This window comes from Gemmatimonadaceae bacterium, from assembly GCA_036496605.1.
Classification (GTDB): domain Bacteria; phylum Gemmatimonadota; class Gemmatimonadetes; order Gemmatimonadales; family Gemmatimonadaceae; genus AG2.
Genome location: DASXKV010000008.1, coordinates 1 through 57,671, shown reverse-complemented (window position 1 = coordinate 57,671; position 57,671 = coordinate 1). Strand labels below are relative to the sequence as shown.

55 protein-coding genes and 2 tRNA genes (1 of these 57 running past the window's edge) are annotated in these 57,671 nt (G+C 64.3%); 8 read left to right on the top strand and 49 right to left on the bottom strand.

Annotated features, from left to right (window positions below):
* The 4 genes from VGH98_04070 to VGH98_04055 form a co-directional block, all read left to right on the top strand.
* On the top strand, nucleotides 1-856 hold the 3' portion of the coding sequence (locus VGH98_04070; protein ID HEY2375131.1) for an FAD-dependent oxidoreductase. 275 nt of this gene lie to the left of the window's left edge; only the last 856 of its 1,131 coding nucleotides appear in the window; its start codon lies beyond the left edge, outside the window; its stop codon occupies nucleotides 854-856.
* An 89-nt stretch (nucleotides 857-945) separates the two neighbouring features.
* The gene (locus VGH98_04065; GenBank protein ID HEY2375130.1) at nucleotides 946-2,157 is read left to right on the top strand and encodes a DUF2911 domain-containing protein; all 1,212 of its coding nucleotides are present in this window, start codon (nucleotides 946-948) and stop codon (nucleotides 2,155-2,157) included.
* A gap of 1,466 nt (nucleotides 2,158-3,623) precedes the next feature.
* Nucleotides 3,624-3,953, top strand: coding sequence for a PadR family transcriptional regulator (locus VGH98_04060; protein HEY2375129.1), 330 nt, complete (start codon nucleotides 3,624-3,626; stop codon nucleotides 3,951-3,953).
* Between the two features lie 4 nt (nucleotides 3,954-3,957).
* Nucleotides 3,958-6,606, top strand: a complete 2,649-nt coding sequence (locus tag VGH98_04055) for an ABC transporter permease (GenBank protein HEY2375128.1) — start codon at nucleotides 3,958-3,960, stop codon at nucleotides 6,604-6,606.
* A gap of 35 nt (nucleotides 6,607-6,641) precedes the next feature.
* On the opposite strand, the gene VGH98_04050 is transcribed toward VGH98_04055, so the two are convergent.
* The 3 genes from VGH98_04050 to VGH98_04040 form a co-directional block, all read right to left on the bottom strand.
* A tRNA-Leu gene (locus VGH98_04050) sits at nucleotides 6,642-6,725 on the bottom strand.
* Nucleotides 6,726-6,788: 63 nt separating this feature from the next.
* Nucleotides 6,789-6,861: transfer RNA gene (locus tag VGH98_04045), tRNA-Gly, on the bottom strand.
* A 98-nt stretch (nucleotides 6,862-6,959) separates the two neighbouring features.
* Entirely contained in the window at nucleotides 6,960-8,744 is a 1,785-nt protein-coding gene (locus VGH98_04040; GenBank protein ID HEY2375127.1) for a hypothetical protein, read from the bottom strand.
* A 64-nt stretch (nucleotides 8,745-8,808) separates the two neighbouring features.
* Here VGH98_04040 and VGH98_04035 point away from each other — a divergent pair, with 64 nt between their 5' ends.
* Nucleotides 8,809-10,482 (top strand): hypothetical protein, encoded by a 1,674-nt coding sequence (locus tag VGH98_04035; protein ID HEY2375126.1) that lies wholly within the window; start codon nucleotides 8,809-8,811, stop codon nucleotides 10,480-10,482.
* Here VGH98_04035 and recN read toward each other — a convergent pair.
* The 8 genes from recN to rny are packed head-to-tail and all read right to left on the bottom strand — an operon-like array spanning nucleotide 10,455 to nucleotide 20,001.
* On the bottom strand, nucleotides 10,455-12,191 hold the full coding sequence (gene recN / locus VGH98_04030) for a DNA repair protein RecN (GenBank protein HEY2375125.1): 1,737 nt from the start codon (nucleotides 12,189-12,191) through the stop codon (nucleotides 10,455-10,457). The two genes, VGH98_04035 and recN, sit on opposite strands and share 28 nt — an antisense overlap.
* A 5-nt stretch (nucleotides 12,192-12,196) precedes the next feature.
* A complete protein-coding gene (locus VGH98_04025) occupies nucleotides 12,197-13,072 on the bottom strand; it encodes an NAD(+)/NADH kinase (protein HEY2375124.1) in 876 nt (291 codons plus the stop codon).
* Nucleotides 13,069-14,973: a 1-deoxy-D-xylulose-5-phosphate synthase gene (gene dxs / locus VGH98_04020; protein ID HEY2375123.1), complete on the bottom strand. Its 1,905-nt coding sequence runs from the start codon at nucleotides 14,971-14,973 to the stop codon at nucleotides 13,069-13,071. The genes VGH98_04025 and dxs overlap by 4 nt, the downstream gene beginning before the upstream one ends.
* A 47-nt stretch (nucleotides 14,974-15,020) precedes the next feature.
* A complete protein-coding gene (locus VGH98_04015; GenBank protein ID HEY2375122.1) occupies nucleotides 15,021-16,013 on the bottom strand; it encodes a farnesyl diphosphate synthase in 993 nt (330 codons plus the stop codon).
* Entirely contained in the window at nucleotides 15,940-16,185 is a 246-nt protein-coding gene (gene xseB, locus VGH98_04010; GenBank protein ID HEY2375121.1) for an exodeoxyribonuclease VII small subunit, read from the bottom strand. Before xseB ends, VGH98_04015 begins: the two co-directional genes overlap by 74 nt.
* Nucleotides 16,182-17,504, bottom strand: a complete 1,323-nt coding sequence (gene xseA / locus VGH98_04005) for an exodeoxyribonuclease VII large subunit (protein ID HEY2375120.1) — start codon at nucleotides 17,502-17,504, stop codon at nucleotides 16,182-16,184. Before xseA ends, xseB begins: the two co-directional genes overlap by 4 nt.
* 6 nt (nucleotides 17,505-17,510) lie before the next feature.
* Entirely contained in the window at nucleotides 17,511-18,431 is a 921-nt protein-coding gene (locus VGH98_04000) for a bifunctional 5,10-methylenetetrahydrofolate dehydrogenase/5,10-methenyltetrahydrofolate cyclohydrolase (protein HEY2375119.1), read from the bottom strand.
* A complete protein-coding gene (rny, locus tag VGH98_03995; GenBank protein HEY2375118.1) occupies nucleotides 18,421-20,001 on the bottom strand; it encodes a ribonuclease Y in 1,581 nt (526 codons plus the stop codon). The genes VGH98_04000 and rny overlap by 11 nt, the downstream gene beginning before the upstream one ends.
* A gap of 414 nt (nucleotides 20,002-20,415) precedes the next feature.
* Here rny and VGH98_03990 point away from each other — a divergent pair, with 414 nt between their 5' ends.
* Nucleotides 20,416-20,901, top strand: a complete 486-nt coding sequence (locus tag VGH98_03990) for a GxxExxY protein (GenBank protein ID HEY2375117.1) — start codon at nucleotides 20,416-20,418, stop codon at nucleotides 20,899-20,901.
* Nucleotides 20,902-20,921: 20 nt separating this feature from the next.
* Here VGH98_03990 and zapA read toward each other — a convergent pair whose 3' ends face one another.
* From zapA to VGH98_03940, 10 genes are all read right to left on the bottom strand, one after another.
* The gene (zapA, locus tag VGH98_03985) at nucleotides 20,922-21,221 is read right to left on the bottom strand and encodes a cell division protein ZapA (protein HEY2375116.1); all 300 of its coding nucleotides are present in this window, start codon (nucleotides 21,219-21,221) and stop codon (nucleotides 20,922-20,924) included.
* Nucleotides 21,218-21,517, bottom strand: coding sequence for a hypothetical protein (locus tag VGH98_03980; GenBank protein HEY2375115.1), 300 nt, complete (start codon nucleotides 21,515-21,517; stop codon nucleotides 21,218-21,220). Before VGH98_03980 ends, zapA begins: the two co-directional genes overlap by 4 nt.
* Entirely contained in the window at nucleotides 21,495-23,942 is a 2,448-nt protein-coding gene (pheT, locus tag VGH98_03975; GenBank protein HEY2375114.1) for a phenylalanine--tRNA ligase subunit beta, read from the bottom strand. Before pheT ends, VGH98_03980 begins: the two co-directional genes overlap by 23 nt.
* Complete coding sequence (locus tag VGH98_03970) at nucleotides 23,939-25,021, bottom strand: phenylalanine--tRNA ligase subunit alpha (protein ID HEY2375113.1); 1,083 nt, start codon at nucleotides 25,019-25,021, stop codon at nucleotides 23,939-23,941. Before VGH98_03970 ends, pheT begins: the two co-directional genes overlap by 4 nt.
* Before the next feature lie 320 nt (nucleotides 25,022-25,341).
* Nucleotides 25,342-25,692 carry a 50S ribosomal protein L20 gene (gene rplT, locus VGH98_03965; GenBank protein ID HEY2375112.1) on the bottom strand — a complete coding sequence of 117 codons (351 nt, stop codon included), beginning with the start codon at nucleotides 25,690-25,692 and terminating at the stop codon, nucleotides 25,342-25,344.
* A gap of 15 nt (nucleotides 25,693-25,707) precedes the next feature.
* Nucleotides 25,708-25,902 carry a 50S ribosomal protein L35 gene (gene rpmI, locus VGH98_03960; GenBank protein HEY2375111.1) on the bottom strand — a complete coding sequence of 65 codons (195 nt, stop codon included), beginning with the start codon at nucleotides 25,900-25,902 and terminating at the stop codon, nucleotides 25,708-25,710.
* Between the two features lie 10 nt (nucleotides 25,903-25,912).
* On the bottom strand, nucleotides 25,913-26,428 hold the full coding sequence (infC, locus tag VGH98_03955) for a translation initiation factor IF-3 (protein ID HEY2375110.1): 516 nt from the start codon (nucleotides 26,426-26,428) through the stop codon (nucleotides 25,913-25,915).
* A 234-nt stretch (nucleotides 26,429-26,662) separates the two neighbouring features.
* Nucleotides 26,663-27,547: an MBL fold metallo-hydrolase gene (locus VGH98_03950; protein HEY2375109.1), complete on the bottom strand. Its 885-nt coding sequence runs from the start codon at nucleotides 27,545-27,547 to the stop codon at nucleotides 26,663-26,665.
* A complete protein-coding gene (locus VGH98_03945; protein ID HEY2375108.1) occupies nucleotides 27,544-28,440 on the bottom strand; it encodes a 3'-5' exonuclease in 897 nt (298 codons plus the stop codon). The genes VGH98_03950 and VGH98_03945 overlap by 4 nt, the downstream gene beginning before the upstream one ends.
* Nucleotides 28,431-29,666: an arginine deiminase family protein gene (locus tag VGH98_03940; GenBank protein ID HEY2375107.1), complete on the bottom strand. Its 1,236-nt coding sequence runs from the start codon at nucleotides 29,664-29,666 to the stop codon at nucleotides 28,431-28,433. Before VGH98_03940 ends, VGH98_03945 begins: the two co-directional genes overlap by 10 nt.
* A gap of 90 nt (nucleotides 29,667-29,756) precedes the next feature.
* Between VGH98_03940 and VGH98_03935 the strand changes: the two genes are divergently transcribed.
* Nucleotides 29,757-30,383: a redox-sensing transcriptional repressor Rex gene (locus tag VGH98_03935; protein HEY2375106.1), complete on the top strand. Its 627-nt coding sequence runs from the start codon at nucleotides 29,757-29,759 to the stop codon at nucleotides 30,381-30,383.
* Between the two features lie 336 nt (nucleotides 30,384-30,719).
* Here VGH98_03935 and rsmA read toward each other — a convergent pair whose 3' ends face one another.
* The 13 genes from rsmA to rpsU form a co-directional block, all read right to left on the bottom strand.
* Nucleotides 30,720-31,529 (bottom strand): 16S rRNA (adenine(1518)-N(6)/adenine(1519)-N(6))-dimethyltransferase RsmA, encoded by an 810-nt coding sequence (gene rsmA / locus VGH98_03930; protein ID HEY2375105.1) that lies wholly within the window; start codon nucleotides 31,527-31,529, stop codon nucleotides 30,720-30,722.
* Nucleotides 31,530-31,558: 29 nt separating this feature from the next.
* On the bottom strand, nucleotides 31,559-33,142 hold the full coding sequence (locus VGH98_03925) for a GAF domain-containing SpoIIE family protein phosphatase (protein ID HEY2375104.1): 1,584 nt from the start codon (nucleotides 33,140-33,142) through the stop codon (nucleotides 31,559-31,561).
* The gene (locus VGH98_03920) at nucleotides 33,139-33,561 is read right to left on the bottom strand and encodes an ATP-binding protein (protein HEY2375103.1); all 423 of its coding nucleotides are present in this window, start codon (nucleotides 33,559-33,561) and stop codon (nucleotides 33,139-33,141) included. The genes VGH98_03925 and VGH98_03920 overlap by 4 nt, the downstream gene beginning before the upstream one ends.
* Nucleotides 33,562-33,725: 164 nt before the next feature.
* Nucleotides 33,726-34,058 (bottom strand): STAS domain-containing protein, encoded by a 333-nt coding sequence (locus VGH98_03915; GenBank protein ID HEY2375102.1) that lies wholly within the window; start codon nucleotides 34,056-34,058, stop codon nucleotides 33,726-33,728.
* Nucleotides 34,059-34,099: 41 nt separating this feature from the next.
* The gene (gene pta, locus VGH98_03910; protein HEY2375101.1) at nucleotides 34,100-35,095 is read right to left on the bottom strand and encodes a phosphate acetyltransferase; all 996 of its coding nucleotides are present in this window, start codon (nucleotides 35,093-35,095) and stop codon (nucleotides 34,100-34,102) included.
* Nucleotides 35,092-35,586 (bottom strand): pantetheine-phosphate adenylyltransferase, encoded by a 495-nt coding sequence (gene coaD, locus VGH98_03905; protein ID HEY2375100.1) that lies wholly within the window; start codon nucleotides 35,584-35,586, stop codon nucleotides 35,092-35,094. The genes pta and coaD overlap by 4 nt, the downstream gene beginning before the upstream one ends.
* A 128-nt stretch (nucleotides 35,587-35,714) precedes the next feature.
* The gene (gene rsmD / locus VGH98_03900; GenBank protein HEY2375099.1) at nucleotides 35,715-36,230 is read right to left on the bottom strand and encodes a 16S rRNA (guanine(966)-N(2))-methyltransferase RsmD; all 516 of its coding nucleotides are present in this window, start codon (nucleotides 36,228-36,230) and stop codon (nucleotides 35,715-35,717) included.
* A gap of 5 nt (nucleotides 36,231-36,235) precedes the next feature.
* A complete protein-coding gene (gene recJ / locus VGH98_03895; protein HEY2375098.1) occupies nucleotides 36,236-37,969 on the bottom strand; it encodes a single-stranded-DNA-specific exonuclease RecJ in 1,734 nt (577 codons plus the stop codon).
* A 39-nt stretch (nucleotides 37,970-38,008) separates the two neighbouring features.
* Nucleotides 38,009-38,713, bottom strand: a complete 705-nt coding sequence (locus VGH98_03890; GenBank protein ID HEY2375097.1) for a hypothetical protein — start codon at nucleotides 38,711-38,713, stop codon at nucleotides 38,009-38,011.
* Between the two features lie 15 nt (nucleotides 38,714-38,728).
* A complete protein-coding gene (gene dnaG / locus VGH98_03885) occupies nucleotides 38,729-40,531 on the bottom strand; it encodes a DNA primase (GenBank protein HEY2375096.1) in 1,803 nt (600 codons plus the stop codon).
* Nucleotides 40,531-42,930 (bottom strand): endonuclease MutS2, encoded by a 2,400-nt coding sequence (locus tag VGH98_03880; protein ID HEY2375095.1) that lies wholly within the window; start codon nucleotides 42,928-42,930, stop codon nucleotides 40,531-40,533. The genes dnaG and VGH98_03880 overlap by 1 nt, the downstream gene beginning before the upstream one ends.
* A gap of 136 nt (nucleotides 42,931-43,066) precedes the next feature.
* Nucleotides 43,067-43,510, bottom strand: coding sequence for a GatB/YqeY domain-containing protein (locus tag VGH98_03875; protein ID HEY2375094.1), 444 nt, complete (start codon nucleotides 43,508-43,510; stop codon nucleotides 43,067-43,069).
* Nucleotides 43,510-43,698 (bottom strand): 30S ribosomal protein S21, encoded by a 189-nt coding sequence (gene rpsU / locus VGH98_03870; GenBank protein HEY2375093.1) that lies wholly within the window; start codon nucleotides 43,696-43,698, stop codon nucleotides 43,510-43,512. The genes VGH98_03875 and rpsU overlap by 1 nt, the downstream gene beginning before the upstream one ends.
* Nucleotides 43,699-44,088: 390 nt before the next feature.
* Here rpsU and VGH98_03865 point away from each other — a divergent pair, with 390 nt between their 5' ends.
* Nucleotides 44,089-44,457, top strand: a complete 369-nt coding sequence (locus tag VGH98_03865; protein ID HEY2375092.1) for a four helix bundle protein — start codon at nucleotides 44,089-44,091, stop codon at nucleotides 44,455-44,457.
* A gap of 178 nt (nucleotides 44,458-44,635) precedes the next feature.
* Here the strand turns inward: VGH98_03865 and VGH98_03860 are convergent, their stop codons facing one another.
* From VGH98_03860 to VGH98_03790, 15 genes are all read right to left on the bottom strand, one after another.
* A complete protein-coding gene (locus tag VGH98_03860; protein ID HEY2375091.1) occupies nucleotides 44,636-44,977 on the bottom strand; it encodes a histidine triad nucleotide-binding protein in 342 nt (113 codons plus the stop codon).
* A 21-nt stretch (nucleotides 44,978-44,998) separates the two neighbouring features.
* Complete coding sequence (locus VGH98_03855; protein HEY2375090.1) at nucleotides 44,999-45,736, bottom strand: RsmE family RNA methyltransferase; 738 nt, start codon at nucleotides 45,734-45,736, stop codon at nucleotides 44,999-45,001.
* A complete protein-coding gene (locus VGH98_03850; protein ID HEY2375089.1) occupies nucleotides 45,709-46,578 on the bottom strand; it encodes a 50S ribosomal protein L11 methyltransferase in 870 nt (289 codons plus the stop codon). Before VGH98_03850 ends, VGH98_03855 begins: the two co-directional genes overlap by 28 nt.
* A complete protein-coding gene (gene dnaJ / locus VGH98_03845) occupies nucleotides 46,575-47,708 on the bottom strand; it encodes a molecular chaperone DnaJ (GenBank protein ID HEY2375088.1) in 1,134 nt (377 codons plus the stop codon). The genes VGH98_03850 and dnaJ overlap by 4 nt, the downstream gene beginning before the upstream one ends.
* An 18-nt stretch (nucleotides 47,709-47,726) precedes the next feature.
* The gene (gene hrcA, locus VGH98_03840) at nucleotides 47,727-48,782 is read right to left on the bottom strand and encodes a heat-inducible transcriptional repressor HrcA (GenBank protein HEY2375087.1); all 1,056 of its coding nucleotides are present in this window, start codon (nucleotides 48,780-48,782) and stop codon (nucleotides 47,727-47,729) included.
* 10 nt (nucleotides 48,783-48,792) lie between these two features.
* Nucleotides 48,793-49,914 (bottom strand): radical SAM family heme chaperone HemW, encoded by a 1,122-nt coding sequence (gene hemW, locus VGH98_03835; GenBank protein HEY2375086.1) that lies wholly within the window; start codon nucleotides 49,912-49,914, stop codon nucleotides 48,793-48,795.
* A gap of 322 nt (nucleotides 49,915-50,236) precedes the next feature.
* Nucleotides 50,237-50,470 carry a hypothetical protein gene (locus tag VGH98_03830; protein HEY2375085.1) on the bottom strand — a complete coding sequence of 78 codons (234 nt, stop codon included), beginning with the start codon at nucleotides 50,468-50,470 and terminating at the stop codon, nucleotides 50,237-50,239.
* 308 nt (nucleotides 50,471-50,778) lie between these two features.
* Entirely contained in the window at nucleotides 50,779-50,994 is a 216-nt protein-coding gene (locus tag VGH98_03825; protein HEY2375084.1) for a hypothetical protein, read from the bottom strand.
* A gap of 258 nt (nucleotides 50,995-51,252) precedes the next feature.
* Nucleotides 51,253-52,107 (bottom strand): DNA-processing protein DprA, encoded by an 855-nt coding sequence (gene dprA, locus VGH98_03820; protein HEY2375083.1) that lies wholly within the window; start codon nucleotides 52,105-52,107, stop codon nucleotides 51,253-51,255.
* Nucleotides 52,108-52,111: 4 nt separating this feature from the next.
* Nucleotides 52,112-53,131 carry a GTPase ObgE gene (gene obgE, locus VGH98_03815; protein HEY2375082.1) on the bottom strand — a complete coding sequence of 340 codons (1,020 nt, stop codon included), beginning with the start codon at nucleotides 53,129-53,131 and terminating at the stop codon, nucleotides 52,112-52,114.
* A 59-nt stretch (nucleotides 53,132-53,190) separates the two neighbouring features.
* Nucleotides 53,191-53,832, bottom strand: coding sequence for a carboxymuconolactone decarboxylase family protein (locus tag VGH98_03810; protein HEY2375081.1), 642 nt, complete (start codon nucleotides 53,830-53,832; stop codon nucleotides 53,191-53,193).
* 57 nt (nucleotides 53,833-53,889) lie between these two features.
* Nucleotides 53,890-54,912 (bottom strand): asparaginase, encoded by a 1,023-nt coding sequence (locus VGH98_03805; GenBank protein ID HEY2375080.1) that lies wholly within the window; start codon nucleotides 54,910-54,912, stop codon nucleotides 53,890-53,892.
* Between the two features lie 411 nt (nucleotides 54,913-55,323).
* Nucleotides 55,324-56,307, bottom strand: a complete 984-nt coding sequence (locus VGH98_03800; GenBank protein HEY2375079.1) for an MlaD family protein — start codon at nucleotides 56,305-56,307, stop codon at nucleotides 55,324-55,326.
* Between the two features lie 6 nt (nucleotides 56,308-56,313).
* Nucleotides 56,314-57,213, bottom strand: coding sequence for an ATP-binding cassette domain-containing protein (locus VGH98_03795; GenBank protein HEY2375078.1), 900 nt, complete (start codon nucleotides 57,211-57,213; stop codon nucleotides 56,314-56,316).
* On the bottom strand, nucleotides 57,210-57,671 hold a 462-nt coding region (locus VGH98_03790; protein ID HEY2375077.1), incomplete at its 5' end, for an ABC transporter permease. The genes VGH98_03790 and VGH98_03795, both read right to left, overlap by 4 nt.

Here is a 57,671-nt window from a genome sequence, read left to right as displayed (position 1 = left end):
GTGGGGTACGGCGGACATGGCCGCCGAGCTCGCGCTTGCAGCCACGCTGCGCCAGGCAGCGGTCATCGGATGCGGCGCAGTGGGCCTCGCGACCGCTCGCTTGCTCCAGGATCGCGGCTTCAGCGTAACGATCTATGCGCGCGACTTGCCGCCGAACACCACGTCGAACATCGCGGGAGCGCAGTGGTCGCCGGTCACCGTCGTCGACTCCGAGCTCGTAACGCCGTTGTTCGAGACGCAATTCGTGCGCGCCTCGCGATTCGCATATCGGTATTACCAGAATCTCGTGGGCGCGAAGTACGGCATCGGCTGGCGCGAGAACTATTCGATCTCGTCGCCGTCGGCGACGTCCAGCGGCGCCGCGGGCGCATGGGAAGCCGCATTCCTGCGAGAGCTGCTTCCACGTACCGTGCTCACACCGCACGAGAGCCCCTTCCCCGGATATCACACGTCGCGATTTCTCACGATGCATATCGAGCCGTCGACCTACCTCGCGGCCGTGCTGCAGGATTTTCGGATCGCCGGCGGCCATGTCATACTTCGGGAATTCGCCGACGCACGATCGATCGTCGCATTGAGCGAGCCGGTGATCGTCAATTGCACCGGTCTCGCCGCGGGCAAGTTGTTCAACGATCCCGACATCTTGCCGATCAAGGGGCAGCTCACGGTGCTCGCACCGCAGCCGGAGGTGGACTACATCACCATCGGCCCGGGCGATCTCTATATGATGCCGCGTCAGGATGGGATCATCCTTGGCGGCACGCACGAGCGCGGCGAATGGAGCCTCGAGCCGAATCCTAACGAGTCGGCACGCATACTCCGCGGACAGCAGGAGCTCTTCGCCGCGCTGCGCTAGCTGCACTCGGTGCGCGGCTCGGCGCATTCCTTACAGACATCTGACTGAATCGCCTTGCGTACCGCGCGCCGGCGCGGGAACGTGAGTTCATGAGACGATTCATCCTTGCTTTTCTCGCACTCGCGGGCTGCGGCCGAAGCCAGGCCCCCGAACGCTTCGGATTCATCACGCGACTCGGCAACGATACTATCTCTGTCGAGAATGTGGTGCGGCGGGGAAACACGCTGACCATCGACGGCGTCGACCGATTCCCGCGCGTGCGGCAGCGGCATGCGAACATCACGCTCGCATCCGACGGCGGCATCCGCCACCTGGAGATGGACATCACGACGCCGAGCGAGCTCGCAAATACGCGCGAGCGGCACGTCATCGCTGACGTGACTCGCGATTCCGTGATCATGACGAAGCGCGACAGCGCAGACTTCACGCGCTGGGCGTTCGCGCACGGCGGTGAGCCCGTCGTGGCGCATGTGCCGCAGATGTACAGCCTGTACGAGCTCTATTTCGCGGCGGCACTCGCACGACCGCCGGCAGCGACCACACCCGCTGCCGACACCGTGCCGCTCCGGCAACTCTACATCGACCGCGAGTTCGACCGCTTCCCGCTGGGACACGCAACCGTACGCCGCTTGCCAGGCAACAAGGCGGAGGTATGGCACGATTGGCTCTCCGGCGTCGGCGAGGCGACGCTCGACTCGAGCCATCGCCTGCTCACCTACTCCGGCGCGCGAACGACGTACAAAGTGGACGTCACGCGCCTCAGCGAACCGGCGAACGTGCAGGCGATCGGTGCGCAATTCGCGGCGCTCGAGGCGAAAAACGGCCTGAAGCAATTGAGCGTTCGAGACACGGCGCGCGCGCGAATCGGCGCCGCCACTTTCGCCGTCGACTACGGGCGTCCGCTCGCGCGCGGGCGGAAACTGCTCGGCGGCGTCGTGCCGTTCGACTATGTGTGGCGCACGGGAGCGAACGCCGCGACACAGTTCACGACGTCAACACCGATCACGCTCGCCGGGATCGCGGTACCGCCGGGCACCTATACGTTGTGGACCGTTCCACGCACCACCGGCGATGCGGACCTGATCGTCAATAAGCAGAGCGGCCAGTGGGGTACCGAGTACGACGGCGCGCGCGACCTCGGCATGGCGCGCATGCACACGGAGACACCGAGCGCACCGGTCGAGCGCTTCACGATCTCCATCGTTGGTGCCGACGACAAGCGCGGGACGCTCGCGATCGAGTGGGGACCGTTTCGCTGGACGGCACCGATCGTGGTAGCAGCCGGCCACAAGCCCGCGTGAATTTCAGCAGCTGATCGCGTCGCCTTACGGGTTCAACGGCCAGCGTGCCGCGAGCCATTCCGTTCTCGGTGGCTGCCCCGTGCTTCGCCACGTAGTTGGAGCTGTGACTACTCTCAGCCGTTGCCCCTGGCACGCCATCGAATAGTCCGAGTCCGGATTGACCCTGAGAAGCCCGTAGCAGGTGTTGTGAAGCTCCATGATCCCTACAACGACGTCGTCTGGAACCACAATTACGTTCACATCCGCTTTGCGCCACCAGGGCCTGTAAGGACACTTCCGCTCAGATTCGCATTCTCGCAAGGGAAACCAGAACACCTGAGTGCTATCGGCCTTGTTTTCGACAAACGACACATGCGGAGGCTGCGCGCTTTGAGGCTGGAAGTATCGAATGAAAACTTGCCCAAGTTGCGGCACCGTTCCTCGCGCTGGAAGGATATCGCCTCCAGCGCTCGGGCCTGGCTCGGGCGAGCCAGCGAGGCTCATCACCGGCGACCTCGCAGAGGCCAGCTCTGGCGAAGTTGCTCGCGGTGCTCCCAGCCTACCATTCCATACCAGGAAACTCAAGGCGCTTGCAAAAAGTGGCACTACCAGGAGCCCTGCGGCGCGAGACCGCGTTAGGCGATGAATGCGGCCCAGGATTGGAGGCAGGAGCGCAAGCAGTAGAGCACACTGAATCGCCGCATAGAGCAGCTGTGGCCTAGCGCCGAGCGTCTTCCCGACCAGGAGGAGCGTCAGCAGCGTCCCTATCACGTACGTCACGGCGAGCGTCTGAATCGTTCCGGCTAAAGTATCAATCGCCGAGCCTTTGCCACCTACGATTCGACAAACGACATGTGCGCCCGCACCGATCAGGCACCAGAGCACCAAAACGATCGCAACGCGCCCTGCCAGCGGGAGCGAATCTTCTCTCCCCAGCAAATACTGCCAAACGGCGGATCCCAGAAACACGCTGATCGCGCCAAACACCAGCAGGTTCGCATTCGACAGCGTCTTTTCTTTCTGGTTCGGACCCTCGGCACCGACGACCTGCGGCTCCGCTCCCGAGTTTGACTCTCGCGTCTCGGGCACGAAGTACAGACGCGGAGAAGTCAGAATCTCAGCAAAGGCACGTACGTACTGCGCCGCATTCGCTCTGAGAGTCTCGAGAACCTTCTTCAGCTCCATGTTTCACCTGCCACTGAGAAGGCGGCTGAGTTTGGGGAGTGCGAGGATGATGTGGAGTAATGCTACTACGAGCAACACCAGGCGTCACTGAGATAGTGCATTCTGAAGGTGTCTTTTCGCGTAGTCGCTTGAATCAACATGGTCGCCGCACCATCGAACGACTACAGTCCGGGATCTCCGGGTGCGCCGACCGAGCCGAAGTGCTCAACGGTATCGCTCTGTGCTGAACGCCGGTTGACACGCCGCCGAAACTTGCCGGATCGCTAGTCCGTCTATATAACTAGACAACCTAGTGATACGTCATGCACAAACCGACTCCGCTTCTCCAGGGTACCCTCGACCTGATCGTCCTCCAGCTGCTCCGGTCCGAGCCGACCAACGGCTACGACCTGGCGCAGCGCATTCAGACCGTATCCCGCGACGTGCTGCAGGTTAACGCCGGCTCGCTCTACCCTGCGCTCTACCGTCTGGAGGAGCGCGCCCTCGTGCGGGCGGTGTGGAAGGAAACCGATACCGGTCGGCGCGCCAAGGTGTACTCGCTCACCGCCGCGGGCCGTCAGCAACTCGAGTCGCAACGCGCCGAATGGGAGCGATTCGCCGGCGCCCTTTCTCACATTCTCAAGCGGGCCTGACGCGATGCGACTCCTGCGACAGCTGATGCTCCGACTTCGGGCCGTGTTCCTGTTCGGTCGGCTCCAGCGCGAGATGGACGAGGAGATGCGCGCGCACGTGGAGGAGGCCACGGAACGCTACATCGCACGCGGCATGTCGCGCGCCGATGCCAGGATTGCGGCGCGGCGTGAATTCGGCAACATGACGGTGATCGCATCCGACGCGCGCGAGACGCGCGGCGCCCGCTGGTCGGAGTCCCTCGCGGCCGACACGCGACTGGCGCTGCGCGGTCTCCGGCGCACGCCGCTCTTCGCCGCAGTGGCGGTGCTCTCGATCGGCATCGGTGTTGGCGCGACGACGGCGATCGTCACGATCGCAAACGCGCTGCTGCTGCAATCGCCGCCCGGCATCGGCCACGCCGATCGTGTCGTCACCATTGGAGGCACGCGCAACGGCAAGGGCTTCGACACCTTCTCGTATGCGACTTATAGGGACTATGCTCGCGCATCGAGCCTCACCGCGATGGCGGCAATGGACGTCGAGCCCCGGGCGTTGAGTCTCACGGATCACGACGACGGCCAGGCTGTCCAGGGCGGCGTCGTCTCCGGCAATTTTTTTCAGACGCTCGACGCGCGCCCGCGACTCGGTCGCCTCTTCGGCGCTAGCGATGACACAGAGGGCAATTCGGCACCGCTCATCGTTCTGAGCGATCGCTACTGGCAGAAGCGGTTCGGCGGCGACTCGGGCGTCGTGGGCCGCACCGTCGATTTGAACGGCGCGCCGTTCACGATCGTCGGTGTGGCGGCGCCCAGGTTCCAGGGGCCGTTCGTGATCGCGCCGGATCTCTGGATTCCTCTTCGGGCTTGGGCGCAGCTGGCCAATAGCGTCACGTTGTTCAGTTCGCGGCAATCGGTCTGGCTCGTCGGCGTGGGGCGGCTCGCACCTGGGCGCGCGGCAAGCGAGGCCCAGGCGGAGCTCGCGTCGATCGCGGCGCGGCTGCGCCGGACGTACAAGGACGAGGCGGATCTCGACGGCGTACGCGTCGTGCCCCTCTCGCTCATCCCCGGCGACGGACACGCGGTCGTCGGCGCGTTCATGGCGGCGATGTTTGTCGTCGCCGGCTTGGTGCTCGTCGTGGCCAGCGCCAACGTCGCCGGCATGCTGCTCGCGCGCGCGGCCGGCCGGCAGCGCGAGATCGCGGTTCGTCTCGCGCTTGGCGCGTCGCGCGCGCGGCTCGTGCGCCAGCTCGCCACGGAAAGCCTGGTCCTCGGCGTGGGCGCGGGCTTGAGCGGATTGGTATTAGCGCATTGGCTCGTCGCGGCGGTGATGTCGCTCGTTCCCAAGCTCCCCGTGCCGATCATCGTGCATCCCACGATCGACGCGCCGGTGCTCGCGTTCGCGCTGGGAATCACGCTCCTCGTGGGCCTCGTGGTCGGCGCGCTCCCGGCGCTCGAGAGCACCAAGCCGAACCTCGTGCCGGCGCTCAAGAGCGACGCCGGCACCACGCGTCGCCACCGGCTGCGCAGTGCGCTCCTCGTCTCGCAGATCGCGGTCTCGATGCTCCTCCTCGTCGTCGCCGGCCTGTTCGGGCGGTCGCTCCTTCGCGCGCGCTCCGTGGACCCCGGCTTCAGCACGGGCGGGATCGACATCGTCTCGCTCGACTTCCGCCTCGCGGGCTACGATTCCACCCGAGGGCTCGATCAGGCGCAGCAGCTGCTCGAGCACGCGCGCCGTGTGCCGGGCGTCGCGCACGCGGCGCTCTCCGTGATGTTACCTCTCAGTGGCAGCGCGATGGGCTTCGGTCCCATCCTCGCCGATGGCCACCCCGCCCCCAAGGGGCAGGAGTGGAGCGCCGACTGGAACGTGATCACCGCCGACTACTTCGCCGCGATCGGCATCCCGCTCGTCCATGGCCGCGCGTTCACGGAAGCCGACGACCATGGCGGGCGAGATGTCGCAATAATGAATGAGACTTTTGCCAAACGCCTGTTCGGAACGACGGACGCGGTGGGGCGGACGATTCGCAACGGCAACCGTCTGATCGCCGTGATCGGCGTCGCGCGCGACGCCAAGTACCGCTCGCTGGACGAGACACCGCTCAACTACCTCTACGTGCCGCTGGCGCAGTGGTACGTGCCGCACGCCAACCTCCTCGTCCGCACCGCCGGAACGGCCAGCGCCGCCGGGGCGCTCCGGCGCATCGTAGCGGAGCTCGACCCGCACTTGCCGATCCTCGACCAACAAACGATGAGCGAGGCGACGGCGCTGTCGCTCTTTCCGCAACGACTCGCGTTGTGGGTCACCGGATCGCTCGGAGTGGTCGCGCTCGTCCTCGCGCTGCTCGGCATTTACGGCGTGATCGCGTACAGCGTCGCGCAGCGCACGCGCGAGATCGGCGTGCGCGTGGCACTCGGGGCCGCGCAGGGCACGATTCTCCGGATGGTGCTGCGCCAGGGTTTGATGCTTGCCGGCGCGGGTGTCGTGCTCGGCTTGGCCATCGCGGCGGCAGCGACACGACTTCTCGCCAGCTTCCTCTTCGGCGTGCCGCCCACCGACGCCGTGACATTCGCCGGCGCGGCGTTCCTGCTCACCGCGGCTGCGCTCGCCGCGAGCTGGGTTCCGGCTCACCGCGCGGCGGCATGCGACCCGATGATTGCGCTTCGAACGGAGTAGTGACGGCCCAGGTAGAGGCAACCCTGCCCAACGAGTGCCGGGACCGGGAATCGAACCCGGATGGGGTTGCCCCCAAGGGATTTTAAGTCCCTCGCGTCTGCCGATTTCGCCACCCCGGCCGCACTTCAGTAAATGCTAAAGAGGGAGCGGCGCCGGCCGCTCCCTCTTCTCGTTCATCCCAGAGCGGGAAACGGGACTCGAACCCGCGACCCCAACCTTGGCAAGGTTGTGCTCTACCAACTGAGCTATTCCCGCGTCGTGCCGCTCAATATAGGCCGCGCCGTCCGTCGCCGACAAGCGGCTCAACTCTCTGCCCTCAACCCTCTACCCTCAACCCTCTACCCTCCACCCGCTCACGGCTTTTCCCCGAGCGCATTCACTGCGTACCACACGCTCCACGCCAACAGACCCGACAACGCTGCATCGCCGCCATTGGCGCGAGCGCGGCCGTCGCCGTCGACCTCCTCCGCTGCGAAACCGCCGTCGAGCGGCGCCCGGCGAAGCCACTGCAACACCGCCGGCGCGTCCGGACCAATCAATCGCGCGCACTGCTGCGCGAGCGAACGCGGCTCGCTCGTGAACGCTTTCACCGTGCGACGGTACGTCGAATCCTGCCGCGCCACGGCATCGTACAGGGGAATCCAGAACGTCGACCCAAGTGGATCATCGTCGAACGACACGCCGCCCGCGAGATCGATCGCGGATGCGTACCGGTCCTTCCCGTCACGATCGATCACGAAGTGTCGCCGGATCGCTGCTCGCACCGCTTCGGGATCTTCGACTTCACGCGCGGTCTCCTCATCGAGGGTGCGACGCAGAATGTCGAACGCCTGCGCAACGACGGCGTTTCCATGCAGACTGAACGGATGCGCTGGCGGTACGCCTGACGGACTTACTTCGGTGTGGTAAAGCGGCACGCGCCGATCGCGCCGCGCCGCGAGATCGTCCGCCGCGAGATACAGTGTGTCGGCGAGCACCGGCTCCTCGACGATCTGGTCGTCGCCCGTGTCGCGAATGTAGCGGTCGGTCGCAAGCGCGTAGGCGGCCGCGCCCTCGAGCGTGAAGCCCGGCTCGAAGAGCGTGCCATCCATATAATGCACGCCGCGCCCGGGTGCGTAGCCGTGGAGCTCGCACGCGCGGAGCAGTAATTCGCGCGCGAGCGGCGCGTCGGCGAGCTGCACCGCGGGTATGACCCACGCCAGCGCTTCCCAGTCGCGCACCGTGACGCCGCGGCCGTTCCAGGGCGCGCGTGTGCGCACGATGTAATAATGCGCGTCGTCGAGTGCGCGTCCGACGGAGTAGAAATACGCGAACAGCAGATTGCGATTGACGAGACGGTCCATGACATCGTTCGTCGCGGTCTGCTGCAAGGATTGCAACGCGTCTCGCGTCGACGAGAGCAGCTCGCGCCATCCGCGACGACGCAACACACGCACGGCCGCTTCCGCGCCATCACGCTCGGGACCGACGGCGACGTAAAAGGCCACGTGCTCGCGTGCGCCCGGCTCGACCCTAACGACGCGACGAAGCGAGAACTCACCTGGCGTCGCTCCGCCGACCGAGATCTCGACCGGTCCGTCCGCTCCGATGCCGACCGCAACCTCGCCCGGTGGTGCAGTTCCCTCGAGCAGTATCACGTCGTCGGCGCCACGCGACACGACATTCCCATCCGCGAACGGACGTGCCGAACGCACGCGCATCTGCCGATGCGTGAAGCGTCCGTCGAGTCCGATGGCGATGTCCGCGGCTTCGCCGGCGCGATTCTCTACGGAGAGTGCGTACACGGCGCCCGCGACGTCGGCGTCGCGGCCGTACGGCGCGAAGATCGTTCCGCGAACCACCGTGCTCCCAATCGTACACGAGAACGTCGGGATCCAACCGAGCGCGCGCTCCCAGGCCATCTGCGCACCGCCGAAGTCGCGCGTGGTCTGGCCGACGGCGAGCGTCGGTCGCAGCAACGGCGCACCGCTTCCCTGGAGGAAGTCGGGGCTGCCCGCCAGCTCGATCGCCGAGCGGGAACCGCGATGCAGAACACCGAGCGCGTACAGCGAGCCGTCAACGGGGTGAATGCACGGCAACGCGATCCAGTGGTTGCCGGTGATCTGCCACGGAACGCGCGGCGGCGGAAGCAGTGTCACGATCGTGAATGCATTTTGGGCGGTGACCGGGTAGAATGATAACCTCCGTCCTTGACGTCAACGAATGCACGAGGCCGCGACCGAACCGCACCGGATTGGCGACGCACGCAGACGATGGCAGTTCCTCCGGCGTGCGTCGCTGCTGATCGTCGTCGCTCTCGTCTGCGCATCGGGTCCGGCCAGGGCGCAGCTCCCGCCATATCCGGTACCGCTGAGCAATACCGAGGACGCTCGGACGCTCCCCAAAGGCGCGTTCGTCCTGCGCGCCATGAATGTCTGGACGCGGCTCGATCAGGTTTACGACGCCGCCGCGGACAGCGCACATCATCTGCATCCCCTCGGCAACTCGTTCAGCTTCGACTCGCTCGGCGTGCGCCAGTTCCCGGGATTGGCGGCCGCCCAGTCGGCGCTTCGCACGCTCACGGGCGACCCGAACATCTCGCTCAATCTCGGCCAGACGTTCGCGAACGTTGCCGCGCGATACGTGACGACGCCCTTCTCGCTCGCGTACGGCGTGAGTGATCGCCTAACGATCGGCGTGATGGTGCCGATCGTACAAACCAAGACGGACGTATTTGTCGAGCTGAATCCGCGGCGTCTGAACGGGACTACGGGTGCGAACGTCGGGCCCAATCCGGCGCAGTTGGGCAATGCTGATGCTCAAACCGCGAACAATCAACTGATCTTGGAGCTCGGCGCCCAGAATTCGGCGTTGAGCAGTTACCTCGACAACTGTTCGCAATCCGGAAGTTGTTCGGCGGCCGACCTTGCGACGGCGAACGCCGCGCTCGCGAAGACAGTTTCCTACAAGGCGGCAATTCAGGCTCTCTATGGCACGAGCCCGCAAACGAGCGCCTTCGCGCCATTCGGTACGGCTCAGCAGCAAGTGGAAGCGCAGCTCGCGGCGCTCGCTACGACGATCAGCACGTTGTTAGGCGGCAGCGTTGCCTTCGACAAGCCCGCGGGCGCCAACGCACCGGCGGCGAATCTTCAGCTGCAGCAGCTCGTGACGGCCACCTCGGGCGCCGCCTACGACTCGCTCGGATCCCCCACGCGTATCGGCATCGGCGACGTGGAAATCTCGGCGCTCTACAAACTGGTCGACGGATTTCGCGATTCCACGGGAGTTCGTCTCCGCGCGACGTTGCGGGGTGTGTTGAGCATCGGCTCATCGCTCGAGACACCGAGCGGCACCGTGCCCTACGAGGTAGGAATCGGCACTGGCCAGACGAGTGCCAACGGCGGCGCCATCGTCGACCTCGGGCTCGGCCGCCGACTCATGGCGACGCTCGCCGCCCAGTACACCGCGTTCTTCACGAGCTCGGCCGTCCCCAGGCTACCCAATAGCGACTACGATCTATTCCCGATGGACGTGCCAGTCGCCGGGACGTGGCGCGAGGGAAATGCAATACAAGCCGAAGCGATGCCTCGCTTGCTCCTCACCGACTACTTCACGATTCACGGCGCCTACACGTTCCGGCATCAGGCGCCAAGCAAGTACACGTCGCCCGACGTCACGGAGCCTCCGCTCTTTGCCGCGTCGACGGAGCAACGGATCGGATTTGGCTTCGGCTACTCGACCGTCGCTCGTTATGCACGCAGCGTCAGCGTCGTGCCGCTCGAGATATTCTACACGCATCTCCAGACGATCACGGCGACAGGCGGTCTGACGCCGCAGTATCACCGCGATCAGATCGAGTTTCGAATTTACTATCGCTTGCCGCGCCGCGGACGCTGAGGCCTGGCGTCGCTCGTCGCCGCGCCGGCTCCCGCGAGCTCCGGCGCCGCCGCGCTATCGAGCAGCTCGCGCGCGTGCGCGCGACTCACTTCGCTCTCGGGATCGCCGCCGAGCATGCGCGCGACCTCGGAAATTCGATCCGGTCCGGTGAGCACGGTGACGTCGGCCGTCGTCACGCCGCCGCGGGCGCCTTTGGACACGAGAATGTGCTGATGCGCCCGCGCCGCGATCTGCGGGAGATGAGTAATCGCGAACACCTGATGGTGCGCCGCCACGCCACGCATCGTCTCTCCGACCATGAGCCCGACACGACCACCGATGCCGGCGTCAACTTCGTCGAAGACGAGCGTCGGTACGCGGTCGAGCCGGGCGAGAATCGTCTTCAGCGCAAGCATTACCCGAGACAGCTCGCCGCCCGACGCAACGCGCGACAACGGTCGCTCCTCGTGCCCCACGTTGAGTGAAACGCGAAACTCGATGTCCTCTGCTCCATATGAGCCAATGTCAGCGTTCTGCCTCAGCAGAGCACTGAAATGCCCATCCGGCATCCCCAGGTCTGGCAATATCTGATCGACGCTCGCTGCCAGGCGCTTTGCGGCCGCCCGGCGCAGCTCGGTGAGCGCCGACGCACGTTCCTCGAGCCGCGATTTGGCTTCTCGTTCCCGCGCGTCGAGCTGGCGCAGGTCCAGTCCCGCGGAGTCGACGAGATCGAGCTCTTCGCGCGTGCGACGGCCGGTCTCGATGACGTCGGCGAGCGTTGCGCCGTACTTCTTCGTTAGGCGAAAGAGCAAGTCGCGCCGCGCTCTGACTTCATCGAGCCGAGCCGGATCGAGATCGACGGAGGCCTCGTACTCTTCGAGCTCGCGTGCGAGCGCCTCGAGATTGTAGTACGCGGCGTCGTATAGTTCCTGGAGCCGCGACAAGGTCGGATCGATGCGCTGGATCGCCGAAAGGTGCCGCTCGATGCCGCCGAGGATGGTGAGCACGGCTTCATCGTCGCCGTCGATCGCCGATGCGATCCCCGATGCGAGCGTGCGCAACTCCTCGGCGTTCTCGAGCCGTCGTGCTTCGTCCTCGAGCCGGCTGTCCTCGCCGTCGACGAGCTTCGCTTCCTCGATTTCCTTCGCGACGTGACGCAGATAGTCGGCGCGCCGTTCTGCCTCCGCCTTTCGACGTTGCAGATCGGCGATGTCGCGGCGTGCGCTCGCGAGCGCCTCATATGCCAATTGTGTCTGCGCAGCGACATCGGTCGCACCCGCGAAGACGTCGAGAATCCTTCGCTGTGACTCGGCGTCGAGCAGCGTCTGCGCTTCATGCTGACCGTGCAGATTCACGAGATGTCTGCCGATCTCCGCGAGCAGCGTCGCGCTCACGGCGCTTCCATTCACCCACGCGCGCGTCCGTCCGGATGAGGCAATCTCGCGTTTGAGAACGACGAGTGGCTCGTCGGCGTCGACGCCATGTTCGTCGAGGAGCGACGCGATCTCCTTTCGCTCGGCGATGTCGAAGACGCCTTCGACGGTGGCGCGGTCGGCGCCCGTGCGAATGAGATCCGAGCTCGCGCGCTCGCCGAGAAGAAGGCCGAGGGCGCCAACGATGATCGATTTCCCCGCGCCGGTCTCGCCGGAGAGCACATTGAATCCGCGCTCGAGCGGCAGCGAGAGCGATTCGATGATTGCGAAGTTCTTGATTCGCAGCTCGGTGAGCATCGTTGTCAGCTGCCGAAGTTCTCGTCCCGCTCTTTCAGACCCCCCCAACCGAGCTTTTGCCGGAGCGTTTTGAAGAAGCTGCCACCCGGGAAGCGCACGATGAGGAGCCCGCACTCGTTTCGTCGGATGCTGAGCGTTTCGCCGCTGGAGAATGTGGAACCGACCTGCCCGTCGATCGTGACCAATAATTCCTCGGGGAAACCTTCTGCTTGCACCGTCACTTCGGTGCCTGGCGGGAGGATCAAAGGTCGGATCGCGAGCGCGTGCGCCGAGACGGGCGTGACGACGAGTGCCTCCAGTGTCGGAAATACGATCGGTCCGCCAGCCGAGAGACTGTACGCCGTCGACCCCGTTGGCGTCGATATCACGACGCCGTCGGCGCCGTAGGTCGCCATCGTCTCGCCGTCGGCGCAGACGCGGAGCTCCACGACGCGCGCGAAGCCTCCCTTGTGGAGCACGACGTCGTTGAGCGCCACCCAGTTGTGCCGCTCGCGTCCAAAGGCGTCGAGCACACGCGCTCGGATCGCCATGCGCGACTCGACGAGATAGTCCTTCCGCGCGAAGCGCATCAGCGCCGACGCCAGCTGATCGGCTGGACAGCACGTAAGAAATCCAAGCCGCCCGAGGTTGACGCCGAGGATCGGAACCTGGTGTGGATCGAGGAGACGCGCGCCGCGCAGGAGCGTGCCGTCGCCGCCTAACGTGAGCATGACGTCGAGCTGCGATGGATCACCGAGCTCCTTGCCGTAACCCGCTGCTTCGTGAATCTCTGCTTCGAAGTAGAGCTCGAGCCCGAGTCCGGGCGAGAGCTCCTCCAGTGTCTGGAGGACGTCAGGCAATCCCGCGTAGCCCCGGTGCCCAACGACGCCGACGCGGATCACCCGGCGACCGCCTCGCTCTCTTGCTCGCTGAGCGCACGCACACGCGCGGCGATGCCCGCGGCATCGAGCCCGGTGATGGCGAGCTGGCGAGCGCGCGACGCTGCCGGCACGATGCGATCGGGCACACCATGGACCGCGACGCGGATCGTCGGATCCTGTCGTGCGATCACCGTCGAGATGTAGGCGCCGAAGCCATTCACTACTGTTCCCTCCTCGACGACGAGCACGCGCGAGTGATTCGCGAGGACCGCGGCGAGAGTAACCTCGTCGTACGGCTTGAGGAAGCGACAGTTCACGACCGTGATGCGCAAGCCTTCCGAGGCGAGGACGTCGGCCGCCTGGAGAGCCGGACGCACCATCGTTCCCGCCGCGAGCAGGGCGACATCGGAACCGTGGCGCAACACCTCCCATGTTCCGTACGGCACGGCTTCGATTTCCGAAATTATAGGTACGGTATCGGGCGCCGCGTCGCGCGGGTAGCGAATCGAGAATGGGCCGCGTTCGTGCGCGATCGCGGTGCGCAACAAGCCGAGCATCTCGCGGCCGTCCTTCGGTGCAGTGACGGTAACGTTAGGCACGGCGAGTAAATACGCAATGTCGTACAGGCCCATGTGGGTCTCGCCATCCTCGCCGACGAGACCTGCACGGTCGAGGCAAAAAACGACCGGCAGTGACTGAATTGCGACGTCGTGGACGATGCTGTCGTAGGCGCGCTGCAGGAACGTCGAGTAGATGGCAACGACCGGGCGTATGCCCCGCGTTGCAAGACCGGCGGCAAAAGTCACCGCATGCGCTTCGGCGATGCCGACATCGAAGAACCGGCTCGGATGCGCCTTCGCGAACAGATCGGTACTCGTCCCGCTTGGCATTGCCGCTGTGATCGCGACGATCCGCTCGTTCTCGTTGCCCAACTCGGTGAGCCCCTTACCGAAGACCTTCTGATACGTCGTGGCGGCAGACCCATTGCGCAGCTTACCCGTCGACGGGTCGTGATCCGGCGGCAGCGCGTGCCACTTCTCGAGGCTTTCGCCCGCGGGAAATCCCTTCCCCTTCTGGGTACGCACGTGCACGAGACGCGGCCCGCCGAGCTCGCGCACCGCGGTGAACGTCTCGATCATCGCGTCGATGTCGTGTCCGTCGATGGGACCGAAGTAGCGCAAGCCGAGCTCCTCGAACAGGACGCCCGGTGTGAGCAGCGCCTTCACGCTCTCCTCCCAGCGACGAACCCAGGTGCCGATGCCCATCGAGGAGAACAGGCCTCCTGGCCCCTTGTCGGCGATGTCTCCGATCGCGGACCGAACGCGGTTATAAAGGGAGTTCCGCTGGACGGACGTGAGGTATTTGGAGATCGCGCCCACGTTAGGCGCGATCGACATCTCATTGTCGTTCAGGACGACGATGACGTCCCGGTCCGAGTGGCCGGCGTTATTCAGGCCCTCGTACGCGAGCCCGCAGGTGAGCGCACCGTCGCCGACGATTGCGATGACCTTGTACGTGTCGTGCGCGAGATCGCGTCCCGCTGCCACTCCCAGCGCCGCCGAGATCGAGGTCGCAGCGTGACCGGCACCGAACACGTCGTATTCGCTCTCGGTGCGCTTGAGAAAACCCGAAAGGCCGTTTTCCTGGCGCAGTGTCTCGAGCCGGTTGTTGCGACCCGTGAGCAGCTTGTGGGGATATCCCTGATGTCCAACGTCCCAGACCAGCTGGTCGCGCGGCGTATCGAACGCTGCGTGGAGCGCGATCGTGAGCTCGACGACGCCGAGCCCTGCCCCGATATGACCACCGGTGCGAGAGCACACGTCGATAAGGCGAGCGCGAACCTCCTCGGCGAGGCTTTTCAGCTCCTCGCGACTGAGGGCACGGACGTCGGAAGGCGAAAGTATTCGTTCGAGAATCGACATACGACGGCGAAAGTTAGCTGTCCCCCTGCACCTACGTCACTTCCACGTCAGGAGCTTCGCCTCACGACGAATCTCGCGATGTTTTCGAGGACGGGCGTCAGCAACCCCGCCGAAGACAGCGCGGCGCAGCCGTCATCCACCAGCGTCTCCGCCCGTTGCGTCGCGCCAGCGATGCCCAGGATGCCCGGGTAGGTGCTCTTCCGAAGCTCGGCGTCTCGACCGGCGGTTTTCCCAAGGACCTCCGTACTGCTCGTCACGTCGAGGACGTCATCGGCAATCTGGAACGCGAGACCCAGCGCGCCGCCATAACGAGCGAGAGCCTGCACTACCGGTTCAGGCGCTCCCGCTGCGAGTCCGCCGAGCATGGCGGCAGCGGAGACGAGAGCGCCAGTCTTGCCGCGATGAATTCGTTCGAGATCGGGCAAGGAGAGCGGCTTTCCCTCGCCTTCGAGATCGAGCAGCTGCCCGCCGATCATTCCTCCCGCACCGCCGGCGCTCATGAGCGCCGCTACGATTCGCCCTGGATCGGCCTTGGGGACCGCTCGAGCCCCTCGCGCCGCAGTCCGTGCCGCGAGCGGTACCATCGCCAATCCCGCGACCGTCGCCGTCCGAGCGTCGAACTGCCGATGAACGGTTGGCCGGCCCCGGCGAATATCGTCGTCATCCATGCACGGTAGATCATCGTGGACGAGCGAGTACGCGTGGACGATCTCGATTGCGGCCGCCAGCAGCGACGCGTATCCCTCACCGCCGGCGGCTCGATAAGCAGCGAGAAGAAGAATGCCGCGAAATCGTTTGCCGCCGCCGAGAAGCGAATACCGAATGGCGTCGGCGACGCGCGAAGCGCTCCGATCGATCTCCTTCAACTCTTCGGCGCAAATGGCGTCGAGTGAACGGTCGATTCGGCGGCGGTGCGCTTCGATGTCCGCGACAATATTCGCGTCGTAGGCGCCGGCGACGCCCTGATCAGCCACGAAAGTCGGTGAGCTCGAACCTTCCGTCATCGCGCTCGACCAGACGCTGCACTCGCGAACGGGCATCGGCCAGCTCCTTCGACGCGGCGCGCAAACATTCCACGCCTTCCTCGAAGAGCTCGAGGGCGCGCGCCAACTCGACCTGATCGCCCTCGAGCTCGTGCACGATCGCTTCTAACCGGTCGAGTCGTGCCTCGAATGATGGCGCAGTATCGGTGCTTCGGGGTTTAGGTGTCATCCTGAGCGAAGCGAAGGATCTACTTTCTCGATTGAGTTGGCAGTAGCGTGTACGCTGCCGTCGCGCAATCGGAGATCGAATTCGGCGCCCGGCGCGAAATCGTCAGTCGACGCCAGCGTTCGTCCATCATCGGATTGTGCGATCGCATAGCCGCGCGCGAGCGTCGCCACGGGGCTCAGTGCGTGCAGGCGGCCGGCCACGGATGAGATTCGGCTGCCGCGCCGATCGATCGCGGCTTGGCTCGTCGCCGTTAGGTCTCCGGCAAGCCGGTGCAGCGCCACACCACCATCGTCGATGCGCGCAGCGATTGTCGACAAAAGGCGGTTGCCTCGCGCCTGCAGATCGCCCAGCAGCTCCTCGGTCGATCGCACCGCCGCTTCCGCCGCCGCCGACGGCGTTGGCGCGCGATGATCGGCGACGAGATCGCAGATGGTGACATCGATCTCGTGACCTACCGCCGAGATGGTCGGCGCCGGACAACGCGCGAGTGCACGCGCGACGCGCTCGTCGTTGAACGCTCGCAGATCTTCGCGTGCGCCACCGCCGCGGCCAATGATCACCGTATCGGCGCCGTTCCAGCGCGTCACTTGATCGATCGCGTAGCACAGCTCTTCCGGAGCGGCGTCTCCCTGCACCGTTGCCGGTACGAGCACGAGGCGCACATGCGGTGCGCGACGCCTGACGACCGCCACGACATCGTGGAGTGCCGCCCCGTCGGGGCTCGTGACGATCGCGAGCACGCGCGGGTAGCGCGGGAGCGCGCGCTTTCGCTCACGCGCGAGGAGACCATCCGCCTCGAGCTTCGCACGAATCCGCTCGAGCGCCTTGCGCCAGAGACCGTCGCCCTCTGCCTCGATGCGTCGCACGGAGAACTGCATGTCGCCGCGCGCGGCATACACGGTGAGCTGCCCGAGGACCGTCACCTGCATGCCGTCGTCAGGCGGCGCGGGAATCGATCGCCGATCGCGCGACCACACGACGCAGCGCAGTTGCGCACTGCCGTCGCGCAGGCAGAAGTACCAGTGTCCGTTGCGATGCGCCTTGAAGTCGATGACTTCACCGCGCACCCACATCGGCATGAAGGCGCCTTCGAGAATGTCTCGCGCCGTCTGCGTGACGGTGCTCACGCTCACCGCACTCGACGGCGATGCGCCCGGGAACGAGGTCCCGAGCTCCTCGTACATAGCGGACGATTCGGCGAAACGAGCCGGTGCGGCGCGCAGTTCGGCGCTCGGAGGCGGCGGCTCCGGCGGACCAAAAAGGTCGAGGTCGTGGTCCTCGTGATCGCGCGCCGTCCGCGCGTCGCGTCGCTTACGCATGCTCGATTATCGCGTCGCGCGCACCGCTGCGCGCACGGTGTTTCGCATCAGCATCGCGATGGTCATCTTGCCGACGCCGCCGGGCACCGGCGTGATGAGCGACGCCAGCTCCTGCACACGATCGAAGTCCACGTCGCCCACGAGCCGCGTTCCGCTCTTCTTCGTTGGATCGGCGATCCGATTCATGCCGACGTCGATCACGACCGCTCCGCGCTTCACCATGCCCGCCGTAATCATCTGCGGCCGTCCGGCGGCGACGATGAGAATGTCGGCACGGCGCGTGTGCATTGCGACGTCACGCGTTCGGCTGTGACACACCGTTACCGTTGCATCCGCGAATGGGCCCTGCTGCACCATCAACGCCGCCATCGGCTTCCCGACAATGTTGCTTCGCCCGACGACGACGCATTCTGCGCCCCGGGTATCCACTTCACACGCCTCGAGCATGTACTGTATGCCCGCCGGCGTGCAGGGCACGAACCCATCTGTCTCGCCGATGAGCAACTTTCCAACGTTCACCGGATGGAAGCCATCGACGTCCTTCTCCGGCAGAATCCGCCGCAGAAGGACGTCGGCGTTTATGTGACGTGGCAGCGGCATCTGCACGAGGATGCCATGCACCGCGTCGCTCGCGTTCAAGCGATCGACGACGTCGAGCAGCTCCCTCTGACTGGTCGTCGCCGGCAAACGAATCGTCTCGCCAGCCATACCGAGCTCACGAGACGTCGCCTCTTTGCTCCGCACGTAGACCGCACTGGCCGCATCGTCGCCGACGAGTACGACGCTCAACCCGGGCGTTACGCCTCGGGTCCTGAGCTTCTCGACTTCGTCGCGGACTTCAGCCTGCACGCGCGCCGCGATCGCCGCGCCATCGATGATGTTCCCGCGGACCGGTGACAGGGGATTCAGCGCGACATCACCGGGCAAAGTCTACGGCCCTCGTCTCACGAATGAGCACGACCTTGATTTGCCCGGGATACTGAAGCTCCGTCTCGATGCGCCGCGCGATTTCCTCCGACATCGTCGTCATGCGCACGTCATCGACGTCATCGGGCATGACGATGACGCGAACTTCACGACCCGCCTGAATTGCGAAGACCTTCTCGACTCCCTTGTAGCTCGACGCAATGCGCTCCAGACCCTCGAGGCGCTTGACGTATGTCTCGAACGCCTCGCGTCGCGCGCCGGGTCGAGATCCCGAAATTGCATCCGCCGCTTGCACCAGGACCGAGATCTCGCTCTCGTGAGGCACGTCGTCGTGATGCGCGGCGATGCAGTTCACGATGAGCGGGTTCTCACCGTACTTCGTCGCCACCTCGACGCCGAGCTGGACATGTGTGCCTTCATGCTCGTGGGTCAGCACTTTGCCCACGTCGTGGAGCAGCGCGCCCCGCTTGGCGAGGTTTACGTCGAGGGCAAGCTCGGCCGCCATTATCCCCGCGAGCCAGGATACTTCCTTGGAATGCTGGAGGATGTTCTGCCCGTAACTCGTTCGCCAATGCATCCGTCCAACGAGTTTGATGAGCTCTGGGTGGAGGCCGTGGATGCCGGTCTCATAGGCCGCCTGCTCACCGATCTCGATGATCTGCGTGTCGACTTCCTTGCGTGATTTGTTGACGACTTCCTCGATGCGCCCGGGATGGATGCGTCCGTCGGACACGAGCTTCTCGAGCGCGAGGCGCGCGATCTCCCGACGTATCGGATCGAAGCACGACACGACGACCGTGTCGGGCGTGTCGTCGATGATGACGTCGACGCCGGTAGCGAGCTCGAACGCGCGAATGTTGCGTCCCTCGCGCCCGATAATGCGTCCCTTCATCTCGTCGTTCGGCAACGAAACCGCGGACACGGTACTCTCAGCGGTGTGATCGGCGGCAATTCGCTGGATTGCCAGCGCGACGATCTTCTTCGCCTCGCGCTCGGCGTTGCGACGCGCGGCTTCCCGGATCTCGCGCACTCGGTTCGCCGCGTCGGCGTGGGCCTCTTCCTCGATCCGACGGATCAGCTCCGTCTTGGCATCCTGAGCCGACATCCCCGCCATCTGCTCGAGCCGCCGGCGTTCCTCCGTGACGAGGACGCCCAGCTCTTCCTCGCGCTGGATGACGGTTTTCTCTCGCCGCCCGAACTCGCTCGCGCGTCGCCCGAGATCACGGTCGCGCTGCTCGAGGACGTCCGACTTCCGATCGAGCACCGTCTCGCGCTCGGTGATACGCCGCTCCTCGCGCTCGACTTCCTCGCGTCGCCCTCGGACTTCCTGTTCGAATTTCTCACGAAGTCTGATCAGCTCTTCCTTACCGGCAACGATCGCGCTCTTTCGCAGATTCTCCGCTTCGCGCTCGGCCTCGGAAACGATGCGCTGTCCCGTCTCTTCCGCGGTCGATTTCGTGGCGGCGAGGCGCTTCACCTCGTTCGCGATTCCAATCCGACGCCCAAGAAAGAAGAAAGCCGCGGAGGCGAGTATCAGAGCGCCAAGCGCGGCAGCGAGAGTTTCACTCATTTTGATCTATGCTCCACCGCGAGTGGGCGCGGAGTAGGAGTAAACCACGCTTTCCGCAGGGCGCATCTCGAGCGCTCGACCGAGTTCACGCCGGCGAAGGGCGCGAGCTGGGATGAGCTAACTATAAAGAGCGCTTGTACCTACGGTCAGCTTGCTACAGCGGGCAAAGCTACGACGGGTACGAGCAAAAGGCAACTGAGGTAGGGCCAAACCTACCGCTCACGCCAAGCGAGCGCGAGGCCCGGAAGCGACGTCGCGACAGCCACGCATTGGCAACCAAGAAAAAATTTGTAACGTCGCCATGTAATTGGGTACGAGCGCGACGAAGCGATCCGTTAAATCAGCCGGATCCGTTCGATCCGTAATCAACTTGTTCGTCGTGGCCCGCCGAGCTGGTCACCGAGAAGGACCGACATGCCGACAATTCAGCTGGTTGAAGAGAAGCTCACGCGCTCTGTCATAGGTGCCTTCTATGACGTCTACAACGAATTGGGCTTCGGGCATTTCGAGCACGTCTACAAAGCCGCTTTGGAGCGTGAGCTGTTGGCGCGAGGTCATCAAGTTGGCCGCGAGGTCGCCGTAATGGTGATGTACAAGGGTGAGGCTCTGGCGATGGAGCGTCTCGACATGATTGTCGACGGCAAAGTCGTCGTCGAGGTCAAGTCGACGGCGGAGCTTCATCCATCGGCGATGCGGCAGACGTACAGCTACCTTCGAGCGACTCATCTGCAGGTTGGACTGGTGCTTCACTTCGGCTTGGAGCCGAAATTCCATCGCGTGGTCGAGCTTCGAAAACGAGCCACAACGACAAAGCACATTACGGATCGGACGGATTCAGCTGATCCAACGGATCAAAGCTTGACCGTTGGACCTACTGCTGCAACGAACGCTGAAGGCTGAAGATGGTTGACGCTGGGTCTTTATTGTGTTGTGCGCGCCGGGATAGCGAGCAACTCTCGCGTCTCCTCGCTCAACGTTCGAATCGATTGCGAGAGCTGATCGGAATTCTCCCGGGACTCGAACAGCTCGCCAGCGATCTGGAGGGCCGCGAGAATCGCGGCCTTGTTCGTTTCGACGATCATCCCCGACGCCATTACCTGCCGGATCGCACGATCGACGTACTCGGCCACGGCTCGCGTTTGTTCGACCGACGTGTCGCTACGGATGTTGTACTCCTCGTTGAGGATCATCACCTTCACGACATTTCGTTTGTTGCTCATCGGTCCTCCATCTCCGTCTGCTGACGAAGGAAGTGAACCCGTTCGAGCACCGAGCGCGTTCGCGCGCTTGCCGCGTCGAGGCGTCCGCGGAGCGAGGCATTCTCTTGCTCGAGTGCACGGATCCGCTCGCGGACGCGTGGCGGGCCGGGATCGTCGGCTACGCTGTCGAGATCGCGAAGCCTCGACTCTGCGGCGAGCGCGCGTTCGCGATAGCTCGCGAGCTGCTCGCCAAGATCGCGGACCACTGTCTCCAACTCGCGAAAGGCCGCGATGTCAGTTCGTGCGTGCGCGGACATTCAGCATCTTCTCCAAATGACGTAGCACATTCGTCCGTCTGCCTTCGATCTCCTTCGCGCTGAGTGTGCGCTCTGGATGACGGAAGGTCAAACGCCAGGCGAGACTGCGGTGCCCGGACTCGATGTTCTTTCCCGCGTACTCGTCGACGAGGACGACCGACTCGAGCGTGTCTCCCGAAACAGATCGAATCGCCTTCTCGATGTCGTGCGCCTTTACACCATCCGGTACGAGGAGCGCGATGTCAATCGGGGACGCCGGCTGCGACGGCAGCGGAATGAATGGGCCCACCTTGATCGACGGGTACTCCGGCGCGCGGTGCGCGTTCTCGCCCGCCGGCGCAACGATACTCGAATCGATGACGCCGAGCGAGACCTCGACGCCAAACGCCGGCTTCGCCCAGACCTGCGCGTCGAGAGCAACCTGGCGCACCAGCCCGACTGCGGTTCCGTCGACGACAATTCGCCAGAGCTCAACATCTTTGCCTTCCTCGAGCGTGATGACAGCACCTCTGAACGTCTCTCCCGCGGCGAGCTCGGCGAGCGCCTTTGCGTCCCACTGATCGAACGTCATCGCGCGCTCGAATTCGTCGGTCTTCGGATCGCTGAAATGCGAGGGGCGGCGCCGCCCCATGATCAGCGCGCCGACGTGCAGCTCCTCACGCGGCATCGCATCGGCAGTCGCCATGAAGACGGAGCCGATCTCGAACAGCCGCACGTCGCCCTGCATGCGCCCGACGTTGAACTCCGCTCGACGCGCGAGGGTGTCGAGAATGTCGCGCCGGAGGTAGGGCTCATTCTCGTTGAGTGGATTCGCAACTCGCACGAACCCCTTCGACGCGCCGGAGACGAACGGCATCGGTCGCGTTTCGAGAAGTCCCGCCCCCACGAGCACGTCCCGGACACGTCGCGCCACGAGCCACTGCGGGTCGTCCGGGACGTTGCCGGCCCGGAAGGGTCGGATCTCGTCAGGGAAGCTATCGTAGCCGCGCAGCCGCGCGACTTCCTCGATCAGATCGATCTCGCGAAGGATGTCGCTCCGCCACGACGGCGCCATCACGCGCACGACGTCTCGCGACTCGACGCGTGCGTCGAAGCCGATCGACCGCAACAGCGACGCCGTGTCCTCCGCCGCGACGGGCTCGCCGAGCACCTTGCCCACTCGTGAGGCACGCAGCGTCAGCGGCGACGGCAGCTGCTCGCCCGGGTAAATATCAACCGGCGCATCCTCGACGCGTCCTCCGGCGACAGCGATGATGAGTTGCGCCGTGCGCTCGAGAGCGACCGGCGCCAGATTCGGATCGACGCCACGCTCGAAGCGATAACTCGCGTCGGTCGACAGGCCTAACGAGCGACGCGTCGATCGCGTTCGTTGCGGATCGAAGCTCGCGACCTCGAGCAAAAGATCCGTCGTCGATTCGGTCACCTCGCTGTCGCGCCCTCCCATGACGCCCGCCAGTGCTTGCGGACGCGCGGCGTCGGCAATCACCGTCATTGCGTCGGTGAGCGCGTGCTCTGCGCCATCGAGCGTCGTGAGGCGCTCCGCGGCGCGGGCGCGCCTCACGACTACCGCCGAGCCGCCGAGCTTCTGGCGATCGAAGGCGTGCGTCGGCTGGCCGAGCTCGTGGAGCACGTAATTCGTCGCGTCGACGACGTTGTTGACGGACCGCGATCCGACGGCCGCGAGCCGATTCACCAACCATTCGGGGCTCGGTCCAACGCGAATGCCGCGAATGACCACGGCCATGTATCGTCGCGCGAGCCCCTCCTCGTCGAAGCGCACCTCGATGTCACCGGTCCGTCCCTTGCCGCGAACGCGCGTCGCGGCGGGAATCTTCGCGGCCGCACCTTCGATCGGCGGTAACGAGAGCGGTGAGTCGACGGCCGCGGCAATCTCTCGCGCAACGCCGATGTGGGAGAGCAGGTCGGGCCGATTGGGACTCACGTCGATGACGAGCCGGGTGTCGCCGACCGGCATGATCCGGAGAAACGGCGTTCCGGGCGCCACGTCGACGGAGAGCTCCATGATGCCCTGCTGATCGTCGCCGAGTCCGAGCTCGCGCGGAGAACAGAGCATGCCGTTCGACGTCTGGCCGCGGATGCGGCGCTTCTCGATCTTCAAGCCGTTAGGCATCGTCGTGCCAGCCGGCGCGAACGGATAGAGCGTGCCCGGCTTGACGTTAGGCGCTCCGCAGACGACGTCGAGCAGCGCGCCGCCGCCGGCATCGACCTTCGTGACCCAGAGGTGGTCGGAATCCGGATGCGGACCCGCTTCCACGACGCGCGCCACGACGATCGCGCTCAGGTCGGCCGCGAGCGGCACGAGCTCGTCGACGGTCGCCACTCGCGACGTTATCAAATCACGCAACTTCGCCGGCGTCTCGTGGAACGGGACGAACGCGCGCAGCCAGTCGTACGAGACGTTCACGCGTCGACCTGGGCGGAGAGTTGCGCCGCGGCCTGCTCCAGGAATCGCACGTCGGAGTCGTAGAGGACGCGAATGTCCGGAATGCCATAACGACTGATGGCAATGCGCCCCGGACCCATGCCGAATGCCCACCCCGTGTATCGCTCGCTATCGACACCCGCGGCCTCGAGCACCGTTGGGTGAACCATTCCCGAACCGAGGATCTCGACCCAGCCGGTCTGCTTGCAGACGGCGCAGCCCGAGCCGCCACACACGCCGCACTGCACGTCCATCTCCGCGGAGGGTTCCGTGAATGGGAAAAAGCTCGGGCGAAAGCGCGTCGGCCGCTTGCCGAAGAATCGGTTCGCGAAGCGCGTGAGCGTGGCTTTCAGATCGACGAAGCTGATGCCTTCGTCGACGCAGAGGCCTTCGATCTGCTCGAACGCCGGCGCGTGCGAGGGATCAAAGAAGTCTCGACGATAGACCCGGCCAGGAATCAACACGCGAATCGGCGGCGCATACCGCTGCAGCGTCCGCGTCTGCACCGGCGACGTATGCGTACGCAACACGACGTCGCCGGTCAGATACAGCGTGTCGTGAAGGTCCATCGCCGGGTGGTTCGGCGGGAAGTTCAGCGAGCCGAAGTTGTACCACTCGGTCTCGGCTTCCGGACCGGTAGCGATCGTGAACCCGAGCTCGCGGAAAATTCCCTCGATCTCTTCGATGACGAGCGTGACCGGATGCTTCGCGCCGCGCCACTGGCGTCGTGCGGGCATCGTCGGATCGGCGAGCTGCGCCGCTCGCGTCCCCCTCTCCGTCAATTCACGCTTGCGTGATTCGTACGCCTCCGTGATCTGCTGCTTGACCAAATTGAACTGCCGTCCGGCGCTCGGCCGATCTTCCTTCGCCAGCTTGCCTAACGCGACCTGGAACTGGCGCAGCTCACCGCGCTGATCGCCGAGATATTCGATGCGAGCCTCCTCGAGCTGCCCGAGTGAGCTCGCGTTCCCGAATGCTTTGAATGCGCGCGTGGCGAGCACGCCAGAGAGTTCCACGAACTCCGAGAGGTTCGGCTTTTCAGGCAGCAGACTTAGCGCCATAGGATAAAGACCTTCTCGTTAGCCGCAGAGGACGCTGAGGAACCAACAGTTAGGATCATTGTGGACTTCGGGGATCGCTCGAGCTTGAGACGCGAGGCGTGAGTCGTGAGATCCCGCCTACTCCGTGAGGCGTTGCGCGCATCCCACCCACCATCGGCTCGCCGATGGTGGGTGGGATGCCCGCGTGCCACATCGAAAAGGCACGATCTCATCACTCACATCTCGTTTCTGAAGCTCGGCTTCGACGCGACTCGTCCCGAAATTCTGTGATGAACCAGACATTAAGCCGCCGTTGAGCTCCAACGAGAGATGCAATCTCTCTAAGCGGAGCGCGCCTTCTCGGCGAGCGCGGTAAACGCCGCCGGATCGTGAACCGCGAGGTCGGCGAGCATCTTTCGATCGACTTCGATGCCGGCCTTCTTGAGACCGTTCATGAACACGCTGTAGCTCATGTCGTTCTGGTGCGCGGCGGCGTTGATGCGCGTGATCCAGAGACGCCGGAAGTCACGCTTCTTCGCCTTGCGGTCGCGATAGGCGTATTTCCAACCGCGCTCGACGTTCTCCTTCGCTGCCTTCCACAGCTTGCTCCGGCCGCCGAAGGCGCCGCGAGCTGCTTTCATGATTTGATTCTTCCGCTTCAGACGCGGAACACCGGATCGTGCGCGAGGCATGGTCTGTACTCTCCGTTAAGCCTGAAGCAGTCGCTTGATGTGCTTGATCTCGCCGTTGGTCGACACGAGGTCGGCCTGGCGAAGTCGGCGCTTCCGCTTCGCATCCTTCTTCGTGAGGATGTGGCTCTTGAAGGCGCGCATGCGCTTGATCTTTCCCGAGCCTGTAATCTTGAAGCGCTTCTTCGCGCCCTTGTGCGTTTTCATCTTCATCGGAACGCCCTCATTTCGGCGCCAAAATCATCGTCATTGACTTTCCTTCCAACCGACCCGCGCTCTCGATCTTGGAGTTCTCCGAGAGCGCGTCTGCCACGCGGTCGAGTACGGCCTGCCCGAGCTCGGGGTGGGCCACCTGCCGACCGCGGAACATCATCGTCACCTTGACCTTGTTCTTCTCCTCGAGGAATCGGCGGGCGTGACGCACCTTGGTATCGAAATCGTGATCGTCGATGCCCGGCCGGAACTTCACTTCCTTGAGCTCGATGACGTGCTGTTTTTTCTTGGCGACGCGTGCTTGCTTCGCCATTTCGAATTTGTACTTGCCGTAGTCCATGATCCGGACCACTGGCGGACGTGCGGTTGCAGCCACTTCGACCAGATCGAGGCCTTGTTCCTCCGCCATGCGCAATGCGGCATCGACCTCGAGAATGCCAAGCTGTGAGCCGTCAGCCCCAATGACGCGAACCGGGGTGATGCGGATCATGCGGTTGACCCGCACGCGTTTCGTTGTGTCCTGAATACCGAAGATCCTCAGCGAGAGAAAAGAAAAACGCGGACCCTTGATGGAGTCCGCGTAGCACGCCGCCGAGCCCCAGTCAGCGAGGTCGCGGCGTCGAGAGTGGACTCCTGCAGCACGCCTCGCGTGCGTCCGCGAGGGCCAGAGGGTGGGAGCGGCGACAGGCCGCTCCGCTTAGCGCATTGAAGCGAATGAAGTTAGGCGGGACGGCCAGGAGAGTCAAGCGGCGAGAAGCCCCTAGCCCCTAATTACCTCATTCGCTTTCGCAAACCCCGTCGCTGCGTCGTGCTCGAAGACCAGGAGCCAGTCCTCCGCACGCGCACGCGTGAGAATTCGGCGCTTCGTCTCCAGCGTCACCAACGGCTCCACGTCATACCCCATGATCCACGGCAGTGGCAGGTGTGCCGTCGTCGGGATGAGATCGCCCAGATAGACTGCCCGCTCGCCAGCGGACTCGAGGAGCAAACTCTGATGCCAGGGCGTGTGCCCCGGGGTGTGCACCGACGTAATACCGGGCACGATCTCGCGCTCGCCCTTGATGAAATCGTACCGATTTGTCTCGGCGATCGGGACGAAATTGTGCGCGAAGTAACTGCCCGCCGTCCGCTCGTTGACATGCGTCGCGAACTCGTACTCGCCTGCCTGTACCAGATAACGCGCGTTCGGGAATGCAGGACGCAATTGTCCGTTCGCCTCGAGCACGACATTCCCGCCGGCGTGATCGAAGTGGAGATGTGTGTTGATCACGAGCGCCACATCCTCGGGCCGCACGCCGATCTCGAACAAACCGTCCTCGAGCGCCGTGGGTCCGTGCTCGCCGCGATTCTCGACACAGTAGATGTCGTAGAACTTTTCGCTCTCCTTGTTGCCGGCCCCGGTGTCGATCAGGACGGGACCCACGTCGTGCTCGATCAGCAGGCAGCGCATACCGAGCTGAATGCGATTTCGCTCGTCAGGCACAATGCGCTTTTGCCAGAGGGGTTTCGGGACGACGCCGAACATCGCGCCGCCGTCGAGCTTCTGCCCGCCAGCTTGAATCGCGTGAATGGTCCAGCGGCCCAGCCGTCGCGTCTCGATGCGCGGGCCAAGACGAGTGGGCGCCGTGTCAACGGCCGGAGTCATGCCGTCGTGTCCTTGTCGACGGGTCGTGGGAGAGCCGGCGGGCGCCGGCGGCGATGACGCACGGGGATCGGTCGGATCAGGAGGTGCTGCATGTCGTGCCAGGTCTCACATCCCTCACGTCGCGCGTCCTCGAGCAATCGCAAAAAGACCTGCGCCGTTGCCTCGGCATCACCGCCGGCGCGATGACGACGCGTGATCTCGACGTCGTAGTGCATGGCGACGTAATCGAGTGACCGTCGGCGAAGCTGTGGCAACAGCTTTTTTACGAGTCGGACGGTGCAGAGCCGGCGTCCAGCGAGCGTGCGACCGGTCGCGCGCTCGATTTCCATGTTGAGAAAACGCCAATCGAAGTTCACGTTGTGCGCGACGAACACGCGTCCGTCCAGTGCGCCGAGGAGCTGATCGCAGATTTCGGAGAACACCGGCGCGTGACGCACCATGTCCGCCGAGATGTTCGTCAGGCTCGAGATCCAGGGCGGAATCGGCCGCTGCGGATTGACGAGCGTGTCGATCAGGGTCGTCGCGACGCCATTCCTGACCTCGACGACCGCGATCTCGGTGATCCGGTCGCCACCGAAGGTTCGGCCGCCCGTCGCCTCGACGTCGACGACGGCATAGGATAATCCGGCCAGCGCTTCGGTCGACGGGAATTCCACGTCGCGGACCAGCCCCCAACGTCCGTCGGGCTCGCGAACGAAGCGGCTATGGCCGGCGAGCAGCGCCCTTGCCATGTGCTCCGCGACCGCCGCCGGCATCGTCGGCAGCTGGCAGACGTGGGAGATGAGTGTTCTCGCATCAGCGGGCCCGCTCGCGAGATAATCGACTGCACGAAGTGTCAGTAGCGTGTCCCGCGGCTGAACCGTGACGCCTGACGACGCCTCCCTCAATCCCACGGATCCTCCCGCTGCACGGGACACGTCATGCACCGCGGGCCGCCGCCACCGCGCAGGAGCTCCGACCCCTCGAACGAGATCACCGCGCGGTCGCCCTCGGCGATGCGCTCTTCACCGGTGAGGAACGAAACGCCGGAGATCACGCGAAATCCCATCTTCTGCATTTCGTGCAGCGTCATCTCGTTGCGTTGATAGGACATCACCACACCCGGGCGAAGCGCCACGAAGTTGCAGCCGGAGGCCCACTGCTCTCGCTCCTGCGTCGTGCGATGACGACCGCCGCACGAGATCGGCTCCATGGGCATCCCGCACGCCTTGAGCGCGGCGAAGATGCTCGTCGGCTCGCGCAGCGTCGTCTCGCCTTTGTGCCAATGCAACACGGGCAAGCGCTCGGGTCCGATAAAATGGGGCGGGTAGACGACGCACAGCTCACGATCGACTTGCGTGAATACCATATCGAGATGAATGGCCGTCGTTACCTTCGGCATCACGACCACCAGAATATCGGTGACGTCGGTCTGCTCGAAGAACAAGCTCGCCAGCTGATCGATCCCGGCGGGACTTGAGCGTTCGCTGAACCCGATGAGGACGAGGTCGTTGCGCAGTGCGTGCACGTCGCCGCCCTCGAGCGTGTAGTTCACCCGCCGCTCCGAGGCGCCATCGTAGAGAATCCCCGCGTTCGCCAGCTGCGGATGATGGAGGAAGATCGTCTTCATGATGATCGCTTCCGTCCAGCGGATCGCGTAGCGCATCGATCCGATGAGCACGTGCTTTCCGGTCGCCGTACAGCTGTCACGCGTGAAGAAAAGGTTTGGAACGGGTGGCAGCACATAGCCGACTTCGTTGAGCGACTTGGCCAACGGTCCCGGCGGCTCCTCGCGCCCTTCGATCAGCAGGCGGACGATCGTCTGCGCGTCGAGCTGGCTCAGGTCGCGGGCGAGCGGCTCCGAGGGGACGATGTCCATCGTCTCGCGAATGAGGAGCTCGCGCGCGTCGGCGTTGGCGAGCACGTCTGCGAGGAGGTCGCGGACCTCATAGACCTTCGCGAATCGCTCGAGAATGGCCAGAAAGCGCCGGTGCTCACGCTGGGCGCTGTCGGAGTCGATGATGTCGTCGTAAAGGAATTCGGCCCGGTTCGTCGGTGTCACAGCGCAGAGCTCGGGACCCGGGGAATGCACCACGACACTGCGCAGGCGCCCGATTTCGGACGAGACGTGGACCGACATGCCCGAAGATAACCGAAGGGTAGTGGCTGGTGCAGGCGGAACGGCGTCTTTAACTTGTGAATTCGTTCACAAGCCGGACGCTGAGCGCCAGTGGCGAAACGCATCGCTGATTCGACCGTTCGACGTCTCTCCGCGTATTTGCGCTTCCTCGAAGACTTCGAGAACCGAGGTCTCGAGACCATCTCGAGCGAGGAGCTCGCGCAGCGCGGCGGGACGACTTCGGCGCAGGTGCGGAAAGACCTGTCCTTCTTCGGGTCGTTCGGAAAGCGCGGATTGGGTTACTCCGTGCCCGAACTGGCGGGCCGCTTGCGCGAGATCCTCGGCCTTGGCCGCGAGTGGAAAGTGATCATCATCGGCGCCGGCAAGATCGGCGCGGCGCTCGCGCAGTATCGTGGCTTTCGGCAGCGCGGATTCCAGATCCTGGCCGCCTATGATGCGAACGAGGAGAAGATCGGTCTCAAGCTCGAGGGAATCCCGGTGCGCGACATCGCGCAGCTCGAGCGTGACGTCAAGCAGGATCACCCGGACATCGCGGTCCTCACCGTCCCCGGCGACGAGGCGCAGCGCGTGCTCGACCGCATCGTGAAGACCGGGATCAAGGCAATTCTCAACTTCGCTCCGACGCAGCTCCAGGCGCCGCCCGACGTCACGGTGAAGACCGTGAACATGGCGATGGAGCTGGAGGGGCTCAGCTACGCGCTGACGAACAGAGAGTAGCGCGGGGCTTGGGCCAGCTTAACGCTCAGTTCGCGTTGCGCCGCGATGGCTGCACTCACGGACAGCCTGAATGCACGGGCCACAATGAAAAGAGTATTACGGATTGAACGGATGTAGCTGATTGAACGGATCCCTCCTTGTGCGGTGCGACTCCGCTCGCAACGAGCCCGGACGATTCTTTGTTACGACCTCGGGATGCCCCGACGCCCGATGGCCACGCGTGCTCAATGAGTGTGCAGTTAACAAAAATTCCCGGCTCGTTGCGAGCGGAGTTGTAGCGTTCGCGGAGCGATCCGTTCAATCAGCTGCATCCGTCTAATCCGTAACACCCTTTTTTCATTGTGGCCTGCTCGCTGACTCGTCTCCGAGCAACCTCGCGAATTCAACCGGCGAAAGAGTCTCCGGCCTGACAGCAGGATCTATTTGCGCCGCAGCGAGTATCCGCTCGGCGTTAGCCGCGTCGAGATTCCAGAGCTCGCGCAGTACGCGGCGCATCTGCTTGCGTCGCATGCCAAAGGCGGCTTGGACGAATGATCGGAACTCCTGTTCCTCCGACGCGGAGATCACCGGATCGACGCGCGGCGTTAGGCGAAGCACCGCGCTGTCAACTCGCGGAGGAGGATGGAATGCGCCGCGGCTCACGTGAAAGAGCAACTCGGCCTTCGCCACCGCCTGTACGTTCACAGACAACGCACCGTACTCGCGATTGCCCGGCGGCGAAACGATCCGCTCGGCGACTTCTCGCTGCACGAGATAGACGGCGCGTTCGGGCCGCGGCCGCGTCAGGCTCCGAAATAGAATCGGCGTCGTGATGTAGTACGGCACATTGCCGACGAGGACGTACGGGCCCTTCGCCAGTTCGCCGAAGTTCAGGTCGAGCACGTCGTGCTCCACGATCGTGACGCGCGAGTCGCCTGAATACCGCTCGCGAAGCAATGCCGCCAGCGCCCGGTCGTACTCGATCGCGACGATGTGTCCCGCCCTCTCGAGCAATATCTCCGTCAGCGCCCCACGCCCCGGCCCGATCTCGATGACCAGCTCCGACCCCCGGAGCTCGAGTGCATCCGCAATGCGGCCAAGGATTCGTCGATCGTTGAGAAAATGCTGACCGAGGCTTTTCCGGACCGGTGGTAGTCGAGGCGCCATCTAGCCCCTATGCCCTAGACCCTAGCCCCTCAACTGCGCAGCAGCACGATCGTCTGGTCGTCGCGACGCGGCGTTGCGCCGCTGTGCGCTTCGACGACCTCGATGAGGCGACTGAGAATCGATGACGGTGCCTCGTGACGATAGCGACGAATCGTTTCGAGAAGTGCCTCCTCACCAAGGCGCTGACCGGTGCGGCTCCGCGCATCGCTCAAGCCATCGGTGAACAGCACGAGTAGATCGCTCTCGGGATCCCAGTGACGCCGCACGGTTCTCGGATGCTCCTCGGCCATGCCGAGCGGCGGATCGTTGGCGGCGAGTCGCTCACAGTTCCCATCCGCGCCGACGACGAACGCGTGCGGGTGTCCCGTATTGGCGTACAGCACCTCGCCCCGCGTTCGATCGATGACACCGTAAAAAGCCGAGATGAACATCTCCGTCGTTGCGAGCTCGTCGCGCACGGTGGAGAACAGCGCGTGCAGCGTCTCGCCCGGATCCGCCGTCGTCTGTGCATGAATCGCGGATGCGCTCATCGTCAGGGCCATGATCAGCGCCGCCTGATAGCCGTGGCCGGACACGTCGCCAATCATTGCCCCGACGCGTCGATCGCCGAGCCGGAAGAGGTTGTAGAAATCGCCGCCGACGCTCTCGGCGGGCATCACGCGCGCGGCCACGATCGCGTCCGGCTCGACGATCGCCGCTGCCGGTAGGAGCTTCATTTGCAGGTCGTGCGCGAGCTCCATCTCGTACAGCAATCGCTCCTGCGTGAGCGAAGCGCGCACGAGGCGAGCGTTCTGGATCGCCGTTCCGATCTGTGTCGCGATCGCTGCAATCAGCTTCTGATCGCCGGCGGTGAATTGCTGCGGCGATCGCCGATCGGACAGGTTGACGACGCCTAACGGTTCCCCACCCCGCGGCGTCGTCCACATGATCGGTACAGAGAGCATCGAGCCCCGGCGGTACGGCGCCTCGGCCGGACACTGCATCTGATCGCCTTCCACGAGCAGCGGATGTTGCGTGCGAAAGACACGCGCGCTCACGCTGCACGGATCCTGAACGCCGATCGAGGATGCCTGCGACGCATCGGCGCCGAGCACGGCGACGACGCCGAGCGTGTCGGTGGCTGGGTCGTGCACGAGGATCGACGCGCGCCGAGCGCCAACGGTCTCCGAGATTTCCGTGAGAATCGTCCGCGCAGCTTCCTCGAGCGACACGGTGCGGCCGAGAATCTCGCTGATCGTATAGAGCAGATTGATCTCTTCGTATCGCTCGGCGAGCTCGTTCGCGGCGTGCTCCACCTCCAGCGCCGACTGCAGGTATTGGGATACGACGGGGAGCATGAAGCGCATGTAGCTGTCGAGATCGGCCTGCGGCGTACCGCACGGACCGAGCGCCAGCCACGCACGACGGGGGCCCGGCACGGCGGCGACGAGGATACGCCCGGCCTCGGAATCGACAGAGCGGATTCCCTCCGATAGCGGCGGGACGTTCTCCAGCGTCGGCACCTGCCCAGTCGTCGCCTCGGCGACGAGCTTCCCGTCGACCTGAACCAACACGGCTGACTCGCACTGCGTTGCCGCGCGAAACGCCGAGAGCACGGCCGTGAGATCGGTCATTCCCGGCGCAGCGTGAGACGCACGATGTTGCCGCGGCCGTCATCGAACCGCTCGACACGATCCATCAGCTGGCGCATCAGAAACAGCCCGCGTCCATCCTCTCGATCGACATTACCGGGCGTGGTCGGATCCAGCGTGCACTGTTCCAGGTCGAAGCCAACGCCTTCGTCACGTACTTCGATGACGAGGTGCGCCGTGTCGACGCGCGCCACGACGTGCACGTGCTTCGCCGGATCGTCGTTGTTGCCGCGCAGAATCGCGTTCGAGAGCGCTTCGGTCAGGGCTACGGCGAGGTTTAGCATCAACTGACGGGCGCCGAACTTCATCAGCGCGCATTCGCGTTGAACGAGCTCGACGACCTTTTCGATGTATTGGACGTCGCTGGGAATGTCGACTTCGATCACGCGCGAGTCACTCACCGCGGCTGCCCTCGTGCGCGCTCTGTCGCCCCGCTTCGCTTCCTCGGCTCATCTCGCTTGGATGCGACGCCGGGCACGGCTGGAATGGGTGCCGTGCCCGGACATGGTTGGATTCGCTAGCGTCGCGGCGACCAGGGTGGTCGGGCGCGGCGCCCGGAGAGCGCTCAGAAGCTCTCCAGTGCGCGCTCGCGCGTATCCGCGATCTGGAACAGCGTATCCAGTTTCGTGAGCTCGAACAACGTCTTGAGATCGTCGTTCAGATTCGCGAGTCGTAACTCTCCGCCCTGCTCACGAATCTTCTTGGACAATGACACGAGCACGCCGAGTCCGGAGCTGTCGATGTATCCGGTCTGCGAGAAGTCGATGAGAAATTTCTTCTCACCACGCTCCAGCTCGTCCAGCACCTTTTGCTTCAGCTCTTGCCGGTTGCCGACGATGAGCTGGCCCTCGACATCCACCACAACGACTTCCGCCTCCTTCGTGATCGCGAAGCTCATGATGTTTCTCCTAACGGGACTTGACGCTCTTCAGGGCAGCGCTATTCCGCCTGCAATGCGGTAATCGCCGCCACGTGGAAAATGTCATCACTGGTGGCTCCGCGCGAGAGATCGCTGCAAGGCCGGCGCAGGCCTTGAATAATCGGCCCGATGGCGAGTGCCCCACCGAGCCGCTGCACCAGCTTGTAGGCGATATTTCCCGCATCCAAGGTTGGGAAAACAAGCACGTTCGCGCGACCAGCGACGGGGCTGCCGGGAGCCTTTCGCAGTCCGACGTCACTGATGAGCGCCGCATCACCTTGCAATTCTCCGTCCACGATCAGTGACGGTGCGCGCTGCCGTACCTCGGCCAAGGCGTCCGTCGCCAGAGCCACGCTTTCTCCGTCCGCGCTTCCTTTGGTGCTGAAGGAAAGAAATGCGACGTATGGATCGTCGCCAACAATGCGGCGACGATCCGTCGCGGCGGCGATGGCGATATCCGCGAGCTGCGTTGCCGTCGGATAGGGGACGACAGCGCAATCCGTGAAGGTCAGGACCTCGGGGCTCGTGGTACCCCGAAAGGGTTGCGTCACCATGTAAAAAGCGCTCGATACCGTTCGGACGCCCTGTGCGGGCCCGACGAGCCACAATGCGGCTCGCAGAATGTCCGCAGTCGTGTGTGTCGCGCCGCCGACGCACGCGTCCGCGTCGCCCCGGCTGACGAGGGCGTCGGCAAAGATCAGAGGCGTCCGCGCGAGTGCGTGCGCGCGTTCCTCGGTGAGTCCTCGGCCGCGACGCGCGTCGTAGAGGCGCGAGGCGGCATCGTCGACGCGCGGATCGCTCGACGGATCGACGACGTCGACATTCGCGGATGCGAGCGCCCGTACGGAGCCGTGGGTGTCAGGGCGTTCGGGATCCAGAACGAGAACCGAATGGACGACGCGTAGTCTCGCCAGCTCACTCACCGCGCGCAGCGTCCGCTCGTCAGCCGACTCGGGGAACGCCACGCGACGGCGCGTCGCGCTCGCCCGTACGCGCACTTCGTCCAGAAAGCTCACCCGTGCGCCGGCTTCGTTCCGTATTTCTCGTGCAGCGCGGCGGCGACAGCCGGGTGCACGAGATCGGCGATCGCTCCGCCGAAACGCGCCACCTCGCGCACCAGGCTCGCACTGATGTAGGTCGTGTCGAGCGACGGCACCATGAACACGGTCTCGAGACCAGACGACAGATGTCGATTCATGAGTGCCATCTGGTACTCGTATTCAAAGTCACTCACGGCGCGGAGCCCGCGGATGAGCAGTTTCGCCCCGGCCTCGCGCGCGAAGTCGATGAGCAGTCCACTGAACTGTCGTACGTCGACGCGCTTTCGATCGTGCAGCGTCGCGCGAATCAGCTCCACGCGTTCGTCGACGCTGAACAGGGGCTGCTTCGCAACGTTCGTCGCGACGGCGACGACCAGCCGATCGACGAACTCGAGACTGCGATCGATGAGATCCTCGTGGCCGCGCGTAATCGGATCGAAGCTGCCGGCGTAGATGGCGGTGCGCACGTGAAGTAGGGGTAGCGACTGCGCCGAGGGGCTAGGGTCTGGGGGCTAGGGGCTAGGGGCTAGGGTCAACCTTAATCACCAAATCGGTAAACCCTAGCCCCTAAACCCTAACCCCTAGCCCCTAAACCCTAACCCCTATAGATCGTCACGACCGTGTCACCGTATTTGCGCCGGTCACCGTCGCCGGGGAGCACCTCGTCCTGTCGGTGTTCTATTCCGAGAACCGCGGCAAATGGCACCGCGAGCCAGAGCGCGGCAAGCCGCGTCGCGAGTCTCAGCGAATAGGGAGGGTCGGCAAAGGCGACGTCGAACGCGCGCGGCTCGAGTGCGCTGACGAATCGGAGCGCGTCGGCTCGGTGGATCACCGCTGCATCGCCGGCGCCCAATGACTCGGCATTCTCCTTCAGCGCTCGCAGGCTTTTCGGCGCCAGCTCGACGAATTCGGCGGTCGCGGCGCCGCGCGAGAGTGCTTCCAGCCCCAACGCGCCCGAGCCGGCAAAGAGGTCGAGCACGCGCGCGCCAGGAAGCTCGGGCATGACGATGCTCATCCACGCTTCACGCACGCGATCGGCGGTCGGACGAACGCGAGAGTCGGCTGGCGGCTTGATCGTGCGGCCGCGCCAGCGACCGGCAACGATGCGCACGCGCGCTAGCTGCGGAAGTCGGCGAGGCGCGCCTGCAGGCGCTTCTCACCGTGATACTCGTCGCTCTCGAGGCGGAAGGCGACGTCGAGAATCGTGCCTGGTTCGACCTCACCCGCTCGTGTTGCCATTCCCCAGCCAAGCGCTTCGATGTGCGTTCCGGCGGCATCGGCGAGCCAGAGCTTGAGATGTTCCTGCTCGCGCCCGACGATTTTCGGCGGTGCGCTCACGGTGACCTGTCGCGCCACGAGGACTGGTGACGGATTGCCGACGCCACACGGCTCGACATGGCGCAGCAGCAACTCCAGCTGCTGGGTGAGCTCGCCTAACGTGACTTCGAGATCGGCGCGCAGCTCCGGCACGAGGTCTTCGGGCGTCAGGCGCTCGCGGGCGATTGCATTGAAGCGCTCCGCGAATTCAGGCAATCGTTCGCGGGCAACCGTTATGCCGGCGGCGGAGCGGTGACCACCGAAGCGCATGAGCACGTCGCGACACGCCGAAAGTCCGGAGTGTAGATCGAAGGCGGAGATCGATCGTCCAGAGCCTTTGCCGACGTCGCCGTCGAGCGATACGAGCACCGTTGGACGGCCGAACTCTTCGACGATGCGCGACGCGACGATGCCGATGACCCCTGGATGCCAGCCTTCGGCCGCGAGCACGATGCCGTATGTCTCGCTCATCGACGCCGAGGACAACATCTCCCGCGCCTGCACGAGCGTCGCCCGATCGACTTCCTGGCGGCGCTCGTTCATCTCCTCGAAGTCGCGGGCGAGCGCATTCGCTTTGTGCTCGTCGGTCGAGAGCAGCAGCTCGACGCCGCGAATCGCGTGGCCGAGACGTCCGACGGCGTTGAGTCGCGGCGCGAGAATGAATCCGACACGCCCCGCCGTGATCGGTCGGTCCGCCAGGCCCGCCGCGCGAATCAGAGCGCGCAAGCCGACGTTCTGCGTCTCGTTGAGCATCTTCAAACCATAGCGCGCGAGCACACGATTCTCGCCACGCAATGGCGCGATGTCGGCGATCGTCGCGAGCGCGACGAGATCGAGCATGCCGTACACGGCGTTCTCGTTGCCGCGACGCTTGCGTACCAGCGCGAGCGCGAGCTTGAACGCGACGCCCACCGCGGCGAGATCGCGGTCGGGCGATGTGCAGCCGGGCCGCTTCGGATTCAGTACGGCGAACGCCGGCGGCAGCGAGCCGCTGCTCGGCAGATGATGATCCGAGATGATGACGTCGATGCCTGCGTCCTGCAGCGCGCGTACCGGCTCGTGCGCGCTGGTGCCGCAGTCGCAGGTGACGACGACCCCGACGCGCTCTCGTAAGGCAGCGTCGACGCCGGCCGAGCCGAGATCGTAGCCGTCCTCGATGCGTCGAGGAATAAACGGGATCGCCGACGCGCCCAGCATTCGCAGCGTCTTCGTGAGCAACGTCGTCGAGGACATGCCGTCGACGTCGTAGTCGCCGTGAATGAGAATGCGCTCACCATTCGTGATCGCGCGATCGAGCCGTTCCACCGCGCGATCGAGATCCAACATCAGACACGGATCGTTCAGTTGGTCGAGCCGTGGGCGCAGATAGGTCTTGGCGCCCTCGATGTCGGCGAGGCCACGCGTCGCCAGCAAGCGACAGAGTGGCTCGGGGAGATGCAGCTCCGCTTGCAGCCGCGCGACAGCGTCTGGGCTGGGACGCTCCGGAATGATCCAGCGATGCTTTGGCCGCGCTCTGGCTACGGGTGCCGTCACGCCGCGAAAAGTAGACGCGGCGTCACCCCCGAACAAGCATCATTCGCCCGCGTACAGAAGCACTCCGCATCCCTCGCAGATCTCCGTCGCGCCACTCCCCGCCATCGCGCTTCGACGCTGGAGCGGAATGACCGTATCACAATTCGCGCACGAGTTGCCGCGAAGTGGAAAAACGGCGTGGACGCGCTTTCGCGAGCGAATGCGATCGTACCGCGCGATCAACGAGCGCGGCACTTTGGCGGCGAGCTCTTTGCGTTGCGCGCGGCGTTGCGCGAGCTCTGCATCGATCGCCGCGCGATCGGCGTCGAGCGAGGCGCGCACTTCCTTTTGCTCGCGCTCGATGTCACGCAACGCGTGGTCGCGCTCCGTCACGCTATGGCGGAGATCGGTGAGGTTGTGCGTGATGGCGTCGAGCTCTCGCTGCGCTTCGCCGATCATGCGTCGCGATTGATCGAGCTGGGCCGTCGCCGCCGTCGCCTCGCGCGCGCTCGTCACCGCGTTGAGTTGCGCCTGATTGCGCTCCTCGAGTTGACGGAACTGATCGAGCCGTCCACGCACGTCACGCTGCCGGCGTTCCTCGGCCTCGACGGCCTGACGAGCCTGATCGAGCGCCGTTGTTGCGCGTTCCTGTTCTTTCACGATCGCGTCCACGCGCGGCATCAGTGCCGCGAGACGCTCTTCCAACGCGTGAATTTCGATGTCGTCGGTTTGCACCGCGAGCAACGCCGCCACGTCTGGATGCACTCCGCCTCCTTCAGTTCAAGATCTCGAGGTGCGAAACGATTTGAATCGCCCTCGTCCCAACGCCTGCATCTGCCGAAGCAACTGCTCCTTCTCGCGAATCAGATCATCCTTCTCGTCAGGCGCGGCGAGCGGCATTTCGCGATCGATGTCGGTGAGACGTGCGTCGAGATCGCGCGATGCAATCACGCTGAGACTCCCATCCACAAGCTCATTCGCTCGATCCAGCCCACCCTCGTCGGCCAGCAACTCCTCGAATACTTCGATCGCTTCCTCGTCGAACCCACCTGCAATCTCGCCGATTGTCGCCTCGGGACCCAAGGCCACCAACTCGGTGAAGATCGTGCGATAGGTCTCGTCCGTGAAGGTCTCGGCGCCGATTCGCTCCGCAACGAGCTCGACATAGCGTCGATCGTGGAGCATCACCCGGAGCAATTCGCGCTCGGCGCGGGCGCCGGCGGCGCGCCGGTTGGTCCACCGGTCGGCCGTGCGCACACGTCGAACCGGCGGCGGCGGCGACGCATTCGTCGCCTCCGTGAAAGCAGATTGCGCACCCAGCTCACGCTCCAAGAGCTCCCGGGACACACCTGCCACCTCGCTCGTGCGAGCGACATATAAGTCCCTCATGATGCGATCGCTGGTTGCCCGAATGGTAGGAAGCAACTTGTCGAGTGCCTGGCGCTTGTGACGGAGGTCGGCGAACCAGCCACCGCGCTGGAGAATCTGGATCTTCCGATCGAAGATGTCGATCGAATGCGCGATTTCTCGCTCCAATCCCTCCACTCCCTCGCTCGCGACAAATGAATCGGGGTCCTCGCCCTCGGGAAGCGACACCACCCGCACGTTCACGCCATTGCGAAGCAGCTCATCGCCTGCCCGAAAGGTTGCCTTCTGTCCGGCGACGTCGCTGTCATAGAGGAGGAACACGTTCCTGGTGTATTTGCGCAGAAGAGATCCCTGTGCTTCCGTGAGCGCCGTGCCCATCGGCGCGACGACCTCGTCGACTCCCGCCAGCACGAGACGAATGAGATCGAAGTAGCCCTCGACGACTAACGCGCGCTCCGTACGGCGAATGGATTGCTTTGCCCAGTTCAGTCCATACAGGAGGCGTCGCTTCGCGAAGACCTCGGACTCCGCCGAGTTGAGATACTTCGGCTCGCCCTCTCCCATGACGCGGCCGCCGAATCCGACCACCCGATCGCGAAGATCGAAGATCGGGAACATGAGGCGTTGGCGGAAGCGCACTCGCACGTCCTCGCTGCCATCGCGCCTAACGAGGATGCCGGCCGCCAGCTGGCGTTCGTCCTCGAAGCCCAGCGTCCGCAAGTGCTCGTGAAGCAGGGTACCGTCGCGCGGCGCGAAGCCGAGGCTGAAGCGCTCCGCGTCCTCGCGCGAGAGGTCGCGCCCCTCGAGGTAGCCGCGCGCGGCTCCGCCGCCCGACTCTTCCCACAGCTGGCGTCGAAAGAACTCGGCGGCGGCCGCGTTCAGCTCCCAGAGCGGCTCGCGCGGATCCGGCCCCTCCTGCGTGCGTGTCGTCTCGCGCACTTCGACGCCGATCTTGTTGCCGACCCACTTCACCGCTTCGACGAAATCCAGTCCCAGATGCTTCTGAACGAATGTGAAGACATTTCCCTTCTCGCCGCAGACGAAGCACATAAACGAGCCGCGCGGCAGCACCGAGAAATTGTCGTGCTTCCCATGGTGAAAGGGGCACGGCCCGCGAAAGCTCGTACCGACGCGCTTCAACTTCACGAACTCGCCGATGATCTCGACGATGTCCGCTTCATCTCGCACGCGATCGACTACTTCATCTGGGATCATCAGAGCTCGGCAACCGTGACGCCGGCGCCCCCTTCGTTCCAGGCGCCCAGTCGGAATTGCTTCACGCGGGTGTCTTTGGTGAGCATTTCGGCGACGCGCTCGCGCAGCGCGCCCGTCCCCTTCCCATGAATGATACGCAGTGAACGCAGATCGGCACGCACCGCGGCATCGAGCGCCTGCATGACTACTCCTTCGGCCTCGTCGACGCGCATCCCGCGGACGTCTATTTCTGTGGGCGCAATCACATCCGGCACATCGGCGGTCCACGACGTGGCGACGTCCACCGGCGGCGATTCGCTCGGCGTCAGTGACCCCAGCGGCACCGTCATCTTGATCGCCCCGACCGCAACGACAGCGCTGCCGTCGCGAAGCTCGACGACGCGGGCGGGTTTGCCGCCAAGAGTCGCGACGTCGACCCAGGTCCCGGTCGCAATCTCGCGCGTTGCCCCGCGTGCAGGCGTCGTTCGCGCGCTGTCGCTTCGTGTCACGTTCGCTTCTTCCCGATCCAGCCGCGCCAACTCGGCCGCCTGACGAGCCGCGAGCTGCTCCGCGCGTTGTCGCGCCTCGCGTGCTGCCTCGTCGAGCGCTTCGCTCTCGACGCGCCGGAGCTCCTTGAGCGTGCGCTCGATCTCCTGCCTCGCATCGAGCAGATAGCGTCGAGCTTCCTGACGTGACTCACGCTCGGCACGCCGCTCCCGTTCGCGCACGTTCCGTTCACGCCGCGCGAGATCGGCCATTCGCTCGCGGGCATCGTCGAGAATCGCCGCGGTTTCCTGCTCGCGCAGGGTGAGCGCTTCCCCACGCTGCTCGAGCTGTTCGATGAGCGCCGCCACGTCACGCTCCTGTTGCGGAAGACGTTCCTCCGCGCGCGCCACGACGTCTTCGGGTAATTCCAGACGTCGCGCGATCGAGATGCCGTAGGATCGCCCCGGAATTCCCTTGATCAGCCGATAGGTCGGCGCGAGCGCGTCGGCGTCGAACTGCAGCGACGCGTTCACGACTCCGTCGACTTCGGTCGCCAGCTCCTTCAGTGCGCCGAGGTGCGTCGTGGCAATCGTCATCGTGGCGCGACGCGTGAGGCCCTCCAGTACTGCCCAGCCGAGCGCCGAACCTTCGACCGGATCCGTGCCGGAGCCGAGTTCGTCGATGAGGACGAGGGAGCTTGGCGACGCCGAACGCATGATCTCGGAGAGGTTCTTCACGTGCGCGCTGAAGGTCGAAAGACTCGCCTCGATCGATTGCTCGTCGCCGATATCGGCGAAGAAGTCGTCGTACACGGCAATGCGACTCTCGGCGGCCGCCGGCGCGGGAATTCCGGATTGCGCCATCGCCGAGATCAGCGCGAGCGCCTTGAGGAGCACGGTTTTGCCGCCGGTGTTGGGACCGGACACGAGCAATGTGCGCTCGGTCGCGCTCATCTCGAGATCGAATGGAACGACAGCGATTCCCTGCGCGAGCAGCAATGGATGACGGCCGTCGCGCACGACGAAGCCGTCGCTCGCTCCGACAAGCACCGTGCCCATACAACGGAACTCGAGCGCGAATCGCGCCCGCGCGAAAAGCGCGTCGAGTGCTGCCAGCGCTTCGGTCGCGCCGATCAACGCGTCTCGATGGGGACGCAGCGCATCGGTGAGCTCGCGAAGAATGCGATCGACCTCTTCGCGCTCTTCGGCCTCGAGCTCGCGAATGCGGTTGCCGAATTCGACAGCGGCCGGCGGCTCGACGAAGAGCGTCGCGCCCGTGGCCGACGCGCCATGAACGATCCCGCCGACGGTCCCGCGGCCTTCGCGTCGCACGGGAATCACATAGCGACCGTCGCGCACGGTCACCGACATGTCGGAGACGCGGTGATGCGCATCGAGACGCTCGATGACACGTTCGAGCAGCCTAACGAGGTCGCCTTCCGCCGCGCGCAACTCGCGCCGAACGCGGCGCAGCGCCGGCGAGGCGTCGTCGCGCACCGAGCCGTCGTCTTCGAATGTTTTGTCGATCGCGTCCTCGAGCTGTTTGACGCCGATCAGGCGGTCGGTAAGCGGCGCGAGCACGGCGCGCGCGAGCGCGGGCCGTCGTTCGTCGCTCAGCGACTCGCGCGTTCGACGAGAAGAGCGCAGCAGTTGCGCCCCGGCAAGCAGCTCGGGTCCATTCCAGACGACGCCTTCGACGCGCAGACGCGACAGCGAGGCGAGGAGATCGGGGAGTGGCTCGGGATGCCACGGCTGCTCGCCCGATATGATCGAACGCACGGCGGCAACGCGGGCGTGCTCGCCGTCGAGTTGCGCACGATCCGTATGCGGCTCGAGTCGTCGGACGAGCCCCGCACCAAGCTCCGATGTCGCACGGCCGGCAACGAGCTCCAACACGCGATGAAACTCGATGACGCGTAGGGCGTGTGAGTTCACGCGGCTGGTGGTTGGTGAATTTGGTGGTTGGTAGTTGGTGATTGGTAGCTCGTGATTCGGATGGTCAGCGAGCAAAGCTCGCCGACCTCATTATTCACCAACCACCAACCACCAATAACCAATAACCAACCACCAATCACGGCTTTCGCCCCAACTCGTCTTTCGCGATGGCGCTGATCTCGCCACCCTCGGCTCGTCCCTTGAACTGGGGCATCACACGTCCCATCACCGCACCCATGTTGTTCGCTCCGGCCGCGATCGCGGCGCGCACCGCGGCGCGCAGCTCGTCCTCGCTCACGGCCGCGGGCAAGTACGCACCGAGCGCTTCGGCTTCCGCACGCTCCTTATCGGCAAGATCGGCGCGGTTCCCCTTGTCGTACATCTCCACGGACTCGCGTCGCTTCTTGATGCCGCGACGAAGCACCTCGATCACGTCGTCGTCGGTGAGATCCCGGCGCAACTCGATCTCGCGATTCTTCACATCGGCGATGATCGTGCCGAGGAGGAGCGTTCGCGCCTTGTCACCACCTTTGCGAGCTGCGTTGAGATCGCGCTGCAGGCGCTCCGAGAGTGCCGCCATCAGGCGGTGCGGGTACGGCGATTCTTTCTGATCGCTGCGTTCATCTTTCGCTTTCGCCGCTCGCTCGGCTTCTCGTAATGACGATGCTTGCGCAGGTCCGAAAGGATGCCTGCTTTCTCGCACTTCTTTTTGAAGCGCCGGAGCGCCCGCTCGAAGTTTTCATCGTCGTGAATGATGATTTCCGACACGGCTCGAGGACCCTCCTCGGCGGCGAATTCGGAGGCCAGTCAGACCGATGCGAGGAAGTTACGTTGCGTCGCTCGTTCCGGGCTGTCAAGCGCGAAGCAAGCGATCAGCTGAGCGTCTGGCGTCTCGCCCTCGAGCCTCGAGCTCGGCCGGTGTGGCTCGGACCTTCGATCGCGGTCAATGAATGTGAGCTCGAGACTCGAGAAGTGAGTGATGAGATCGGGCCTACTCCGTGGGGCGGGCCAGCATCTCACCCACTATCGTCGAGCCCAGCTCCGAGCCACGAGAGGGCAGCGACGAGTTTCGAGATTCAGCTTCAGCTTCGAGATGAGAGGATGAGGCTCGAGACGAATTGGTGTTAGGCTCGGAGGTCGCGGCCCGTATGGTCAACAATGCGCGACTTCAAATCACTCAAAATCTGGCAACGGGCCCACGCTTTGGCGATTGCGCTGCACAAGCAGACGCGCAATTTCGCGCGCAAGGGGCACTCACGCTTGAAGAATCAGCTCACGGGCGCGGCGGACAGTGTTCACGACACGATCGCCGAGGGCTGCGGCGCGGCGACGAACAGGGAGTTTGCTCGCTTCCTGGATATGACGATCAAGTCATTGAATGAAACGGAGGGCCATCTTCTCACGGCTCGCGATCTCGATCTGTTTTCGCTCGGCGAATGGGAAAAATTCAGCACTGAGGCAATCGAGATTCGCAAGATGACGTACACGTACCGCAAGAAGGTCCTTCAAACCACCGAAAACGAATAAAGTCTCAATCTCGAAACTCGTCGCTGCCGTCTCGTGGCTCGGAGCTGGGCTCGACGATAGTGGGTGAGATGCTGGCCCGCCCCACGGAGTAAGCCCGATCTCATCACTCACTTCTCGAGTCTCGAGCTCACTCATCAAGCGAGCGTGAGATCGAACTCGAGCGATACGGGCGGCAACGTCACCCCGGCGGCCAGGTCATGTGTCTCCCCCCGAGCAGATGAACGTGAAGATGAAATACCGTTTGTCCCGCGTCGGAATTCGTGTTGATCACCAGTCGATACCCGTCGTCAGCAACTCCTTCCCGCTGAGCGAGGTCTTTTGCCAGATCCGTGAGCTTCCCGACGAGTAACGGGTCCGTCACTTCCTTGACCGATGGCACGTGCACACGCGGGACAACGAGAATGTGCACCGGCGCCTGGGGATTGACGTCGCGGAACGCAACGCAGTCCTCGGTCTCGGCGACGATCTTCGCCGGGATCTCCTTGCGGACGATGCGGCAGAACAGACAGTTGTCGGCCACGTTTCCTCCTCGTCGTTCGCCCTACGCGTTGGCCATCAGCCCACGCAGCAAACCCGCCGCGATCACACCTGCGGTCTCGAAGCGTAAAGTAGTGTCGCCAAGGGACACGGGAAGCCAGCCGTGGCGGTCGACGATGAGCATTCGCTCCTCTTGCTCGATACCTCCTTCCGGACCGATCATCGCATCGGCTGCCTGCGGCCGCTTCGTCACGAGCGATTCGCCACCACGTTCGAATAGAAATCGCTGAGCAGCCACTTCGTTCGCCCTAACGAGCGCGTCGTCGAGCGAACGCTCGGGGCAGAGCTCGGGAAGCCACGCGCCACCGGACTGCTCGATCGCGCCCACCATGCGTGCGCGTGCTTTTCGCATGAAGGCGTCGCCCTGTCCTTTCGGTGAAACGCTCGCGGATCGATGGAACGCCACCGGCTGCCACTCGCTGACGGCGAGCTCCGCGCTCTTCTCCGCCAGCCACAGCATGCGTTCGCGATCGGCAACGGGCACGAAGAGGCGCAGGCGCGGAGGCATTGGCACCGTGTTCACAGTCTCGAGCGAAACGAGCGCCGAACCTCTCGTCAGGCGTTCCAGCGTTCCGTGAGCAATTGCCCCGCGGCCATTCGTGACGTGAATCGGATCGCCCGCGTTCACGCGTCTCGCCTTCGCGTGCTGAGTGGCGGATTCGTCGAGCTCGACGTGCGCGCCGGCCTCGAGCGCCGCGTCGGCGTAGAACGTCGCTACGGCCGGGCGATCGCGACGCTCCACCAGATGCCCTCGTGATCCTCGCGCTCCACACGCCAACCACCCTCTTCGAAGGCGCGCAACATCTCGGCGCGCTCCTCGTGCAGGATGCCGCTCAGAATCGCGTGCCCGCCCTCGGTGAGCGCGTCCGCAATGGTTGGCAAGAGTACGATGAGCGTCGATGAGATGATGTTCGCGAGCACGACGTTCACGGGTGCGACCAGGGCCAGCAACACTCTCGCATCGCCCTCGAGCATTGTCACGCGATCGTCGACGCCATTGGTCGCGATGTTCTCTTCGGCGTTTCCAATCGCGTCGTGATCGATCTCGATCGCGAAGGAGTGGGCTGCCCCGAGCTTTACCGCGGCGATCGAGAGTACGGCGCTTCCCGCGCCAAGATCCGCGACGCGATCGCCATTCCGAACGACGCCTTGCAGCAGACGGATGACGCCACGCGTCGTCGGATGCTCACCGGTGCCGAAGGCCATCCCCGGATCGATCACCACGGTGTGCTCCGCGTCGTGAGCGTGCGCCAACCAGGGCGGCGCAATCGTGAGCGCGCCAACCCGGTGCGCGTGCACCGCGTTTCGCCAGCGCTCTGTCCAGTCGACGCGAGGGGTTGGCTCGGTCTCGACCTGCGCATCGGGACTCGCCGCGAGCACCGCGCACGTCACCATGTCCGCCTTGCTCTCGTCGGCGAGGAGCGTCACGAGTTGATCGCCGAGCTCCTGCACGCCCTGAGCGCCCACCGAGAACAGCGCCGCGACGACCGCGTCGCGATTCGAGCCCGGTCGTACACGCACGGAGAGCCAGCGGTCGTTCGTGTCGTGCCCCGGAATGGTATCTCCGCCGTGATCGCCGGTCACGCGCCTAACGCTTCCTTCATCTTTGCCCAGAAGCCCTTGCCGCGCGAATCGAGTGGGACGCTCTTCTGAACCTCGTTCAGCTGCTCGATGAGTATACGCTCCTCATCCGTCAGGCGATCCGGCGTCCAGAGCTGCACGCGCACGTGCAGATCGCCGGTGCCACTCGCGTTGACGCGCGGCAGGCCGCGTCCCCGCACGTGAAAGACCTGCCCGCTCTGCGTACCTGGCGGAACCTTCAGCGTCGAGCTCGCGGTCACCGTCGGCACGACGAGGTCCGCACCGAGGACGAGCTGCGCGTACGTCACGAGCACTTCGGTGTACAGCTCCTCGCCATCGCGCTCGAAGCGTGGATCGTCGGCCACCTCGAAGATGACGTGAATGTCGCCACGCGGACCGCCGCGCTGACCCGCGTTGCCAACGCCGCGCAGCGTCATGTACTGTCCCGTCGCGACGCCCGGCGGCACGTCGATCGAGATCTCGCGCTCGGCGCGGATCCGTCCTTCACCTCGACACTGCTTGCACGGTGTGTGGACCATCGTCCCTTCGCCGTGGCACGTCGGACATGGCGCGACGGTCACGAATTGCCCGAAGAACGAGCGCTGTGCTCGGCGCACCTCGCCGCTCCCATTGCACGTCGCGCACGTCTGCGGCTTCGATCCCGGCTCCGCGCCGCTGCCGCCACACTTGTCGCACGGCTCGAGCAGCTTTGCGTTTATCCTTTTCTCAACTCCCGTCGCGACCTCGGCCAGCGTGAGCGAAAGCGTCACCTTCACGTCCGCACCGGAGCGAACGCTCCCGCCGGATCGTCCGCCGAGTCCAAACATCTCGTCGAGGCCGGCGAACGCGCCGAAGTCGCGCATGAAAATGCCGAGCGCCTCGGAGAGATCGACGTGATGGAAGCCACCGCCGCCACGAAGCCCGGCCTCGCCGTAGCGATCGTACGCGGCGCGCTTCTGCGGATCGCGGAGCACGTCGTACGCTTCGGTGATCTCCTTGAACTTTTCCTCGGCGTCCTTCGCCCCGTTGTTCTTATCGGGGTGATACTGCATCGCGAGCTTGCGATACGCCTTTTTGATATCGTCGTCGGCCGCGCCTCGTGGCACGCCGAGTGTCGAATAGAAGTCAGCCATGCGGCGTCTTCGAAACGGCTATTGTTGAAGTAGATCGTTGAGCAGCCGCGATGTGTGGCTGACGAGAGAGATGACCTTTTCGTACGGCATGCGCGTTGGCCCGATGACGCCGATCACGCCCGTTAGGCTACCGACATTGTATTCGGCGGTGACGACGGTGAATTCATCGAGCCGCGGGTCGTCGTGCTCCGTCCCGATCGTGATCGAGACGCCCGGAGCGGTGCGCTTGCGGATCGCTTCGGCCAACGCGTCCGGTCGCTCGGTGAGCGCGAGCAGGCGTCGCAACCGATCCGCCGCCGAAAACTCCGGCTGTTCAGCGAGAACGGACGGCTGACCCAGCAACACGCTCTCCGCCTCAGTGGGCACGGCCGCGTCGAAAAGGTGTTCTGCTTCCTGTACGAAGATATTCAACAGCTCGTGCCCGTCCGGCCCGGCGGACACGTCGCGGAGCCGAAGCGCGAGCGATCGGCGGATCTGATCGAGGGTCAACCCTGCAAGTCGCTCGTTGAGCACGGCCGTCACCTGGGCGACTGCCGTCTCGGCGATCTCGCCGGCGACTTCGACGAACACGGTGCGCATGACGCCGCCATCCAGCGTCAGCACCATGAGCAAACGCTCATTGCTGATCCGGACGAGCTCGAGACGCCGCAACACCGACGTCGCGAGACGAGGCCCCAGCGCAACGCCAAGCTCCTGCGTCAGAACGCCGAGGGTCTGCGCCGCGCGGCGAAGCACCGCTTCGATCGCCGAAACCCCAAGCGCGCCGCCGGCGCTGATCGTCTCCGCCAGACGCTCGGGCTCCTGCGTGAGGAGCGACGGCATCGCCAACAGTTGATCGACGTACACGCGGTAGGCCTTGTTCGTCGGAACACGGCCGGCGGACGTATGCGGATGGAAGAGGAAGCCCTTCTCCTCCAGATCCGACATGGTGTTACGAATCGTCGCCGGCGACACGCCGAGCCCGAACCGACGCGACAATGTGCGCGAGCCGGCAGGCTCGGCGGTCTCCACATAACTGAGGATGACCGCCTCGAGGATCCTTCGTTCGCGTCTGGACAGCTCTTGCGGTGGCATAAGTGCAAACCTAGGAACGACTTCGAACCAGTGTCAAGTCGGCGGCGATGCTATCGAGGCGCAGCCAGCCCAACGGTGTCAGCCTGAGCCGACTGCCATCAATGATCTTACCCCACCCCGCCTCGATCCACTCCTTCGCACGAACAAGTTCCGCACCGGAGAGACGCAGCCCATCGGAGGTGCGCAACCCCAGATAAATGCGCTCTGCGTCGCGGCTGTCCTCGTCCAGAAGTTCACTCCCTTCAATCGGATCGGCGCCGCTCGCGAGCCGACGAGCCCACTCGACATAAGCATCTGCGTTCCAGCGACGCGTGGCCCCATCGAACTCATGCGCCCCGGGACCAAAACCAGCGTACGCGCGTCCACGCCAATACGTCGAGTTGTGCCTCGCGCGCCGGCCGGGCAAGCCAAAGTTCGAGACCTCGTAATGCTCGAAGCCGGCCGACCGTAACGCTTCATCCGCATAAAGGTATTCGCGCTCATAACTCTCCTCGCGAGCCTCCGTTACGATGCCTCGGTCCCGCCATCTGCCGAGCGGCGTGGCGGGCTCGGTCGTGAGGCCGTAGAGCGACAAGTGCGTGGGCTCGAGGTCGAGCGCGGCGGCGACGTCGCTCTCCCAATCGCGCTCGATTTCGTGAGGTAGCGCGAAGATCAGATCCAGCGAGAAGTCGTCGATCCCAGAGGCGCGCGCCCGCTCGACTGCAGCGGCGATGGCGCGCGAGTCGTGGGTCCGATGCATCCAGCGCAGGACGGCGTCATCGAAGGACTGAGCGCCAAGCGAGAGCCGATTGATGCCGGCTGAACGCCAGGCATTTGCCGCATCGAGCGACACATCCTCCGGATTCGCCTCGAGGGTGACCTCGGCGCCCGGCTCGATGCTGATGCGGCGCTGCACCGCCTCCAGCAGCTGTGCGACTCCTTCACCGCCAAGCCGAGAGGGCGTTCCGCCGCCGAAGTAGAGTGTCTCGACCGGCCAGGCGCCTTTCTCGGGGAAACGAATGCTCAGCTCCCGCTCGACCGCCGAGACGTAATCGTCCACCGGCACGTCTCGGCGTACGGCGATCGCGAAATCGCAGTACACGCAGCGGCGCGCGCAGAACGGAACGTGGATGTAGACGTGTCGAGGGTGCACACGGAAAGATAGGGCGGGCGCGTTGCGCGCGCCGCTTGACGGCTGGAACTGCTTAGACGCGGAGACCGCCGTGAACATCTGACGTGTCGAGGCTGCATCGTGTTCTCTGCGTTGATTCATCTTGGCGGGCAATGAAAGCGGCCACCTGCGCCTCTGTCGTGGTGGCCGAGGGTGATGGAGGTGAGGTGTGGCGACGTGAGGATCTCGACGGGGGTTTGGTTCATCTCACCGGAGGCGGTCGGACACTGAGCGGCAGAGTGATCAAATTGTCGGTAAGGCAAGAGGAGTCTTCGCTGAGAGGTGAGATCTGAACGGCAGCGAGTCACATGGCATCTGTGATTGTTGCGATGCGGTCGGCGAAGGTGAGATCTGATCTGTGATGATCGACATGGAGGCGGCGGCGTTGTCGATTGTCGTCGGCGGAGTTGTAGATGCGTCGCCGGAGTTGTAACTGCGTCGCCGGAGTTGTAGATGCGTCGCCGAAGTCGTCGATGTCGTCGGCGAAGTGAGCAGTCTCGCCGGTGATGCGATCACATCGAGCGGGACATCGGTTCATCTCGTCTGTGATCGCGTGAATCCCAGGTATGCAGGGTGAGAAGTCAGCTGTAGGGCGAGCGGAGGACTCTGGACGGCGGTGAATGGGAGCGGAACGCGGCGCGACTAAACCGGTACGCGTGTGCATCTGCGCTCGATAGCCTCACATGCTTTCTGTACAGCCTCGCATTCGAGCGGTGCAGCCTGAGATGCTTTCTGTACAGCCTTGCATGCGTGCTGTTCGACGGTCAGCTCTTGGTGTACGGCGATTCATTCGTCCGGAACAACGGTTGATGCTCCCGGTACACCGATCACTTCGATCGGTACGAGTTACAATCTCTTTTGTACAGCGATCACTTCGATCGGGACGAGCTGCCTTCTCTTCTGGACACCGATCCATTCAATCGGTACGAGCTGCATTCTCTTCTGTGCACCGATGAATTCAATCGGTACGAGCTGCAATCCCTTCGCGACACCGATCCATTCAATCGGGACGAGCTGCGATTCCTTCTCGACACCGATGCATTCAATCGATACGAGCTGCATTCTTTTCTCGAAACCGATTCATTCAATCGGTACGAGCTGCGATCCCTTCCCGACACCGATCCATTCAATCGATACGAGCTGCGATCCCTTCTCTACACCGATCAATTCAAACGATACGAGCTGCATTCTCTTCGGGACACCGATCGTTTGGATCGGCACTGCCCTCGTTTCATCTGGACAGCCATCAATTCGCCCGGTACGAGCGTTCGTTCACTCGAGACGAGGCGCAATCTCTGCAGGATTCGACGCGCGCCTCGCTCATCTCCTCCGGACCTCCCCCGTCAAAGCACACTCGATCGAACCGTTCAACTCCAGCGCCGTCACGGCCGCGAGACAACGTTGAACTGGCAACGACGCGCGATGGCAGAGCGTGTCGAGATCCGCGGGACCTTGCTTGAGAGCTTGCCACACCTGCGATTGATCCGGATCGTCAAGCTCGACGAGAGTGCGGACGGGGCGCGTCAGTCCGAGCAGTGCGAGCGCGTCCGCCGGCGACATGATTGCTTGCGCGCCGTCGCGTAGCAGAAGATTGCTCCCCTCGCACTTCGGTGAATCGATCGGACCAGGCACGACGCCGACGTCGCGATTCAAGGCTGCCGCATCATTGGCTGTGTAGAGAGCGCCGCTCTTCACGGGCGCCTCGACGATGATCGTGAGCCGGGCCAGCGCTGCGATCAATCGATTTCGCTTGGGGAAGGATCCGCCGTGACTGTGAGCGCCCGGCGGCAATTCGGAAAGGAGCAATCCCTCCGACCCGATCCGCGCGTGCAACCCTCGATGAGACGGCGGATACGCTATGTCGGCACCGGTTCCAAGCACCGCGGCCGTCTTTCCGCAGGCATCGAGCGCAGCGACGTGCGCCACGCCATCGATCCCCAACGCCATTCCACTCAGAACGCATGCTCCACCGCGCGCGAGGGCTCCGGCGAGCTCCCGCGTCACGCGCTCACCATATGCCGTTGCCTTTCGCGTCCCGACAATCGCCACCACCGGACGATTCAGAACGTCGAGATCGCCGATGCGCCAGATCATACTCGGCGGCTGCGGCAGATCGAGCAGCGCGGGCGGATAGTCGGCGTCGCCACGCGCGATGGCGACCGGCGGAGCAATCACGGCCTCAAGGAAGCGGCAGCGGCGCGTCCAGTCGAACCGTCGCCTTCTTCATCCACAGCAGCCGCTCCCACCATGCACCGAGCAAGGTATCCAGTCCGCGGCGCGCGGCCGCGCTCACGGTGAAGACGCCGAACGCGTCCCCAGTTTCGATCGGCGGCGCTTCGTCCTCGCCGAGGAGATCCATCTTCGTGAACACGACGCAGTGTGGCTTCTGCGCGAGCTCCGGCGAGTACGCCTCGATTTCGCGCCGAAGCTGATCGTACTCGGCCTGCCAATCCATCGCGTCGATCGGGATGAGAAAGGCGAGAAGGCGCGTCCGCTCGATGTGTCGCAGAAACTGGAGACCCAGTCCGCGCCCCTCGTGCGCGCCTTCGATAATGCCGGGAATGTCGGCGACGACGAATGTTCGCCCATCGCTCAGCTGCACGACGCCGAGGTTGGGACTCAGCGTCGTGAATGGATAGTCGGCGATCTTTGGACGGGCTGCCGAGATCACCGACAGCAAGGTCGACTTCCCGGCGTTAGGCTGGCCAACGAGTCCGACGTCGGCGATGAGCTTGAGCTCGAGCTCGAGCGTCCGCTGCACGCCGTCTTCGCCCGGCTGGTATTCACGGGGCGACTGGTGCGTGGAGGTGACGAACCACGCGTTCCCCTTCCCTCCGCGTCCACCGTTCGCGACGAGCACCTCGTCACCATCGGCGAGCACCTCGCCCAGGCGTTCGCCGGAATCCATGTCGCGGATCACCGTACCCGTCGGGACGGGCAGGATGGTGTCGCTGCCCGACGCGCCCGTCTTGTTGGCGCCGGAGCCGTGATCGCCGTTCTCGGCGTCCCAACGATCGCGGTAGGTGTAGTCGAGCAGCGTGCTCAGATTGCTGTCGGCGCGCACACGCACGTCCCCGCCGCGGCCGCCGTCGCCGCCGTCGGGGCCGCCCATAGGAACGAACTTCTCCCGCCGGAACGAGACCATTCCGGAGCCGCCGTCACCGGCTTTCACTCGGACTACGACACGATCGATGAACAAGCAGTTGTTGGTTGTTGGTGGTTGGTGGTTGGTGGGTGGTTCGTCGGTGGCCGTTGGTGCTAGCTCAGCTGACTCTGTACGCGGCGCCAGAGCAGGCGCGCGCTCGTAAGGCTATTCTCCGTGACAACTCCCTCGAGCGCATCGATCGCGGCGGTCAGCACCGAAGGCGCGACGCCAACGTTGAGCGCCCCATGCAAATGCGAGTGCAACTGCCGCTCCTGCCGCGACGCGGCGCACGCAGCGACGATGCAGAGCTCGCGTCGCGGCAGGTCGAGCCCATCCCGCGAGAGCACCTTACCGTAGCCTTCGACGATCATCCACTCATCCAGCTCTGGGTGTAGCGTGCGGATGTTCACACGCAAACGATCGTACATCGCGCCATATACGAGGCGGCAAGTCGCCTCACCACGCCGGCGCCACTCGTCGGGTCCGTCACCTGTGGCTTCCGTCACGGGCGGGCGGCCCGTTAGGCGTCGCCACTCCCGCATCGCGTTGAGCGACCTCGGGAAACCGCAGAACAAGTAGCTCTGCAGAATGAGCTCCTCGATCCAAGCGGCCGGTGTTGCATCGAGTGAGTCCGTCATCTCGCTGCGAATCTGCTGTTCAGTCCCTGCGGCGATGATCGCGGCCAAGCGGACGAGACGCCGAGTTGCGTCGTCCAGGGCACCCAAGATCGCTCCCGCGCGGGCGACGCTCGTCATCCAATCACCGATTGCCGAAGCTTTCTCACGCGAGGCCGGAGCGACCGCGTCGAGAGACTAGTGCTCGACGCGAAGCTCCCCGACCACTTCGCCGCGCGTGTTGCGAATCGGGCGGTGGAGGAACTCATCGAGGCGCGGCGGCAGTCGGCTCGGCAGCACGTCGAAGTACTGGAGAACCCGCACGACGCCGGCGAACTGCGCTCGCTGCGCACCGTCCTCCACCTTGACCGCGATGCCCAGCCCTCTCGCCGGCACCGCAATCGAGTGCACTCCCTCGGCGCCGATCTTCGAGATCACCGCGCCTTCCGTCTCCTCGATCAAGATCGAATCGAAGCGATCGGTGCCGCCGATCAGGAAGGGTCGGGTCTGCATTGCGTGGACGATGCGTCCCGAGACCTCGTCGTCGTCACGAGCCGCCCGGGCGAGATTCGCATACGCTCGCGCCATGTTCTCGAGCGGGAGCGAGAACACCACCGCACCACACCCGTCGACGGCGCGGCCGATGGCAGACTGAGGCAAGCCGGCCCACTTCGATATTGCCTCGAGACAGCAGCGCTGAACGGGATGCTCTTCGCGCTCGTAGCCGTACGTCGGCCATCCCGCCGTGTGAGCGCGCGCGAGCATGGCCGCGTGCTTGCCCGAGCAGTTGTTATGGAGGCGCGTGGGCCGAGCGCCTACGTCGCGCAATGCGCGAACGCCGCGCGTGGAGAGCGGCTCGTGCGGCCCGCACGCCAGATCGCCTTCCTCCATCCCGATATCGCTGAGCATCGCCTCGGCGAGGACGACGTGCTCCGGTTCACCGCCGTGTGACGCGCAGGAGAGGGCGAGCTGGTCGTCTCCCCATCCGAGCTTGTCGAATCCGCCGGACTCGAGGAACGGCATCACCTGGAATGGCTTGGCGCACGAGCGCCACGCGGTCACATAGGAGGGGTCGCGCGCGGCAGCAATCAAGGCGCCGCTGTCGTCGACCACGGCGGCGTGCAGGCGGTGCCGGGATTCAACGACAGCACCCCGCGTGACGACGACGTCAAGCTCGATCGACTTCATCGGGTACGGCGAGAAAATCGGCGCGGCTGCCACGGGGGAAAGATAATTAGGGTAGTTCGCTATTGGTGACTGGTTGCTGGTGGAAAAGGAAACTCCATAGCAGGAGCGGCGCGGCTCCGCGGCGCCATGGCGTTCGGTGCGCGCGATAGCAGCAGCGGGGTCGCTCCGGGGCACTATGATAACACTGCCATTGGTTCCTCTTAGGGCGCGCGTCGGAGCGCGGCGCCAGGATGCTCTGGTTGCCCTGACAGGTGGCAGGGGCGAGAGCGCGAGCGGGGTCCGGAGGGGCAGCTATGGCGATACTGCCATCGTACCGATCATGCCTAACGGCGCAGAAATAATGGCAGTATCGTCATAGCGCCCTGGAGCGACCCCGGTCCCGCTCTCGCCGCGCACGGAGGCTGACAAGGCGGCAAGGCTGACAAGGCTGAGAAGGAGGTATTGTCAGAACAACCTTACCTGTATCGCGCCCTTCATATATCGCGTCGGATCGCGCCGCACGTCGGCGAGCACTGCGTTGAGGTCCGTCACGAGCTTGTTCAACTGGTCGTACAGCGTCTGGTCGGTGAGCAGCTTCGAGGCGGTGCCTTTGCCGTTGGTGATCATGCGCATCAGCGAGTCGGCGCCGCGGCTCATGTTGAGAAGATTGCCATAGAGCACCGTGTCGCGAATCATCCTGCCTAACGTGCCCTGGGCCGAGTTCACGGAGCGGAGCAGCGAATCGGTCGACGCGATCATGCCCGTGAGCTTCGTGTAGAGCGTGGGATCGTCGAGCAGGCGGCCGACCGTTCCATTCGGATTCTGCAACCGCGCCATCATCGTGTTCGTGCGCGCGAGCGTGCTGGTGAACTGATCGTAGAGCTGGCGATTCGTGATGAGCTGCCCGAGCGTGCCCTCGCCGCGAACGATGCCGCCGGTGAGCTGACGCATGTCCTTCGTGAGCGCGACGACGTCGCCCACGGCGCCGGCAGCCTGCGCGAGCACCTGCTCGTAATCGAGCGCGGGTGCCACCGCGATCGTGTCTCCGGCCTGCAGCACGGCCGCGCGAGGAGTTCCGGGTGTGATATCGAAAATTTTGTCACCGAGGAGACCCATCGTGCGGATCTGCGCTTTTGAATCGCGCCGGATCTGATCCTTGAGACTCTGATCGATGGCGACAGTGATCTTGAGATTGCGCGACGTGTCCGCGTCAACTGGCAGAAAATCGACGGCTTTGACAGTGCCGACCGTCTGGCCGGCAAGCGTCACGGTGCCGCCCACGCGCAATCCGTTCGCCTCCTTCAAGAACGCGATGAGGTCGTACCGCTTCGCGAACAGATTCGCTGCCTGACCGAGTTTGTAGATGGCCAGGGTGAGAATGCCGAGCGCGGCGACGATGACTAGACCGACGCGCAGTTGATCCCACGTGATGAAGGAGGAACGCTTCATGGAGAGCTAGCCTCCGAGGAACTCTCGGATGTAGGGGTCTTCGCTCGCGACCATCTCTTCGGGATCACCGAAGAAGGCGATGTGTCGATCGTGGAGGAGAGCGACTTTCGTCGCCATTCTCGAGACGGAGCGCATGTCGTGCGTCACGACGATGCTCGTGACGTTCAATTCTTTCTGCAGCTTCTTGATCAGGCGCGTGATCGTGCCCGTCGTGAGCGGATCGAGACCGGAGGTGGGCTCGTCGTACAGCATGATCTTCGGATTGTTCGCCATCCCGCGGGCGATGCCGACGCGCTTCTTCATTCCGCCCGAGAGCTCGGCGGGCATCTGGTCCATGACGCGATCGGCGTCGAGATCGACGAATTGGAGCTTCTCGCGCACACGCTCCTCGATTTCGTCTTCACTCATCTTCGTGTGCTCGCGCAGCGGATAGGCGACGTTCTCGAAGACCGTCATCGAGTCGAAGAGCGCAGCCCCTTGGAAGACCATCCCCATCTTCTGACGCACCTTGAGCGCGTCCTCGAAGGAGAGATCCGTGATGTCCTCATCGTCGATGCAGACCATTCCGCGATCCGGCACGAGCAGCCGAAGCAGCAGCTTGAGGATGGTGGACTTCCCCGTCCCCGATTCGCCGACGATGGCGACGGTTTCGCCTTCGTGCGCGGTGAAGCTGACGTCCTCGAGAATCGGCACGTCGAACGACAGGTAGACATGGCTCACCTCGACGACCGATTCGAGCGCGACGGTGCGCTCTTCTCGCTGGCCGCCCGCATCCGCATCGCTCTCGAGCTCGGAGCGAATTGCGCGGCGGACCGCCTGACTCTTGCGATCCGTCTCCCGTCGCTCGGGCGCGGCCGGCGCATCGTCGACTTCCGTAGAGCCGCGGCTCTCGTCTCGGTCGTTCATGAGGTCGCGAGCACGGAAAGCAGCAACTGCGTGAGGAAATAGTCGACGATGAGAATCAGGATGCTCGACGTGACGACGGTGCGCGTCGTACTCTGGCCGACGCCTTCGGTGCCGCCAGTAGTACCGAGACCGAAATAGCAGGCAGTAATCGAAATTATGCCGCCGAAGACCAGAGGCTTGGAGAGCCCCTGCACGAAATCATTTGGGATATACCGCAACAGGAAACCGTCCGAAGCGATCTGTTCCCAGACCGTACGCCAATAGAGTGAGCTCGGGATATCGACGATGAATTTCGCGATGATATTGCCGCCGATGATTCCGATCAAGTCGTTGATGATCGTGAGAATCGGAAGCATGATCAGCGCCGCGAGGACGCGGGGCGTCACGAGCTTCTTGATTGGATCGGTGCCGAGGGTGTTGAGCGCATCGATCTGCTCGGTGACGCGCATGGAGCCCAG

What these genes read in the sequence shown, in the direction of transcription:
- zapA (HEY2375116.1), bottom strand. Translation starts at nt 21,221, where the DNA reads ATGAGCAACAAACGAAATGTCGTGAAGGTGATGATCCTCAACGAGGAG.
- VGH98_04055 (HEY2375128.1), top strand. Translation starts at nt 3,958, where the DNA reads ATGCGACTCCTGCGACAGCTGATGCTCCGACTTCGGGCCGTGTTCCTG.
- VGH98_03970 (HEY2375113.1), bottom strand. Translation starts at nt 25,021, where the DNA reads ATGGCGCTAAGTCTGCTGCCTGAAAAGCCGAACCTCTCGGAGTTCGTG.
- VGH98_03950 (HEY2375109.1), bottom strand. Translation starts at nt 27,547, where the DNA reads ATGACTCCGGCCGTTGACACGGCGCCCACTCGTCTTGGCCCGCGCATC.
- VGH98_03875 (HEY2375094.1), bottom strand. Translation starts at nt 43,510, where the DNA reads ATGGCGGCACTCTCGGAGCGCCTGCAGCGCGATCTCAACGCAGCTCGC.
- dnaJ (HEY2375088.1), bottom strand. Translation starts at nt 47,708, where the DNA reads ATGGCTGACTTCTATTCGACACTCGGCGTGCCACGAGGCGCGGCCGAC.
- VGH98_03865 (HEY2375092.1), top strand. Translation starts at nt 44,089, where the DNA reads ATGCGCGACTTCAAATCACTCAAAATCTGGCAACGGGCCCACGCTTTG.
- VGH98_03980 (HEY2375115.1), bottom strand. Translation starts at nt 21,517, where the DNA reads ATGTCCGCGCACGCACGAACTGACATCGCGGCCTTTCGCGAGTTGGAG.
- VGH98_03830 (HEY2375085.1), bottom strand. Translation starts at nt 50,470, where the DNA reads ATGAACCGATGTCCCGCTCGATGTGATCGCATCACCGGCGAGACTGCT.
- xseA (HEY2375120.1), bottom strand. Translation starts at nt 17,504, where the DNA reads ATGCGTAAGCGACGCGACGCGCGGACGGCGCGCGATCACGAGGACCAC.
- xseB (HEY2375121.1), bottom strand. Translation starts at nt 16,185, where the DNA reads ATGACACCTAAACCCCGAAGCACCGATACTGCGCCATCATTCGAGGCA.
- recN (HEY2375125.1), bottom strand. Translation starts at nt 12,191, where the DNA reads ATGCTCACCGAGCTGCGAATCAAGAACTTCGCAATCATCGAATCGCTC.
- VGH98_03925 (HEY2375104.1), bottom strand. Translation starts at nt 33,142, where the DNA reads ATGACCGATCTCACGGCCGTGCTCTCGGCGTTTCGCGCGGCAACGCAG.
- VGH98_03800 (HEY2375079.1), bottom strand. Translation starts at nt 56,307, where the DNA reads ATGAAGCGTTCCTCCTTCATCACGTGGGATCAACTGCGCGTCGGTCTA.
- VGH98_04035 (HEY2375126.1), top strand. Translation starts at nt 8,809, where the DNA reads ATGCACGAGGCCGCGACCGAACCGCACCGGATTGGCGACGCACGCAGA.
- dxs (HEY2375123.1), bottom strand. Translation starts at nt 14,973, where the DNA reads ATGTCGATTCTCGAACGAATACTTTCGCCTTCCGACGTCCGTGCCCTC.
- rpmI (HEY2375111.1), bottom strand. Translation starts at nt 25,902, where the DNA reads ATGAAGATGAAAACGCACAAGGGCGCGAAGAAGCGCTTCAAGATTACA.
- VGH98_04065 (HEY2375130.1), top strand. Translation starts at nt 946, where the DNA reads ATGAGACGATTCATCCTTGCTTTTCTCGCACTCGCGGGCTGCGGCCGA.
- rplT (HEY2375112.1), bottom strand. Translation starts at nt 25,692, where the DNA reads ATGCCTCGCGCACGATCCGGTGTTCCGCGTCTGAAGCGGAAGAATCAA.
- VGH98_04060 (HEY2375129.1), top strand. Translation starts at nt 3,624, where the DNA reads ATGCACAAACCGACTCCGCTTCTCCAGGGTACCCTCGACCTGATCGTC.
- VGH98_03810 (HEY2375081.1), bottom strand. Translation starts at nt 53,832, where the DNA reads ATGACGAGCGTCGCCCGCGCGGGAGCGATCTTGGGTGCCCTGGACGAC.
- rny (HEY2375118.1), bottom strand. Translation starts at nt 20,001, where the DNA reads ATGAGTGAAACTCTCGCTGCCGCGCTTGGCGCTCTGATACTCGCCTCC.
- VGH98_03795 (HEY2375078.1), bottom strand. Translation starts at nt 57,213, where the DNA reads ATGAACGACCGAGACGAGAGCCGCGGCTCTACGGAAGTCGACGATGCG.
- VGH98_03825 (HEY2375084.1), bottom strand. Translation starts at nt 50,994, where the DNA reads ATGCAGCTCGTATCGATTGAATGCATCGGTGTCGAGAAGGAATCGCAG.
- dnaG (HEY2375096.1), bottom strand. Translation starts at nt 40,531, where the DNA reads ATGATCCCAGATGAAGTAGTCGATCGCGTGCGAGATGAAGCGGACATC.
- rsmA (HEY2375105.1), bottom strand. Translation starts at nt 31,529, where the DNA reads ATGGCGCCTCGACTACCACCGGTCCGGAAAAGCCTCGGTCAGCATTTT.
- VGH98_04015 (HEY2375122.1), bottom strand. Translation starts at nt 16,013, where the DNA reads ATGCCCGTTCGCGAGTGCAGCGTCTGGTCGAGCGCGATGACGGAAGGT.
- VGH98_03940 (HEY2375107.1), bottom strand. Translation starts at nt 29,666, where the DNA reads ATGTCGGTCCACGTCTCGTCCGAAATCGGGCGCCTGCGCAGTGTCGTG.
- VGH98_03990 (HEY2375117.1), top strand. Translation starts at nt 20,416, where the DNA reads ATGCCGACAATTCAGCTGGTTGAAGAGAAGCTCACGCGCTCTGTCATA.
- hrcA (HEY2375087.1), bottom strand. Translation starts at nt 48,782, where the DNA reads ATGCCACCGCAAGAGCTGTCCAGACGCGAACGAAGGATCCTCGAGGCG.
- VGH98_03915 (HEY2375102.1), bottom strand. Translation starts at nt 34,058, where the DNA reads ATGAGCTTCGCGATCACGAAGGAGGCGGAAGTCGTTGTGGTGGATGTC.